This window comes from Rhodoferax sp. GW822-FHT04A08 (assembly GCF_058801025.1).
Window position 1 is genome coordinate 1 of record NZ_JBXAMW010000016.1, and the last position, 55,913, is coordinate 55,913.

54 protein-coding genes and 1 pseudogene (1 of these 55 running past the window's edge) are annotated in these 55,913 nt (G+C 63.2%); 18 read left to right on the forward strand and 37 right to left on the reverse strand.

Annotation, left to right across the window (positions count from 1 at the left end; genetic code table 11):
• The 4 genes and pseudogenes from AC1RMF_RS22020 to AC1RMF_RS22035 all read left to right on the forward strand — a co-directional run.
• Positions 1-139 (forward strand): annotated as a pseudogene (locus tag AC1RMF_RS22020) (electron transfer flavoprotein subunit alpha/FixB family protein); the annotation flags it as partial.
• 11 nt (positions 140-150) lie between these two features.
• Positions 151-2,199, forward strand: a complete 2,049-nt coding sequence (locus tag AC1RMF_RS22025) for a 3-hydroxyacyl-CoA dehydrogenase NAD-binding domain-containing protein (protein ID WP_493144355.1) — start codon at positions 151-153, stop codon at positions 2,197-2,199.
• Positions 2,200-2,223: 24 nt separating this feature from the next.
• Positions 2,224-3,426 (forward strand): 3-oxoadipyl-CoA thiolase, encoded by a 1,203-nt coding sequence (pcaF, locus tag AC1RMF_RS22030; protein ID WP_493144356.1) that lies wholly within the window; start codon positions 2,224-2,226, stop codon positions 3,424-3,426.
• Between the two features lie 18 nt (positions 3,427-3,444).
• Complete coding sequence (locus tag AC1RMF_RS22035; protein WP_493144358.1) at positions 3,445-3,864, forward strand: acyl-CoA thioesterase; 420 nt, start codon at positions 3,445-3,447, stop codon at positions 3,862-3,864.
• A gap of 119 nt (positions 3,865-3,983) precedes the next feature.
• Here the strand turns inward: AC1RMF_RS22035 and AC1RMF_RS22040 are convergent, their stop codons facing one another.
• On the reverse strand, positions 3,984-4,892 hold the full coding sequence (locus AC1RMF_RS22040) for a helix-turn-helix domain-containing protein (RefSeq protein ID WP_493144360.1): 909 nt from the start codon (positions 4,890-4,892) through the stop codon (positions 3,984-3,986).
• 106 nt (positions 4,893-4,998) lie between these two features.
• Here AC1RMF_RS22040 and AC1RMF_RS22045 point away from each other — a divergent pair, with 106 nt between their 5' ends.
• From AC1RMF_RS22045 to AC1RMF_RS22060, 4 genes are read left to right on the forward strand one after another with little or no spacing between them, the layout of a single operon-like run.
• Positions 4,999-5,814 carry an SDR family NAD(P)-dependent oxidoreductase gene (locus tag AC1RMF_RS22045; protein ID WP_493144361.1) on the forward strand — a complete coding sequence of 272 codons (816 nt, stop codon included), beginning with the start codon at positions 4,999-5,001 and terminating at the stop codon, positions 5,812-5,814.
• A 23-nt stretch (positions 5,815-5,837) separates the two neighbouring features.
• On the forward strand, positions 5,838-7,544 hold the full coding sequence (locus AC1RMF_RS22050) for an FAD-dependent oxidoreductase (RefSeq protein WP_493144362.1): 1,707 nt from the start codon (positions 5,838-5,840) through the stop codon (positions 7,542-7,544).
• The gene (locus AC1RMF_RS22055) at positions 7,541-7,915 is read left to right on the forward strand and encodes an NIPSNAP family protein (protein ID WP_342620915.1); all 375 of its coding nucleotides are present in this window, start codon (positions 7,541-7,543) and stop codon (positions 7,913-7,915) included. Before AC1RMF_RS22050 ends, AC1RMF_RS22055 begins: the two co-directional genes overlap by 4 nt.
• Before the next feature lie 2 nt (positions 7,916-7,917).
• Positions 7,918-8,733 carry an SDR family NAD(P)-dependent oxidoreductase gene (locus AC1RMF_RS22060; RefSeq protein WP_493144364.1) on the forward strand — a complete coding sequence of 272 codons (816 nt, stop codon included), beginning with the start codon at positions 7,918-7,920 and terminating at the stop codon, positions 8,731-8,733.
• On the opposite strand, the gene AC1RMF_RS22065 is transcribed toward AC1RMF_RS22060, so the two are convergent.
• Both AC1RMF_RS22065 and speB read right to left on the reverse strand, forming a co-directional pair.
• Positions 8,734-9,855 (reverse strand): extracellular solute-binding protein, encoded by a 1,122-nt coding sequence (locus tag AC1RMF_RS22065; protein ID WP_493144366.1) that lies wholly within the window; start codon positions 9,853-9,855, stop codon positions 8,734-8,736.
• Positions 9,856-9,873: 18 nt separating this feature from the next.
• Complete coding sequence (gene speB / locus AC1RMF_RS22070; protein WP_493144367.1) at positions 9,874-10,836, reverse strand: agmatinase; 963 nt, start codon at positions 10,834-10,836, stop codon at positions 9,874-9,876.
• Positions 10,837-10,925: 89 nt separating this feature from the next.
• Here speB and AC1RMF_RS22075 point away from each other — a divergent pair, with 89 nt between their 5' ends.
• Together AC1RMF_RS22075 and AC1RMF_RS22080 are read left to right on the forward strand one after the other, a co-directional pair.
• Entirely contained in the window at positions 10,926-11,813 is an 888-nt protein-coding gene (locus AC1RMF_RS22075) for a LysR substrate-binding domain-containing protein (RefSeq protein ID WP_493144369.1), read from the forward strand.
• Positions 11,814-11,839: 26 nt separating this feature from the next.
• Positions 11,840-12,505: a DUF1345 domain-containing protein gene (locus tag AC1RMF_RS22080; protein ID WP_493144371.1), complete on the forward strand. Its 666-nt coding sequence runs from the start codon at positions 11,840-11,842 to the stop codon at positions 12,503-12,505.
• 12 nt (positions 12,506-12,517) lie between these two features.
• On the opposite strand, the gene AC1RMF_RS22085 is transcribed toward AC1RMF_RS22080, so the two are convergent.
• From AC1RMF_RS22085 to AC1RMF_RS22115, 7 genes are all read right to left on the reverse strand, one after another.
• Positions 12,518-14,092, reverse strand: coding sequence for an acyl CoA:acetate/3-ketoacid CoA transferase (locus tag AC1RMF_RS22085; RefSeq protein WP_493144373.1), 1,575 nt, complete (start codon positions 14,090-14,092; stop codon positions 12,518-12,520).
• Between the two features lie 190 nt (positions 14,093-14,282).
• The gene (locus tag AC1RMF_RS22090; protein WP_493144375.1) at positions 14,283-15,443 is read right to left on the reverse strand and encodes an acyl-CoA dehydrogenase family protein; all 1,161 of its coding nucleotides are present in this window, start codon (positions 15,441-15,443) and stop codon (positions 14,283-14,285) included.
• Positions 15,444-15,591: 148 nt separating this feature from the next.
• A complete protein-coding gene (locus AC1RMF_RS22095; protein ID WP_493144376.1) occupies positions 15,592-16,404 on the reverse strand; it encodes a sugar phosphate isomerase/epimerase family protein in 813 nt (270 codons plus the stop codon).
• Between the two features lie 22 nt (positions 16,405-16,426).
• Positions 16,427-17,053, reverse strand: coding sequence for an NIPSNAP family protein (locus AC1RMF_RS22100; RefSeq protein WP_493144378.1), 627 nt, complete (start codon positions 17,051-17,053; stop codon positions 16,427-16,429).
• A 334-nt stretch (positions 17,054-17,387) separates the two neighbouring features.
• Entirely contained in the window at positions 17,388-19,121 is a 1,734-nt protein-coding gene (locus AC1RMF_RS22105) for an FAD-dependent oxidoreductase (protein WP_493144381.1), read from the reverse strand.
• A gap of 23 nt (positions 19,122-19,144) precedes the next feature.
• Positions 19,145-19,978 carry an IclR family transcriptional regulator gene (locus AC1RMF_RS22110; protein ID WP_342620904.1) on the reverse strand — a complete coding sequence of 278 codons (834 nt, stop codon included), beginning with the start codon at positions 19,976-19,978 and terminating at the stop codon, positions 19,145-19,147.
• Positions 19,975-21,030, reverse strand: coding sequence for a Gfo/Idh/MocA family protein (locus tag AC1RMF_RS22115; RefSeq protein ID WP_493144384.1), 1,056 nt, complete (start codon positions 21,028-21,030; stop codon positions 19,975-19,977). The genes AC1RMF_RS22110 and AC1RMF_RS22115 overlap by 4 nt, the downstream gene beginning before the upstream one ends.
• A gap of 130 nt (positions 21,031-21,160) precedes the next feature.
• On the opposite strand from AC1RMF_RS22115, the gene AC1RMF_RS22120 reads away from it, so the two are divergent.
• Together AC1RMF_RS22120 and AC1RMF_RS22125 are read left to right on the forward strand one after the other, a co-directional pair.
• Positions 21,161-21,955, forward strand: coding sequence for a shikimate dehydrogenase family protein (locus AC1RMF_RS22120; protein ID WP_493144385.1), 795 nt, complete (start codon positions 21,161-21,163; stop codon positions 21,953-21,955).
• Positions 21,956-21,957: 2 nt separating this feature from the next.
• On the forward strand, positions 21,958-23,676 hold the full coding sequence (locus AC1RMF_RS22125) for an FAD-dependent oxidoreductase (protein WP_493144387.1): 1,719 nt from the start codon (positions 21,958-21,960) through the stop codon (positions 23,674-23,676).
• Positions 23,677-23,686: 10 nt separating this feature from the next.
• Here AC1RMF_RS22125 and AC1RMF_RS22130 read toward each other — a convergent pair whose 3' ends face one another.
• Entirely contained in the window at positions 23,687-24,922 is a 1,236-nt protein-coding gene (locus AC1RMF_RS22130) for an MFS transporter (protein ID WP_493144388.1), read from the reverse strand.
• A 171-nt stretch (positions 24,923-25,093) separates the two neighbouring features.
• On the opposite strand from AC1RMF_RS22130, the gene AC1RMF_RS22135 reads away from it, so the two are divergent.
• The 3 genes from AC1RMF_RS22135 to AC1RMF_RS22145 are packed head-to-tail and all read left to right on the forward strand — an operon-like array spanning position 25,094 to position 28,246.
• Positions 25,094-26,317: an efflux RND transporter periplasmic adaptor subunit gene (locus AC1RMF_RS22135; protein ID WP_493144390.1), complete on the forward strand. Its 1,224-nt coding sequence runs from the start codon at positions 25,094-25,096 to the stop codon at positions 26,315-26,317.
• Between the two features lie 8 nt (positions 26,318-26,325).
• Positions 26,326-27,567 carry an FtsX-like permease family protein gene (locus AC1RMF_RS22140; protein ID WP_342620898.1) on the forward strand — a complete coding sequence of 414 codons (1,242 nt, stop codon included), beginning with the start codon at positions 26,326-26,328 and terminating at the stop codon, positions 27,565-27,567.
• Positions 27,560-28,246 carry an ABC transporter ATP-binding protein gene (locus AC1RMF_RS22145; RefSeq protein ID WP_446738022.1) on the forward strand — a complete coding sequence of 229 codons (687 nt, stop codon included), beginning with the start codon at positions 27,560-27,562 and terminating at the stop codon, positions 28,244-28,246. The genes AC1RMF_RS22140 and AC1RMF_RS22145 overlap by 8 nt, the downstream gene beginning before the upstream one ends.
• Positions 28,247-28,249: 3 nt before the next feature.
• On the opposite strand, the gene AC1RMF_RS22150 is transcribed toward AC1RMF_RS22145, so the two are convergent.
• The 16 genes from AC1RMF_RS22150 to AC1RMF_RS22225 form a co-directional block, all read right to left on the reverse strand.
• Positions 28,250-29,203 (reverse strand): TIGR02285 family protein, encoded by a 954-nt coding sequence (locus AC1RMF_RS22150; RefSeq protein WP_493144393.1) that lies wholly within the window; start codon positions 29,201-29,203, stop codon positions 28,250-28,252.
• A gap of 329 nt (positions 29,204-29,532) precedes the next feature.
• The gene (locus tag AC1RMF_RS22155) at positions 29,533-30,033 is read right to left on the reverse strand and encodes a heme-degrading domain-containing protein (RefSeq protein WP_493144394.1); all 501 of its coding nucleotides are present in this window, start codon (positions 30,031-30,033) and stop codon (positions 29,533-29,535) included.
• Positions 30,034-30,045: 12 nt separating this feature from the next.
• Positions 30,046-31,326 carry a glycerate kinase type-2 family protein gene (locus tag AC1RMF_RS22160; RefSeq protein WP_493144395.1) on the reverse strand — a complete coding sequence of 427 codons (1,281 nt, stop codon included), beginning with the start codon at positions 31,324-31,326 and terminating at the stop codon, positions 30,046-30,048.
• Entirely contained in the window at positions 31,313-31,627 is a 315-nt protein-coding gene (locus tag AC1RMF_RS22165) for a Dabb family protein (RefSeq protein WP_493144397.1), read from the reverse strand. Before AC1RMF_RS22165 ends, AC1RMF_RS22160 begins: the two co-directional genes overlap by 14 nt.
• A complete protein-coding gene (locus tag AC1RMF_RS22170) occupies positions 31,624-32,793 on the reverse strand; it encodes a dihydrodipicolinate synthase family protein (protein ID WP_493144399.1) in 1,170 nt (389 codons plus the stop codon). Before AC1RMF_RS22170 ends, AC1RMF_RS22165 begins: the two co-directional genes overlap by 4 nt.
• A gap of 13 nt (positions 32,794-32,806) precedes the next feature.
• Positions 32,807-34,420, reverse strand: a complete 1,614-nt coding sequence (locus tag AC1RMF_RS22175) for a GMC family oxidoreductase (protein ID WP_493144400.1) — start codon at positions 34,418-34,420, stop codon at positions 32,807-32,809.
• Positions 34,417-35,184, reverse strand: a complete 768-nt coding sequence (locus AC1RMF_RS22180) for a 3-ketoacyl-ACP reductase (RefSeq protein ID WP_493144401.1) — start codon at positions 35,182-35,184, stop codon at positions 34,417-34,419. The genes AC1RMF_RS22175 and AC1RMF_RS22180 overlap by 4 nt, the downstream gene beginning before the upstream one ends.
• Positions 35,181-36,686 carry a GMC oxidoreductase gene (locus AC1RMF_RS22185; protein ID WP_493144403.1) on the reverse strand — a complete coding sequence of 502 codons (1,506 nt, stop codon included), beginning with the start codon at positions 36,684-36,686 and terminating at the stop codon, positions 35,181-35,183. Before AC1RMF_RS22185 ends, AC1RMF_RS22180 begins: the two co-directional genes overlap by 4 nt.
• Before the next feature lie 10 nt (positions 36,687-36,696).
• On the reverse strand, positions 36,697-37,812 hold the full coding sequence (locus AC1RMF_RS22190) for an ABC transporter ATP-binding protein (protein WP_493144404.1): 1,116 nt from the start codon (positions 37,810-37,812) through the stop codon (positions 36,697-36,699).
• Between the two features lie 3 nt (positions 37,813-37,815).
• The gene (locus tag AC1RMF_RS22195; RefSeq protein ID WP_493144405.1) at positions 37,816-38,679 is read right to left on the reverse strand and encodes a carbohydrate ABC transporter permease; all 864 of its coding nucleotides are present in this window, start codon (positions 38,677-38,679) and stop codon (positions 37,816-37,818) included.
• Positions 38,672-39,538: a carbohydrate ABC transporter permease gene (locus tag AC1RMF_RS22200; RefSeq protein WP_342620886.1), complete on the reverse strand. Its 867-nt coding sequence runs from the start codon at positions 39,536-39,538 to the stop codon at positions 38,672-38,674. Before AC1RMF_RS22200 ends, AC1RMF_RS22195 begins: the two co-directional genes overlap by 8 nt.
• A gap of 75 nt (positions 39,539-39,613) precedes the next feature.
• The gene (locus tag AC1RMF_RS22205; protein ID WP_493144407.1) at positions 39,614-40,852 is read right to left on the reverse strand and encodes an ABC transporter substrate-binding protein; all 1,239 of its coding nucleotides are present in this window, start codon (positions 40,850-40,852) and stop codon (positions 39,614-39,616) included.
• 113 nt (positions 40,853-40,965) lie between these two features.
• Entirely contained in the window at positions 40,966-42,471 is a 1,506-nt protein-coding gene (locus AC1RMF_RS22210; RefSeq protein ID WP_493144409.1) for an aldehyde dehydrogenase family protein, read from the reverse strand.
• A gap of 31 nt (positions 42,472-42,502) precedes the next feature.
• On the reverse strand, positions 42,503-43,282 hold the full coding sequence (locus AC1RMF_RS22215) for an enoyl-CoA hydratase/isomerase family protein (RefSeq protein ID WP_493144412.1): 780 nt from the start codon (positions 43,280-43,282) through the stop codon (positions 42,503-42,505).
• Between the two features lie 3 nt (positions 43,283-43,285).
• The gene (locus AC1RMF_RS22220) at positions 43,286-44,872 is read right to left on the reverse strand and encodes an acyl CoA:acetate/3-ketoacid CoA transferase (RefSeq protein ID WP_493144414.1); all 1,587 of its coding nucleotides are present in this window, start codon (positions 44,870-44,872) and stop codon (positions 43,286-43,288) included.
• Positions 44,873-44,880: 8 nt separating this feature from the next.
• Positions 44,881-45,909 carry a Gfo/Idh/MocA family protein gene (locus tag AC1RMF_RS22225; RefSeq protein ID WP_493144415.1) on the reverse strand — a complete coding sequence of 343 codons (1,029 nt, stop codon included), beginning with the start codon at positions 45,907-45,909 and terminating at the stop codon, positions 44,881-44,883.
• 111 nt (positions 45,910-46,020) lie between these two features.
• Here AC1RMF_RS22225 and AC1RMF_RS22230 point away from each other — a divergent pair, with 111 nt between their 5' ends.
• Together AC1RMF_RS22230 and rpoH are read left to right on the forward strand one after the other, a co-directional pair.
• Positions 46,021-47,037, forward strand: coding sequence for a LacI family DNA-binding transcriptional regulator (locus tag AC1RMF_RS22230; protein WP_493144417.1), 1,017 nt, complete (start codon positions 46,021-46,023; stop codon positions 47,035-47,037).
• Between the two features lie 137 nt (positions 47,038-47,174).
• Positions 47,175-48,116, forward strand: coding sequence for an RNA polymerase sigma factor RpoH (gene rpoH / locus AC1RMF_RS22235; protein WP_493144419.1), 942 nt, complete (start codon positions 47,175-47,177; stop codon positions 48,114-48,116).
• 70 nt (positions 48,117-48,186) lie between these two features.
• On the opposite strand, the gene AC1RMF_RS22240 is transcribed toward rpoH, so the two are convergent.
• Genes AC1RMF_RS22240 through AC1RMF_RS22260 form a run of 5 tightly spaced genes read right to left on the reverse strand, consistent with a single transcriptional unit; the run spans position 48,187 to position 52,237 of the window.
• Positions 48,187-48,795, reverse strand: a complete 609-nt coding sequence (locus AC1RMF_RS22240) for an SCO family protein (protein WP_493144420.1) — start codon at positions 48,793-48,795, stop codon at positions 48,187-48,189.
• Positions 48,796-48,806: 11 nt separating this feature from the next.
• Positions 48,807-49,703, reverse strand: a complete 897-nt coding sequence (gene cyoE / locus AC1RMF_RS22245; RefSeq protein WP_493144422.1) for a heme o synthase — start codon at positions 49,701-49,703, stop codon at positions 48,807-48,809.
• Positions 49,700-50,809 carry a COX15/CtaA family protein gene (locus AC1RMF_RS22250; RefSeq protein WP_493144423.1) on the reverse strand — a complete coding sequence of 370 codons (1,110 nt, stop codon included), beginning with the start codon at positions 50,807-50,809 and terminating at the stop codon, positions 49,700-49,702. Before AC1RMF_RS22250 ends, cyoE begins: the two co-directional genes overlap by 4 nt.
• Positions 50,810-50,814: 5 nt before the next feature.
• Positions 50,815-51,507 (reverse strand): redox-active disulfide-containing membrane protein, encoded by a 693-nt coding sequence (locus AC1RMF_RS22255; RefSeq protein ID WP_342620875.1) that lies wholly within the window; start codon positions 51,505-51,507, stop codon positions 50,815-50,817.
• Positions 51,500-52,237 (reverse strand): SURF1 family protein, encoded by a 738-nt coding sequence (locus tag AC1RMF_RS22260; protein WP_493144425.1) that lies wholly within the window; start codon positions 52,235-52,237, stop codon positions 51,500-51,502. Before AC1RMF_RS22260 ends, AC1RMF_RS22255 begins: the two co-directional genes overlap by 8 nt.
• A 15-nt stretch (positions 52,238-52,252) precedes the next feature.
• Between AC1RMF_RS22260 and AC1RMF_RS22265 the strand changes: the two genes are divergently transcribed.
• Positions 52,253-52,477, forward strand: a complete 225-nt coding sequence (locus AC1RMF_RS22265) for a twin transmembrane helix small protein (RefSeq protein WP_342620873.1) — start codon at positions 52,253-52,255, stop codon at positions 52,475-52,477.
• Positions 52,478-52,552: 75 nt separating this feature from the next.
• Here AC1RMF_RS22265 and AC1RMF_RS22270 read toward each other — a convergent pair whose 3' ends face one another.
• The 5 genes in view from AC1RMF_RS22270 to ctaD are tightly spaced (at most 45 nt apart) and all read right to left on the reverse strand, a layout consistent with a single transcriptional unit that may run on beyond the window.
• Positions 52,553-53,434 (reverse strand): cytochrome c oxidase subunit 3, encoded by an 882-nt coding sequence (locus AC1RMF_RS22270; protein WP_342620872.1) that lies wholly within the window; start codon positions 53,432-53,434, stop codon positions 52,553-52,555.
• Between the two features lie 45 nt (positions 53,435-53,479).
• Complete coding sequence (locus tag AC1RMF_RS22275; RefSeq protein WP_342620871.1) at positions 53,480-53,698, reverse strand: DUF2970 domain-containing protein; 219 nt, start codon at positions 53,696-53,698, stop codon at positions 53,480-53,482.
• Entirely contained in the window at positions 53,698-54,297 is a 600-nt protein-coding gene (locus AC1RMF_RS22280; protein ID WP_493144426.1) for a cytochrome c oxidase assembly protein, read from the reverse strand. The genes AC1RMF_RS22275 and AC1RMF_RS22280 overlap by 1 nt, the downstream gene beginning before the upstream one ends.
• A 3-nt stretch (positions 54,298-54,300) precedes the next feature.
• Entirely contained in the window at positions 54,301-54,417 is a 117-nt protein-coding gene (locus AC1RMF_RS22285) for a cytochrome oxidase small assembly protein (RefSeq protein WP_342620869.1), read from the reverse strand.
• A 3-nt stretch (positions 54,418-54,420) separates the two neighbouring features.
• Positions 54,421-55,913: the 3' portion of a cytochrome c oxidase subunit I gene (ctaD, locus tag AC1RMF_RS22290; RefSeq protein WP_342620868.1), read on the reverse strand. The gene runs 130 nt beyond the window's last position; only the last 1,493 of its 1,623 coding nucleotides appear in the window; the start codon falls outside the window, past its right edge; it ends in the stop codon at positions 54,421-54,423.

The following is a 55,913-nucleotide window of genomic DNA, read 5'->3' on the forward strand; positions in this document are numbered from 1 at the left end:
ACACCTGGCCGGCATGAAGGACTCCAAGGTGATCGTGGCCATCAACAAGGATGGCGAGGCTCCGATCTTTTCGGTGGCGGACTATGGCCTGGAGGCGGACCTCTTCACCGCTGTGCCGGAACTGACAGCTGCGCTCTAGGAACCACCCGCATGTACGAACTGCATGGCGGCGTGGCCGTGGTACGCCTGGACAACCCTCCAGTCAACAGCCTGGGCCACACGCTGCGACAGCACATCCACACCGCCGTGCAGGCCGCACTGGCGGATGCGGATGTGCGCGCCCTGGTGCTGGTCGGCACCGACAAGGCCTTTTCCGCCGGTGCCGACGTGACGGAGTTCGGCAAGCCCGCACAAGCCGCCTATCCCATCCTGCCGGATGTGCTGGCGCAGCTGGACGCGTCAACCAAACCCGTCGTAGCGGCCATCGGTGGCATGGCACTGGGCGGCGGACTGGAGCTGGCGCTGTGCTGCCATGCCCGCGCGGCATTGGCCTCTGCCAAACTGGGTTTGCCTGAAGTGAATCTGGGGCTGATACCCGGCGCCGGTGGCACACAGCGCCTGCCGCGTCTGGTCGGTGTGCACCTGGCGCACAACCTGATCCAAAGCGGTGTGCCGCAGACTGCCCGCCAGCTGGAGTCCAGTGGCTTGCTCGACAAGGTGGTGGACGATGGCTTGCTGGATGCGGCCTGCGCCCTGGCCCTGGAGCTCGGTCGCCATCCGCAGGGATTGATACGGGCACGTGACCGCGCACCGGACGTACAAGCCACGCACCGCTTCATTGCAGAGCAGCGCGACAAGCTCACGCTGCGCCAGCGTAAACAGCCTGCCTCCAATGCCGTGCTGGATGCGCTGGCCGCCAGCGCCGGTGACTTTGATGAAGGCCTGCGCACCGAGCGCGCATTGTTTCTGGAGCTGTTGGGCAGCACAGCCGCCAAGGCCTTGCGCTACCAGTTCCTGGCCGAACGGGAAGCCGGCAAGCCTGCGGCCGCCGGCCAGGCCACTGCCCGCGCCGTGCACAGCGTGGCGATCGTGGGTGCCGGCACCATGGGTTCGGGCATTGCCATCAGCGCGCTGGACGCCGGCCTGAATGTGGTGCTGCTGGAGCAGGATGCGGCCGCGCTGCAGCGCGGTCAGGCCCGCATCAGCCTGCACTACGCCACGCGCGTATCCGCGGGCAAGATGAAGGCCGCCCTGGCTGCCGCCAATGAAGCGCGCCTGAACCCGACGACCGATTGGAGCCAGATCGCGCAAGCCGACCTGGTCATAGAAGCGGTGTTTGAAGACCTTGCCGTCAAGCAGGAGGTATTCAGGACAATCGACACCCACGCGCGCCCCGGCGCAGTGCTGGCCACCAACACTTCGTACCTGGATGTGGACGCCATTGCCAACGCCACCAGCCGACCGCAGGACGTGCTGGGCCTGCACTTCTTCAGCCCCGCCAATGTGATGAAGCTGCTCGAAGTGGTGCGCGGCAGTCGCACCGCACCCGACGTGCTGGCCACCGGCATGGCGCTGGGCAAGACCCTGAAGAAGATACCGGTCCAGACCGGCAATGCCTTTGGCTTTATCGGCAACCGCATCTACAACGCCTACCGCAAGCAGTGCGAGTTCATGCTGGAAGACGGCGCCATGCCCGAGGAGGTGGACGCCGCCCTGGAAGACTTTGGTTTTGCCATGGGCCCGTTCAAGGTGGCCGACCTCTCGGGCCTGGACATTGCCTGGCGCATGCGCAAGTCACAAGCGGCCACGCGGGACCCACGCGCGCGTTACGTGGACATTCTCGACACCCTGTGCGAACAGGGACGCCTGGGCCGCAAGAGCGGCGCGGGCTACTACACCTATACCGACGGCAAGCCGTCACCCATGGTGGACGCTGCGGTGCGCCGGATCATTGAAGAGGCGTCCGCGCGCCGTGGCATACAGCGCCGCACGTTTGCAGCCGAGGAGATCGTGCGCCGCGCCCTGTTGGCCATGGTGAACGAGGCCGCGCTGCTGCTCTCTGAAGGTGTGGCCCGCCGCGCCAGCGATGTGGACGTGGTCATGGTCCAGGGCTACGGCTTTGCGCGCTGGCAAGGTGGCCCGGTATTCTGGGCACGCCAGCAGGACCAGGCCAATCTGACGCGCGATCTGCAGCAGTTGGCGCTGCAGTCCGGCCATGGATTTCATGTGGCCGATCTCTCTGTTCTCTTTTCAACCTGACGCTGCACAGCGTACACACACGACATGAACCACGCCTTTATCTGCGATGCCATCCGTACACCCATAGGCCGCTATGGCGGCGCACTCAGCAGCGTGCGCACCGACGATCTGGCCGCTTTGCCCATCCAGGCGCTGATGCAACGCAACGCGCAGGTGGATTGGAACCAGCTCAGCGATGTGTACCTGGGTTGCGCCAACCAGGCCGGTGAAGACAACCGCAACGTGGCCCGCATGGCGACCTTGCTGGCGGGCTTGCCAGCAGAGGTGCCAGGTGCCACCCTGAACCGCCTGTGCGGCTCCGGCTTGGACGCAGTAGGCACTGCTGCACGGGCCATACGCGCGGGCGAGGCCGGCATGCTGATCGCCGGTGGCGTGGAGAGCATGAGCCGCGCGCCTTTTGTGATGCCAAAGGCCGAGAGCGCATTCAGCCGCAACAACGCGGTGCATGACACCACCATCGGCTGGCGCTTCGTCAACCCGGCCATGAAAACACGCTACGGTGTGGACTCCATGCCCGAGACAGCCGAAAACGTCGCCAGGGAATTCGGCATCAGCCGTGCAGACCAGGACCTGATGGCCCTGGCCAGCCAGACGCGTGCACTGGCCGCGCAGCAGGCAGGCCATCTCGCGCGCGAGATCGTGCCCGTCACCTTGCCCTCCAAAAAGGGCGAGCCCATCGTCGTGCGTCAGGACGAGCATCCGCGTGCCACCACGCTGGAAGCCCTTGGCAAGCTCAAGCCCATCGTCAGCCCCGACGGCAGCGTGACTGCAGGCAACGCCAGCGGCGTCAACGACGGAGCCTGCGCCCTGCTGCTGGCCGACGAAGCCACGGCACTACGCAACGGTCTGACACCGCGGGCACGCATTGTGGGCATGGCCACCGCCGGTGTGGCGCCGCGCGTCATGGGCATAGGCCCAGCGCCCGCCACGGAAAAGCTACTGGCGCAAAACGGTCTGTCACTGGCGCAGATGGACGTGATCGAACTCAACGAAGCCTTCGCCGCACAAGGGTTGGCGGTGCTGCGCATGCTGGGTCTGCCTGACGATGATGCGCGCGTGAATGCCTGGGGAGGCGCCATCGCGCTGGGCCATCCCCTGGGCGCAACGGGCGCGCGCCTGGCCACTACCGCAGTGAACCGCCTGCATGCCGGCGGCGGCCGCTACGCCCTGTGCACCATGTGCATTGGCGTGGGCCAGGGCATCGCGCTGATTCTGGAACGTGTCTGAGCAAAGGGAGGAGCGGCCATGGGCAAGACGGTGGTGTACGAAGTGAAGGTGATGTTCGGCGACTGCGATCCCGCAGGCATTGTGTTCTTCCCCAACTTCTCCAAATGGATGGACGCTTCTTCGCTGAACTTCTTCATGCAGTGCGGCGTTCCGCCCTGGCGTGAACTCGAGAGGATCAACGGCATCATCGGCACGCCCCTGCTGGAGATCAACACCCACTTCAAAAGCCCCGCCACCTACGGCGAGACGCTGCAAGTGCATACCTCCGTGATCGAGTGGAGCCCCAAGGTGCTGACGCAGAAGCACGTCATCATGCGGGGCGACACCCTGATCTGCGAAGGCACCGAGAAGCGCGCGTTCTGCGTGCGCCTGACCGGTGAGTCCTACCGCATCAAGGTGGTGCCGATTCCGCAGGACATCCGCGAACGCTGCAGCTGAAATTTGCCAATTGCGCGTCGTCGCGCGTGGGGCCCGGGTAACGGCCTCATGCGTCTGGGGCCGCAAAATCGGCCGTCACCCGGGCCCCACCCACGACAACGCTTCCTGGGACTGAGACGTTACAGCGACTGCTGGCTCAGCATGGCGTCGAGCGCCTGCGCGCGAAACTCGCGCGGGCTGCGGCCTGTGTGCTTGCGGAAGAAGCGACCGAAGTACGTTTCGTCGGCGAATCCCAGGCTGAAGGACAGCTGCTTGATGGAGCTAATGGTGTAGACCAGATCACGCTGGGCCTCATGCACCACGCGCGCGTTGATCACGTCCATGCTGGACATGCCCAGTTCCTCGCGGCACAGACGCGTGAGCTGGCCGGCGGTGATGCCCATCATTTCGGCATAGGCAGAGACAGACAGGTGCTTCTTGAAGTTCTGCTCCACCAGCGCGCGGAATTTTTCGATCTGCGCGACCTTGCGCGTGTTGGCCTTGGGAATGGCCTGGCGCTGTGCATCCGACAATCTGGCGATCTGCACGCACAGGGCTGTGAGCAGCGACATGCCCGCAGCCATCTGGCCCTGGGCATGGATCTGCGTTTCGCGCTCGATGGCCAGGAAGATCGGCATCATGGCCTGGGCGTGCACGTTGTCGGCATTCACCGGGATCAAGGCAGGTTTGCGCACCAGCGTCAGCAGGTCAGGCATCAGCAAGGCAGCCACCGATTCCAGCGGCCCTTGCGCGGCCGTCACCACCGGACCGTTGGTGGTGGTGTCGAACACGAAGCCATGCACGGTTTGTGCAGGAATGACGATCAGGCAGGGTGCGGTGGCAGTCAGCCGGGCGCCGTCCAGGATGACTTCACAGCCGCCTTCGGTGAGATACAGGATCTGGATGAACGCATCGTGCTTGTGCGGACTGATGTTCCAGTTGTATGGACGAGAGCGTTTGGGTATCCACTCGAAGTCGAACAGGTTGTTCCAGCTGGCCTGCACCTGGTCACCGTAGAGCGCGTAATTGGGAATAACTTTGGTGGCCACAGTGCGTCCGTGAGTGATGCACGAATTGTCTGAATCTTGGCGGGAATTGTCAAACCGCGCAGCACGGCGAAACAGAACAATCCGGCATCCCCCAAGAAAGAACGAAATGAACAAGAGACAAGGCGACTGGTTGGGTCTGCAAGAACAGGTATGCGTGGTCACCGGTGCGGCCAGCGGCATTGGCGCTGCGGTGGCACGCGAGCTGGCCGCGTGCGGTGCCAAGGTGGCACTGCTGGACCGCGACGGTGACGGATGCAACAGGCTGGCAGCAGAACTCGGCGCCGCAGGCGCAACAACACTTGCGGTGCCGTGCGACATCAGCAGCGAAGCGCAGGTGCAGTCCGCTGCGGCGCAGGTGCTGAAAACGCTGGGGCCTTGCCATGCATTGATCAACAACGCCGGCATGCTGCGCTCCGGCGCATTGAACGACGTCAGTCTAGAGGACTGGAATGCGGTGCTCGCCGTCAACCTCACCGGCTACCTGCTGTGCGCGCGCACCTTTGCCGCACAGATGCGCGAAGCCGGCGGCGGCAGCATCGTGCATGTGGCATCCATCTCGGCGCTCACGCCGCAGACCAGCAGCGGCGCCTACAGCGCCAGCAAGGCCGGTGTGCTGCTGATGTCACGCCAGATGGCGGTGGAATGGGGGTCGCAGGGCATTCGCAGCAATGCGGTCTGCCCCGGCATGATCCGCACTGCGCTCTCCGCCAAGTTCTACGAGGTGCCGGGCTTTGAAGCCAAGCGCGCCGCCGTCACTGCCAGCCGCCGCGTCGGCGAGCCGCAGGACATTGCCGATGTGGCGGTGTTCCTGGCCAGCCCGCGCTCGGCCTATGTGAATGGTGCCCAACTGTCCGTGGACGGCGGCATGTCGTCCATGCTGATGGACATGGTGCCGCGCCCCGGCTTCAACACCACTGCCTGACAACAACAACGAGGAGCAACACTATGTCGAACAATCTGGAATGCGATCTGGTCATCGTGGGTTCGGGCGCCGCAGGCCTTGCCACCGCCATCACCGCCAAGAAGCGCGGGCTGGATGTGGTGGTACTGGAAAAGGAACCCGTCTTTGGCGGCACCACCGCACTGTCCGGCGGTGTGCTGTGGATTCCCATGGGACCGCATGGCCGCAAGCAGAACCCGGCCGATACGCGCGAGGCAGTGCGCCGCTACATGATGGAAGAGACCGGCAGCTACTTTGATGAAGCCGCCGTCAACGCCTTTCTGGACTTTGGTCCGAAGATGGTGGAGTTCTTCGAGCGCGAGACTGCCATGCAGTTCGTGCCCACGCTCTACCCGGACTACCACCCCACGGTGCCGGGCGGCGTGGACATTGGCCGCTCCATCCTGGCCAAACCGTTTGACATCCGCGGCCTGGGCAAGGACATGGCACGCCTGAAGCCACCGCTCAAGACCATCACCTTCATCGGCATGATGTTCAACTCGTCCAATGCCGACCTCAAACATTTCTTCCAGGCCACCAAGTCGCTCACGTCCTTCCTGTATGTGGCCAAGCGTCTTGCCACCCATTTGAAAGAGCTGGCGGTCTATGGTCGCGGCATCCAGGTGACCAGCGGCAACGCGCTGGCCGCGCGGCTGGCCAAGTCGGCGCTGGACTTAGGGGTTCCCATTCGTACCAGCACGGCAGCGCGCCGCATGGACCTGCAGGATGGCAAGGTGCGTGGCGTCATCGTCCAGGGCGAAGGCGGCGAATACACCATCACCGCACGCCATGGCGTGGTGCTGGCCTGCGGCGGCTTTCCGCATGACGTCAAGCGCATTGCCAAGGCCTATCCGCATGTGGCGCGCGGCCACCAGCATCTGTCACCCACACCGCTCAGCAACACCGGCGATGGCCTGGCCATGGCCGAAGCGGTGGGTGCCACCGTGGACATCGTGTTCAAGGACAGTGCGGCCTGGATGCCGGTGTCCCGCGTGGACTATGGCAAGGGCGAGATCGGTGTGTTCCCGCATCTGCTGGACCGCTACAAGCCCGGCATCATCGGCGTGCTGCAGAACGGCAAGCGCTTCTGCAACGAGTCCGAGTCGTACCACGACGTGGGAGCTGCCATGGTGCGGGCCTGCGCCGGCCAGAAAGAGACCGCCATGTGGCTGGTGTGTGACAAGACCACGCTGGGCAAGTACGGCATCGGCTTTGTGAAACCGTCGCCCATGCCCATCGGCAAGTTCCTGCGCAATGGCTACCTCATCAAGGGCAACACCCTGGCGGAGCTCGCCCACAACTCGGGCATCGATGCCGCAGGTCTGGAAGCGACCGTGCGTGCATTCAACACCGGCGCGGTCAAGGGCGTGGACACGCAGTTCGGCCGCGGCACCACCAGTTTCAACCGCTACCTGGCCGACCCCGCCAACCAGCCCAACCCCTGTGTGGCGCCGGTGCAGAACGGCCCCTTCTTTGCAGTCAAGGTCATCATGGGCGACCTGGGCACCTTCGACGGCATCAAGACCAGTGTGGTGGGCGAGGTGCTGCAGCGCGACGGATCGCCCATACCCGGCCTGTACGCAGTGGGCAATGACCGCGCCAGCGTGATGGGTGGCAACTATCCCGGCGCCGGCATCACGCACGGACCCAACATGACGTTCGGCTACGTCACGGCCAACCACATTGCCGACCAGGCCGGAGCCGCCGCATGAGCGCCCCTGCACTGCCGCAGACACTGCAACCCCATCTGCAGCGCCCGCTGGTGGACCACCGCATCTACACGATTGCGCTGCGCAAGATGCCGGAGTTCCTGGAAGTCTTCAACCGCCTGGCCATGCCGGTGCTGATGCAGACCCTGTGCCACCCGGTGGGCTTCTACACCAGCCTGGTGGGGCCGCAGAACCAGTTCATCCACCTCTGGGCCTACGAGGATCTGGCCGACTACGAACGCCGCTGCCATGCCCGCGATACGCATCCGGATTTCCCGGCCTACATGGCCGCGTCCGGGCATCTGATCACGGCGCAGGAGACGCGACTGATCAAGGGCGTGGCCATGCCCGGCCTGGTGCTTCCCAAGGTGTGAGCATGGCCGCACCACGACAACACGCATTGGTCACCGGCGCAACCGGGGGCATTGGGCGCGGCATCTGCCTGGCCCTGATTGCGCAGGCACAACGCGAGGGCCATGCGCTGCACATTTCAGCCGCCGCATCGCAACCGGGCGAGAAGCTCGACGCGCTGGTGGCCGAACTGCGTGCCCTGGGCATCAGCGCCCAGGGCGTGGCCGGCGACATCACCGATCCGGCCCAGTGCGCCAAGCTGGTGTTCGAGGCGCACGGCCACGGCGGCGACATCAGCACCCTGGTCTGCAATGCGGGCAAATCCGGCCCCGGCAGACTGGCCGACCTGCCCATGGCCGAGTGGGACCTGACCTTCAACCTCAACACCCGCTCCGCATTTCTGCTGGCGCAGGCAGCACGCGAACAACTGGTGCGCACGCGCGGCAGTATCACCGCGGTGGCGTCCATGTCCGGCCTGTCACCACACCCCGGCTACGGCGCCTATTCGGCGGCCAAGGCAGCCCTCATCATGCTGTGCCGCCAACTGGCACAAGAGTGGGCAGCCGACGGCATCCGCGTCAACACCGTATGCCCCGGCATGATCCGCACCCCGCTGACCGAGCCGGTGTACCAGGACGCTGAAACGCTGGCCCGCCGCGAGGCGCTGGTGCCGCTGGGGCGCATAGGCCGTGCCGACGACGTGGGCCAGGCCGTGGCCTGGCTCAGCAGCGCGGCTGCCAGCTACATCACCGGCCAGAACCTGGTGGTGGACGGCGGCGTGAGCGAACACATGCTGGCCATGATCCCCGGGCGACCCGGCAAGCCGCCGGTGCAGCACTGATCACAGCCCGGTCTTGAACCGGGTGTAGAGCCGCGTCATCAAGCGGCGCGTGTCGGGTTTGCGGACTTCGTAGAACTGCGCCTTGTTGGCCAGATAGTCGTCTGGCGGGAAGGCGATGGCATTGGCCAACACTTCGGGTCTGATGTATTTGCGGGCCGCCAGATTCGGGCTGGTGAACATCACCTTGTTGGTGATCTCGGCCTGCACTTGGGGCCGAAGGATGTAGTTGATCCAGGCGTGGGCATATTCGGGGTGCGGCGCATCGGCGGGAATCATCATGGATTCGAAACCGAACTGGCTGCCGTTGGGTGGCAGCGGCGCTTCGATGTGCACCGCCTTGCCGCCTTCCCTGGCCTTGTTGTTGGCGTTGTTGAAGTCGCCGCTGTAGCCAAGGGCCACACACAGGCTGCCGCTGGCCAGGTCGTTGATATAGCCATTGAAGCTGAACAGGGCGATGTCCTGGCGCACCTTCTGCAGCATGGCAAAGGCCTCGTTGTAATCGGACTGGGTGTTGCTGAACGCCGGCTTGCCCACATAGATCAGCGCCGAGGGGAACAGGTCACTGGCACTGTCCAGAATCGAGATGCCGCACTTCTTGAGCCGGTCTGCGTAATGCGGGTTGAACACCAACTCGAACGGATTGGCCGGAATGGCTTCAGCCCCCAGTACTGCCTTCACCTTCTCGGCGTTGTAGCCGACGCTGACTGCGCTGCCCAGCCAGGGCACCATGTACTGGTTACCTGGGTCGAGCCTGGCCATCATCTGCATCACCGCGGGCTGCAGATTGCTCCACAGCGGCAGCTTGCTGCGGTCCAGCTTTTGCACCAGACCTCCGTCCATCAGGATGCGGCCGAAGTCACTGGAGGGCACGATGATGTCGTAGCCGGTGCGACCGGCAATCATCTTGGCCAGCAGGATTTCGTTGGAGTCGAAGTTGTCGTAGCGCACGCGGATACCGGTCTCGGCTTCAAACGCTTTGACGGTGTTCTCACCGATGTACTCCGACCAGTTGTAGATGTTGAGGACTTTCTCATCCGCTGCGCGGGCACCAGGGCTGGCCAAGGCCAGCAGGGCCATCGCCACCGGTGCCAGGCCGCGCTTCATGAAGGAATGCAGTTTCATACGGTTTCTCGCTTGGGTTCAGTGGTTGGAGGCATGCTGCTCGGCCAGCAGGCACAGCATCTCGGCGGCAATCTGCGCGGCAGCCAGCGCGGTGATATCGCTGTGGTCGTAGGCGGGCGCCACTTCCACCACATCCATGCCCACCCAGCGCAAACCCACCAGCTTGCGCAGAATGGCCAGCGCCTGTGCCGAACTCAGGCCACCCGCCACGGGGGTGCCCGTGCCCGGCGCATAGGCCGGGTCCAGGCAATCGATGTCAAAGGTCAGGTAGGTGGGGTGATCCCCCACGATGCTGCGCACCTTCTGCACCGTGGCGGCTACGCCGTGCTCGTGCACCCAGTCGGCGCCCAGCACCTGCACACCCATGAAGTCCTCGTTCCAGGTGCGTATGCCGATCTGCACCGAGCGCTGCGGGTCTATCAGCCCGTCCTTGATGGCCTTGTAGAACATGGAGCCGTGGTTCAGGGACAGCGGTTCGTCATCCGCCCAGGTGTCGCAGTGCGCATCGAAGTGGATGATGGACAAGGGCGCACCATGTTTCTCGGCATGGGCCTTGAGCAGCGGGTAGGTGATGTAGTGGTCGCCACCCAGCGTGAGCATCTGCGCGCCGGAGGCCAGTATCTTCTGTGCATGTGCATGGATGCTGGAGAAGACGGTGAGCGGGTTGTGCGGGTCCAGCCAGCAGTCGCCGTAGTCGATGACCGACAGGCGATCACACGGCCCATAGCCCCAGGGGTGCAGCATCTCGTTCATCTGCACCGAGGCAGCCCGTATGGCGGCCGGCCCCAGGCGGGCGCCGCTGCGGTAGGTGGTGGCCAGGTCCAGCGGCACGCCGGAGACCACCACCTGGGCATCGCTCAGGTCCTTGGTGTACTGGCGGCGCATGAAGGAGAGCACGCCGGCAAAGGTGTTTTCCTTTTCATAGCCTCTTTGGTTGCTGCGGGTGATGGCGCTGTCGCCATGGGTAGTGGTTTCGGTCATAGGGGTTCCTGTCATGCAGGCAATGGTCCGGGATTTACCCCGCCCAAGCAATTAGCTATGCTTGGTTAGAAATTAATTTAATTAATACCATGAGCCAGCCACTGCCCCCGTTCAAAAGCCTGGTGGCATTCGATGCCGCCGCCCGCCTGGGCAGCTTCTCCCGCGCGGCCGAAGAGCTGTCGCTGACCCAGTCAGCTGTCAGCCAGCAGTTGCTCAAGCTGGAGGAGTCTCTGGGCCAAAGCCTGTTCTTTCGCAATGGCAAGGGCGTGGGGCTCACTGCCGCTGGCGAACTGCTGCACGAGACCGTGCGCGAGACCCTGTCTCGCCTCTCCGCCGGGCTGGACCGGATCGAACCCTACAAGAGCCAGGACTCGCTGCTGATTGCCTGCCCGGCCGACTTTGCCCAGGGCTGGCTACTGTCGCGCCTGGACGCCATGCGGCGCGACCATCCGGGTGTGGAAATCTGGTTCATCACCGCCAACACGGTGCGCGAGATCGACCGCATCGACGTGGACCTGGTGATCTCTCGCCGCCCCATCCACACCGCCGATGTGGAATGTGCCGCCTTGGTGGAAGACTATGCCGTGGGCCTGTGCGGCCCGCTGACCGCGCAGCGCATAGGCGCCACGCCCTACCCCAAGGTATTAGAAAAAGCACCGCTGCTGATGCTGGAGAGCGAACCCCAATGGGACGGACGGCTGTCGACCCCAGCCTTGAAAAAACTGCGCATCACGCGCGGCGCCACCATGGACGACAGCCGCCTGCTGCTGGAGGCCACCATGCGTGAGCAGGGCATCAGCCTGATGTCGCACACCATTGCCGGGCAGGCCCTGCGCGAGCAGCGCGTGGTGATGCTCACGCAGATCCCCACCGTGTCGCGGCAGCGTTTCTGGCTGATGCGCTCTCGGCTTACACCGCGCACGCCGTTTGCCAACTTGGCGTTTCAATGGTTGCTCAAGGCCGCACGCGAACCCTGAGCACGCGGCAGGTATAGTGCCCCGACATGATCAACATCCCCCCCTTTCGCATCCTGCTGGCCCGGCCCCGTCTGTTGATCAGCATCGGCATGGGTCTGGCCACCTACCTGTGGTTGCCGCAGTCCATTGCGCACCAGATGGTGACGCGCGCCCTGATCGGCTGGAACGTCACCGCGGTGCTGTATCTGTTGTTGGCCCTGGTGATGATGGCGCGCTCCTCGCACGACCGCATGCGTGAGCGGGCGCTCAAACAGGACGAAGGCAGCACGGTGATTCTGGTGCTGGTGATCACGGCGGCCATGGCCTGCGTCGGTGCCATCGTGGCCGAGCTGGGCATCGTCAAGGAACTGCAGGGAGAAATACGCTACGCCCACATCGCGCTGGCGGCGCTAACGATTGCGACCTCCTGGGTGTTCACCCAGACCATGTTTGCCCTGCATTACGCGCACGATTACTACGCCACGGCCACCCGAGGCGCCCATGGCGGCCTGGACTTTCCCGGCAACGAGCCGCCCGACTACGCCGACTTTCTGTACTTCGCCGTGGTGATCGGCACCTCGGCCCAGACCGCCGACGTGGCACTGAGCAGCCGCCGCATGCGCAGGACCGGCATCGTGCATTGCATGCTGGCCTTCTTCTTCAACACCACGCTGCTGGCGCTGACCATCAACATCGCATCCGGCCTGTTCTGAGGCCGCAGCCCCTTAGGCGGCGCGGAAGTGCGCGTTATCCATCACACGCAGCGGCTGTGCCACCTGGGGCGTGAATTCCATCTGGTCCAGGATGTCGCGCTGCAGGTCAATGCCCGGTGCGATTTCAAACAGCTCGATACCTTGCGCCGTGAGCCGGAAGCTGCCGCGCTCGGTGAGGTAGAGCACCTCCTGTCCGCGCACCAGACCCTGCGGTCCGCTGAAGGTGATCTGGTCCACGCGCTGCACCAGTTTCTTCACGGCCCCCTGCTGCAGCACCCGCATCTGCCCGTCACCGGTCTGCAGCTGCACCCCCTTGGCCGCCAACGTGCCGCAGAACACCACCTTGTGGGCGTTCTGCGCAATGTCGATAAAGCCGCCAGGCCCCACGGTGATGCCCCCCAGGCGTGAGACGTTGACGCTGCCCTCCTGGTCAAATTCGCCAAAGCCCAGAAAGGCCACGTCCAGCCCGCCACCGCCGTAGAAGTCGAACTGCGTGGCCGCGTCCAGCATGGCCGTGGCATTGCGCGCGTAGCCGAACAGCACGCCGTCCATCAGCGTGCCGCCGTAGGTGCCGTGCTCGATGGTCTGGTAGATGCGGTGGTGCTCGTTGCGCGCGGCAATCATCTTGGCCACCGCGTCGGGCACACCCACGCCGTAGTTGATGATGGGGCGCGCCTTGCCGGTGTTGAAGATCTCCTGATAGGCGCGGCGTGCCACCGCCTGCCGCTCGCCAAAGGCTTCCTGCGCGGCAGCCACTTCGGCCGCATGGTCGGCGGCTTCACTGGCCGCACGCTCCTGCCCCGTGAGCTCGCCACTGAAGGCCGGATCAAACGGAATGGCATAGCTGACCTGCTGGTTGGCATCCACCACGATGGCGTCCACCCAGGCACCGGGAATGCGCACCTCGCGCGCCTTGAGCGCGCCCTTGGGCAGACGCTCGCGCACCTGCACGATGACCTTGCCGCCGCTGTTGCGCGCAGCCAATGCCAGCGACTGCGCGTCCAGATTGGCCGCCTCGTGCTCGAAGCTGATGTTGCCCTCTTCATCCGCGGCACTGGCACGCACGATGGCCACATGGATGGGGAACGGTTTGTAGCGCAGGTACTCGTGACCATCCATCTGGATGACCTCGGCCAGATCGTCACGCGCCGCTTCGTTCATGCGGCCACCACCATGGCGCGGGTCGCACACGGTGCCCAGGCCCACGTGGGTGATGAGGCCGGGGCGGCCCGCGCCGATCTCGCGCATGAGCTGGCTGGAGACGCCGCCGGGCAGGATGTAGGCCTCGATCTTGTTGTCGCGTGCAAGCTGCTGCATGGCCGGTGACCAGACCCAGTGGCCGCCTATGACCTTGCGCACCAGGCCTTCGTGGGCAAAGCAGTTCATGCCCTTGGTTTTCTTGTCGCCTATGCCCAGGGCGTGGACAAAGCTGAGGTTGCGTGGGGATTGGGTGGTGAGGAAGCGGTGTTGCACAGCCTCGAACATATGGGTGGCTTCCATCAGGCCACCACCGCCGCCCATCAGGCCTATGGTGTCGCCGTCGTTGATGAGGTTTGCCGCTTCGGCGGCTGTCATGAATTTGGTCATGTCTTGTCTCTTGTTGGGTTATGGGCTGGCGTCGAAAAGCCAAAGGTGTTTGCATGAGGGGTAGTCCTCCGCTGCGCGCCGCAGCCGGAGCAAGGGGATGGGCGGGCTCCTCATGCTGGAGTACCAGAAATCGTCGCCCGCCCATCCCCTTGCTCCGGCCCACGCCAACGCCACCCCGCATGAGCGCAAACTACCGATTCACATCAAACAAAGCAGCACCCTTCTTCAGGATGCTCTTGGCAATGACCCCGCGGTGAATCTCACTGGTGCCATCAAAGATGCGGTAGATGCGCGCATCGCGGTAATAGCGTTCAATCGGCAGCTCCTTGCAGAACCCCATGCCACCGAAGATCTGCACCGCCCGGTCTACCACGCGCCCCAGCGTCTCGGCCGCATGCACCTTCACCATGGCCACCTGCTCACGCGCATCCAGCCCCTGGTCCATCATCCAGGCCGCGTGGTACACCATCCAGCGCGCCGCGTTGATCTCGATCACGCTGTCGGCGATCTGCTGCTGCACCATCTGGAAGTCACCGATACGGGTGTTGAACTGCTTGCGGTCGTTTGCATAGCCCACCATCAGCTCGCACACATGGCTGGCCTTGCCCACCGCGCGGGCGCCCACCTGGGCCAGCCGCACCACATTGAGTGCACCCATGGCCAGCTTGAAGCCCTGGCCCACTTCGCCCAGCAGAGCGGCATCTTCCAGTGCCACGTTGTCGAAGAACAGTTCCAGATGCGGCGTGCCACGCAGGCCCATCATCTTCTGGTCCTTGCCCACGGTGAAGCCGGCCAGGCCCTTGTCCACCATGAACATGCTGATCTCCTTCTCGCCGGTCTTGGCCGACACGAGGAAGAAGTCGCTCCACTCGCCGTCGCTGATGAAATGCTTGCTGCCGTTGAGCACCCAGCCCGCATCGGTCTTCTTTGCGTTTGTCTTGATGCCGGCCGCGTCCGATCCGGCGCCGGGCTCGGTGATGGCGATGGCGCAGGTGCGCAATCCTTCCACCGTGGGCTTGAGCCAACGCTCCACCTGTGGACCTTTGCAATGCAACAGCGGTTCATACACATTGCCGAAGGCGCGGCGAATCAGGTAATCGCTGGTGTGGCCGAACTGCTCTTCGCACAGGACGCGGTCCAGCACCGAGAGGCCGCCACCGCCCAAGTCTGCCGGCATGTTGAGCGCGTACAGGCCCAATGCCTTGGACTTGGCGTGCAGGGCCTGCGCCTTGGTGGCATCCAGCGCGCCGTGCGCTTCGAGTTCGTCTTCCAGCGGTTTGCATTCTTCAGCGATGAATCGACGCACGGTGTCGATCATCATCTTCTGTTCTTCGTTCAGGGAAAAGTCCATGGTCTTGCTTTCGGTATTTCAAAGGGAGTCGGGTGGTTCGGCTAAGGAAACACCGGAACTCAGGCGCTGCTGAACCAGCGCGCTCCAAAAAAGAACGGCAGACGCGAGATGCGGTCAACGGCAATCAGCATGGCAAGGCCCTGGTTCTCTAACCGCGTGGTTCCACGAACGGGCGGCTGGCGGCCATGCAGATGGCAGCCCACTCGCTCGGGTTGGCCTGGGCTTCGCGCGCAAAGTTCACCACCTCCACGCTGATGGGCAGGTCTGTCGGCAAGGCGTCAAACAGGCCTTGCACGTCAATGGTCCCGTCGCCGGGCAACAGGCGCTCGCAGCGCGCCGTATGGATCATTTCTTCGGTGGTGAAGTGGGTGCCGGCCACCGCGTCGCAAATCTGCGCGTAATGCAGCAGCGCGCGCGGAATGGCGCGTATGTCATCCAGCGTGGTGTGTGAGCGGCCCACATGCAGGGCGTCCACCAGAATGCCGGCGTTGGATGGCATGCCGGCATTGCGAATGATGCGCAGGGCGCTGTTGGCATCGGGCACTGCGGTCCAGGGCATGAACTCCAGGTCTGCGGTCATGCCGTAGGGCTGCATCACTTCGCACAGGCGCGCGTAGTTGGCCGTGAGGCGTGCTTCGTCTTTGTCATCGCCCGCCACCAGAATGGCTTTGGCTTTCAACGCCGCACCGGCGTCGTACAGGGCGTCCCAGGTGTGCGGGTCGAACTGTTCACCGATGCGGATGATCTCCAGATCAAACACACCCACGCCTGTGTCCTGCTGCGCGGCCAGCGTCGCGCGCAGCACGTCGGGCTGGCCCAGCAGATGCTGTTGCGGCGCGCCCGGCGCATTGGGCCACAGGCGCAGACCCACAAAGGCGTAGCCGTTGGCCGCGGCGACCCGGATCGCTTCAGGCGGTGTGCAGCGGTGGGAAGTCAGATAGGCAAGAGAGTAGGTGCGCATGTTCAGAAGCTCTGGAGGTGCGTCATTTCAAAGGGGAAACCGGTGTGGGCAGCGCAATGGTGGACACCATGTTGGTGGTCAGGTGCGCCGGGCCGCCCTTGGGTGGCCAGATGCCTTGCGCAACCGCATCGGCGCGTGCCTTGCTGCGCGCATCCAGCGTGGGGTAGGCCCAGATGTTGGTGAAGCGCAGCGGGCCATCCAGTGCCACCATGGCCACCACGCAGGGCGAGAGTTTTTCGCGCGGCGGCACGTATTGCGCCCACAGGTCAATCGTGGGCTGCACGCCGCCGGTCTTGATGCCGTAGGTGCGTATCTCGTACACCGGCCCCACGATGCCGGACTCGGCACTGGGTCGCACTGGCTTCATCCAGGGGAAGCCTTTGTAGCTGTGCTGTTCCAGCGTCTGAAAAATGTCGCCGCAGCCGAACGGGCTGGCGCTCTTCTGCGTGCGCTCGCGCTCGGCTTGCAGCGTGGCTAGATCGGCAAAGCCGCGCAGCACGATCATCTGGTTGAGCACGCCGATGTCGGTAAACCAGCAACCCAGCAGTTCGCCCTGGGCGTCCGCAGAGGTGGCATAGGCCTGCACGTTGGCGGCAGCCTGTCCGGCTGTGCCGAAGGGCAGGGTCATGGTGGCGAGTTCGTAGAACATGGTGATTGGTTCTCTTGGTTAGTGGTTTCTGGAATAGTTTTGTGGCGCTTGGATTTGCTTATTGCTTGGTAGGTGGGGACCGGGAGAGGTGGGTAGGCCATTTCGTCCGTGTCCCCCGCCCTTCGGGCTCCTCCTTTACCTACCGAAATGGCCTACCCACCTCTCCCGGTAGCATTGCGCGCTCGCCAACGCCCTTGTGTGCTGACCACTCTGTCGGAGCTGAGTGATGGGAGGCTTTGCGCAGCGAAATAAAGGAGGAGGCCGCTTGAGCGGCCGGGGGACATTCGCGGAGTAAAGCCTCCCGTCGCTCGGCGACACTACAAAAGCGGGCACGCTATGCATTACAAACTCCCGCAGCGTGGTGCGCCGCGATAAAACCGAAGGTCATGGCGGGGCCGAGGGTGATGCCGCCGCTGGGATAGTTGCCGCCCATCATGCTGTTCATGTCATTGCCACCGGCATACAGGCCAGCGATGGGCTTGCCTTGTGCGTCAAGCACCTGCGCGTGGGTGTTGGTTCGCAGACCTGCGAAGGTACCCAGGCTGCCCGCGACCACCTCGACGGCATAAAAAGGGCCGCGTGCAAGCGGTGCCATGCAGGGGTTGGACAGGCCCTGGCGTTGCGCTTCCACCGCATCGCCCTGGATGCGGTTGTAAGGCGTCTGGCCTTTAGCAAAGTCCTGGTCCACACCGGTCAGCGCCATCTGGTTGTAGCGCTGCACCGTGCGCTCCAGCCCCAGCACGCTGATGCCACAGTTGTTTGCCAGCTCGGCCAGCGTGGTGCCGCGCTGGAGGTAGCCGTTGTCCAGCATGGGGCTCAAGGGCATGGGCGCGGGCTTGACTGCACCCAGCCCATAACGCCGGATAAAGGCGTGGTCGCACACCAGCCAGGCCCGCACCGTCTGCCCTTTGGGCGTGACGCGCAGCAGTCCTTGCATGAAGTCGTGGTACGAATCGGCTTCGTTGGTGAAGCGCTCGCCCTTGTCTGTCACTGCTATCAGCCCCGGCTTGGCACGCTCGATCAGATGCGGGAAATGCGCCACGCTGCCGTCGGCGCGCGGCACCAGCGATACCGGTGCCAGTGCGGCGGCCTGCACCAAATCTTTGGCCACCACACCACCCGTCGATTCGCCCAGGCGCAGGCCATCGCCGGTGTTGCCACGCGAGGCGGCGGACCAGTGCTCCACACCCGTTTCAGCGTGGGGCAGCAGTTCCTTCTTGCGTTGCACGTCATGCGGAAAGCCGCCACAGGCCAGCACCACGCCGCAGCGCGCGCGCACCGTGACATCGTCCTGTGGGCCAGCCAACACGGCACCCACCACTCGGGCGTCCTCGGTCAGCAGGCGCTTGGCGGGGCTGCTGGTGCGGATGTCCACGCCCTTCTCGAAAGCTGAAGCGGCCAGCGCGGCCACCAGCGCATTGCCGTTGACACGGCGCATGCCACGGCCATGCAGCAGCAGGTCGCGCCCGTAGCCCAGCACCCGACGCGCCACGTACCAGAACGAAGCAGGTTTGCGCAGCGCATTCAGAAAATGACGCAGCTCCGCACCTGATGCAATACCCATGCCCCACAGCGTGGTCTCCGGCAGAGGCGGCTTGAGCGCAGCGATGCGCGGCCCCAGCCGCCTGGCGTCAAAGGGCGCCGCGCAAATCGAGCGTCCGCCCGTGGATGCATCGGGCGTGTTGCCATGGAAGTCGGGGATGCCATTGCCATCAATGAATTGCAGCGCCGTGTTGTTGCGAAAGAACTCCACCATCTTCGGCCCGGCCTGCAAGAACGCCAGCGCACGGGCTTCGTCAAACTGCGCGCCCAGTTCATGGCGCAGGTAGGACAGGGGCACGCTGATGTCTTCCACAATGCCCGCCTCGGTGGCCAGCGGGTTGCGCGGTATCCACATCCAGCCCCCCGACCACGCGGTGGTGCCGCCGTATTGCGGGTCCTTCTCGGCCACGATGACCTTCAGCCCCAGATGCGCGGCAGTGACCGCGGCGGACAACCCACCGGCGCCGGAACCGATGACCAACAGGTCGCAGTCCAGCACCGGCGTTGCGTAGGAAGTTGCAGACATGGTTTATAGAAACACGCTTTGACTCAGGGTGCGTAGATGGGCGTGCGTCCGGCACTGGCCGGCACGCCGGAGTGCATGCCCGTCTTGGCAAAGAAGGGCGATGCACTGCTGGCGGCTGCCAGTTGATGGGCCACGTTCACCAGTTCAGCCGCCAGGCCTTGCATGCGCTCCAGCGACAGGCGCACGGTGGGCCCCGCGATGGTCAGCACACCGATGGCCGGCTGGTTGGCAAAGCGCACCGGCGCAGAGATGGCGCTCAGGCCCAGGGAATAGGTATCTATCGTGATGCTGTAGCCGCGCGCACGCGTGGCCTGCACCTGGGTCATGACTTCCTGCAGGGTGGTAGGCGCGTTGGGACCAAACTCTTCGGGCTTGCCCAGCCCCTGGCGGGATACGCAGGCCAGCGCATCGTCATCGCTCATGGTTGAAAGCCAGGCCCAACCGGAGGATGAGCACGACAGGCGCGCATCACTGCCCATGTCGGGGTCGTAGCGCAGCCCTTGGCGTGCGCCCTGGGCTCGCGCCACCCAGGTCAGGCGCTCGCCGTCCACCACCGACAAACGCGTCAACTCACCCGAGACTTCGGCCAGGTGATTGAGCAACGGCTGGGCAATATCCACGATGCCGCTGTTGCTGAGGTAGGACAGGCCCATGGCCACCAGCTTGGTGGTGAGGATGTAGTCGCCGTGGTCGCGCGTCTGGCGCACGTAGCCGTACTTCACCAGATCGGCCAACAGGCGGTGCGTGCCGCTGCGGGGAATGTTGAGCTGGTCGGCAATGGCGGCAAGCTCCAGGCCTTCGCCATGCTTGGACAGCAATTCCAGAATGCCCAGGGTTCTTTCCAGCACGCCGCTCATGCTGCTGCCCCTGGCAGTTGTACGGTGTTGCCGGTACTCGCCGCCTCGCTCACCGCCAGCGTGGCCTGCAGGGTGCGCAGGCCGTCCAGCGCACTGCACAGCGGCGCCTCGGCACCGGCAATGACGGCTGCAAAGTGCTGCAGCTGCATGGTGTAGGGGTCGTCCTTGTGGACGAAGGTTTTCTCCTGCGTCATCTCGGCATACCAGCTGCGCTCGCCGCGGTAGCTCCAGAGCTGTAGGTCGGGCAACGAAAGCGAGCCATGCGTTCCGGCAATGAAGTGCGACTGCACGTTCTGGCGCGGGTACTGGTCCTGCTCGGCGGCACAGAAGTCCCAGCACCAGGGCGCGGTGGCAGTGTCAGACAGCACCACCGTGCCCAGCGCACCATTGGCAAAACGCAGCACGGCAGCGGCCGTGTCTTCCACCTCAAAGCCGCGCACCGCGTTGCTGCCCAGTGCCTGCACTGTGGTGATCTCGCCGCACAGAAAGCGCAGCATGTCGATCTCGTGGATCAGGTTGATCAGGATGGGGCCGCCGCCCTTGCTGCGGCGCCAGGCTGCGTCAAAGTAGGCATCGGGCTTGAAAAAGGTGGCCATCACATTGGCACTGACCATGCGGCCCAGGGTGCCGTCCTGCACGATCTTGCGGGCGCGCCGGTTGATGGGGTTGTGGCGGCGGTGGTGCCCCACCAGCACGGGCACGCCCGTGCGCGCCTGCACATCCACCAGCTGCTGTGCCTCGGCCACGGTATCGGCCACGGGCTTCTCTACCAGCGCGGCCACGCCATGCTCCAGGCAGTCCACGGCTTGGGTGATGTGCAGGGAATTGGGCGTGGCCACGATGGCCCCCTGGGGTTTGATGCTGTCCAGCAGGTCCAGGTGGTTGGCAAACCAGGGCACGTTCAGGCTCTGCGCCATTGCCTTGGCCGCGTCGCTGGGGTCGGCAATGCCTGCCAGATTCAGGTTGCTGCTGCGGCTGATGCGGTCGATATGGGTGCGGCCAATGCCGCCGGCGCCGAACAAGGCAATCTGGGTCTTGGAAGAAAGGGACATGGTTATGGCGATCCGTGGTGTTTGCGCCAGTGTAAATAAAACCAGAACATAAATCAATAGTTGAATAGCATTCCACTTTTATGTACCATTCACCCACCTTTTCAAAAAAACCTATTTGCGAGACCTCTCCATGTCCGACCCGCTCAACGGTGCTACCCGTGTCCATTTCATCGTGGGTGACCCAATCGCCCAGGTAAAGTCCCCCGCCGGCGTAACCCAGGCCTTTCACGACCACGGCAATAACGCCTACGTCATGCCGGCCCATGTGGCTCCTGCCGATCTGCCCGCCTGGGTGGCCGGCGTGTCACTGGCCAAAAATGTGGACGGCATCATCGTCACCGTGCCGCACAAATTTGCCTGCCACGACCTGTGCGGCAGCACGTCGGAGCGCGCCGCATTCCTGCACACCGTCAACACCATGCGCCGCAACCCCGACGGCAGCTGGCATGGCGACATGTTCGACGGCCTGGGCTTTGTCTCTGCAATGCATGACAACGGCTGCGCCCCCCAGGGCAAAAAAACCCTGCTGGTGGGCGCTGGCGGCGCCGGTTCGGCCATAGCCCATGCGCTGGTCACGGCCGGTGTGCGGGAGCTGGCCATTTACGACGAAGACAGCACCCGGCGCGAGACCCTGATCCAGCGCCTGGCTGGCTTGCAGCGTTGTCCGGTGACCAGCGGCAGCGCCGACCCCAGCGGCTTCGATGTGGTGATCAACGCCACGCCGGTCGGCATGAAGGACGGCGACCCGTATCCACTACTGGCCGACAAACTCAGCGCAGACATGTTTGTGGGCTGCGTCATCACCCAGCCCGCCATCACGCCGCTGATTGCCGCGGCGCGTGCCAAGGGCTGCAAGACCATGACCGGGGCGCACATGTTTGGCCGCGTGCGTGACCTGATGGTTGACTTCCTGCTGGGCAAATAACCATGGAAGTGCTCACAACCCTGCCTGCCACCGCAAGCTACGACGTGGTGGTCATAGGTGCCGGCGGTGCTGGCATGTCCACCGCGCTGTTTGCCGCCATGGACGGTGCTCGGGTGCTGCTGGTGGAACACACACAGTATGTGGGCGGCACCACCGCCTGGTCTGCCGGGACCACCTGGGTTCCGGGCACGCACCATGCAGCCAAGGTCAACCCGTCGGACACGCTGCAAGCCGCCCGCACCTACCTGGACGCGGCCATCGGCAACCATGCCGCACCCGCCATGCGCCAGGCCTTTCTGGACCATGGAGCCGCTGCCGTCAAGCGCCTGGAGGCACAGAGCGATGTGCAGTACCGCCCCTACCCCAAACACCCCGACTACATCTCCGACCTGCCCGGCTCCACCCTGAACGGGCGCGCACTGGAGCCGCTGCCATTTGATGGTCGGCTGCTGGGTGATCTGTTCGGGCTGATCCGCCCGCCCATTCCCGAATTCACCGTGCTGGGCGGCATGATGGTGGACCGCACCGACATCAACCACCTGCTGGGCATGACGGGCTCCTGGGCCTCGTTCCAGCACTCCGTGCGCATCATCCTGCGCCACGCCGCAGACCGGCTGCGCTACCCGCGCGGCACACGGCTGGTGATGGGTAACGCCCTGATTGCACGGCTGCTGTATTCGCTCTCCAAACGACCCAACGTGACGCTGTCGCTCAACACGTCGCTGGAGCAGCTGGGCGATGCGAACGGCCCGGTGCAGAGCGTGGTGCTCAGCCAGGGTGGCAAGCGCTGCACGGTGCAGGTCAAGGGTGGCGTGGTGTTGGCGTCCGGCGGCTTCAACCGCAATGCCGCCGAACGCCAGAAGCGGCTACCCGGCGGCAATGAGGCCTGGTGCCCCGGCGCACCCGGCCACACCGGCGTGGCGCTGGAGATGGCACGCCAGCGTGGTGCCCACTTTGCCACCGGCGGCAAGAGCGATGCATTCTGGGCACCGGTGTCGCTGCGCAAGCGCGCCGACGGCAGCACCGCCGTGTTCCCCCACTTTGTGATGGACCGCGCCAAGCCCGGCTTTGTCACCGTCAACCAGGCAGGCAAGCGCTTCGTCAACGAAAGCACCTCCTACCACCTGTTCGGACTGGCCATGCAGGAGGCCCACAAGACCAGCCCGTCCGTGCCGGCCTACCTGGTGTGCGATGCCGAGGCCCTGCGCAAATACGGTGTCGGCATGGTGCGCCCGGGCGGCAAGGGACTGGCGCCCTTTCTGGCCGATGGCTATCTGACCGAAGGCGCCACACTCGAAGAGCTGGCGGGCAAGCTGGGCGTGGATGCACAAGGACTGGTCGCCAGCGTGCAGCAGATCAACCGCTATGCCGAAACCGGTGTCGACCCGGACTTCGGCCGCGGCGTAACGGCTTACCAGCAAAACATTGGCGATGCGACGGCGGGCCACAAGAACCCCAACCTGGGCCCGATCGCTACCGCCCCGTTTTACGCGGTCAAACTCTACCCGGGCGACATAGGCGCTTCCACGGGCCTTGCAACCGACACCCAGGCGCAGGTACTGGGCGAGGACGGCCAGCCCATTGGCGGGCTCTACGCGGTGGGCAACGACATGCACTCCATCATGGGCGGCGTCTACACCGCTCCGGGCATCACCATCGGGCCGGGTTTGGTGTTTGGCTGCATCGCAGCGCAGCACGCCGTCGCGCGCGCCAGGAGCTGATACACCAGGATCAGGAGCGCGCTCTGGCCCCGGCTGAGCGCGACCAGAACAGCCAGATCAGCAATTGCAAACCAACGGCCAATGCGCCGTTGGCAAACAGGGCCTGACGCACGCCAAGCAGGCTGACGGACAGCCCGGTGAGCAATCCGCCCAAGGCCATGCCGCCGCGCATGACCAGCATGAACAGGCTGACACTCTGGCCACGCACTTCCGCCTGTGCGGCGGACTGCAGCAAGGTGTTGGCGGATGTGTTGCTGAGCGTCATGGCAAAGCCCGCGCAGGCGAACAGCAGCGCCAACTCCCAGGGTGACGTGCATTGCGAAGCCAGCATGACCACCAGGCCGTAAGCAATGGCAAAGCCGGTGCTGATGGCGCGCCGGTCGCGCTGGGCGTCCAGCCCCAACAGTGCGATGGCACCCAGCAAACCGCCCACACCAAAGGCCCCGACCGCCATGCTGAAGTGGCTCACATCCCCATGCATGGCCTGCTGCACCAGCACCGGACAGAACACCACAATCGGCGCGCACAGCACCGCCGAAACCAGTACGGTTGCCAGCGCTGAGCGCAGCAGCGGCTGGGCCAGGACGGCGCGCACATTGCCCAGCATGCGCAGCCAGGCAAAACCGGAAGAGGCGTTGGTCCCGTTGTTGGCAGGCGGCAGCACCCACAACGCCACCAGGATGAAAGGCAGGTACGACACGGCGCTGACACTGAAGGCACCCGCTGCCCCCATGCTGCCCATCAGCACCCCCGCAATTGCCGGTCCCGCGATGCGTGACAGGTTGAACTGGGTGGAGTTGAGCGCAATGCCGGTCGCGATCTGGCGCTTCTCCACGATGCTGGGAACAATCGACTGGAAAGACGGCATGGACAAGCCGTCGGTCACGCCGACCACCAGCGACAGGCCAATCACCATCCAGGGCTGCACCGCATGGAAATACAGCAGCAACACAATGGCCACCGGGCACAGCATCTGCACCGACTGAAAGCGCAGAATCGTCATGCGCCTATCCGCCGTATCGGCCAGCGCGCCGCCCACCAGGGTCAGTACGAAGACGGGGGCCGCCAGCGCAAACGCATCCAGCCCCAGCAGCATGGGCGAAGCGCCCAGGCTGAGCAGCAGCCAGGGCTGGGCCACCTGTTGCGCCCAGGTGCCGATGTTGGAAAGCAGCGAAGCGCACCAGAAGGTACCGAAGCGCCGGGTGCGCAGCAGGCGCAGCGACTCACTGAAAGCGGTGGCAGACATCGCCCATTATTGACTTGCAGCCAGCCAGGTCCTGGTGGCGCACCCTGGGTAAAGACAAGTTGTGCGGCGGCTTTTCTTGTCCCAAGTCAAGGAGCGATGGCGGCCAAGGCGTCACCATTGCTGCACGACAGGTAGTTGCGCGCCGCGCTGCCGGCTTCGCTTCCCACATCCATGACCAAGATCTCCTTTCCCTCGAAACTGCGCTGGCGGCATATTGCTGCGGCCCTTGCCTTGCTGGCAGTCGTCTACTTTGCCGTCACTTGGTGGCTGGGCCCCAAGGTGAATGTGGAAACCGTGGTGCGACACGACTTTGTCCAGTCGGTGGTTGCCAGCGGCCATGTGGAAAGCCCGCACCGCGTGGACATTGGCTCCCAGATCACCGCAACGGTGACGCGTGTCCCCGTCAACGAAGGGGACAGCGTCACGGCAGGAACGTTGCTTATAGCCCTTGCCAACACCGAACTGCAGGCCACCGAACGCCAGGCCGATCTGGCTGTCATCCAGGCACAGGGCAAGCTGCGCCAATTGCAGGAGGTACAGGCACCCGTGGCGGAGCAGGCCTTGCGCCAGGCACAGTCCAGCCTGGATAACGCCAACGCCAGCTACAAACGCAACCAGGACTTGTTCAAGCAAGGTTTCATAGGCCAGGCGGCGCTGGACGACTCCCGCAAGGCAGCGGAGCTGGCCGATGCACAGTTTCACTCCGCGCAAAAGCAGTTGGAGACCACCGGCAAGTCCGGCAGCGATTACGCACTGGCCCTGAGTGCGGTGGAAGAGGCGCGCGCTGCTGCCGATGCCGCGCACGCGCGCGCCAAGTACGCGTTGGTGCGGTCGCCTCTGGACGGCACCTTGATCGGACGCAGCGTGGAAGTGGGTGACGTGGTGCAACCCGGCAAGGTGCTGATGACACTGTCCCCCAATGGAAAGACCCAGGTCGTGGTGGCCATCGACGAAAAGAACCTGCATCTGATCCGCCTGGGCCAGAAGGCCGTGGTGTCGGCCGATGCGTATCCGCAGCAGAAGTTTGAAGCGCAGCTGGTGTATATCAACCCTGGCGTGAATGCCCAGACCGGTGCGGTGGACGTCAAGCTCGATGTGCCACAGCCGCCCGAGGTGCTACGCCAGGACATGACAGTCTCGGTCGATATCGAAGTGGCACGCCGCCCCCGTGCATTGATGCTGCCCGCCTCCACGGTGCGGGACGCGGAAAGCGCTGCACCCTGGGTATTGCGTGTGCAGGACGGACGCGCAGCCAAGGTGCTGGTGCAGATCGGTCTGCGCAGCGGCAGCATGCTGGAGGCGCTGCAGGGCGTGCAGGAGGGTGATCTGCTGGTATCGGGATCGCCCAGCGTGAAACCCGGGGACCGGGTGCGCGTTGCCGCCACAGCGCATTAGGAGCCGGTGTGTTCACAAGCTGGTTACCGTTTGAATGGATTGTGTCCATCCGCTTTCTGCGCGAGGGGCGGTTGCAGACTGTATTCATCATCGCCGGGGTGGCCATTGGTGTGGGCGTGATCGTCTTCATGTCGGCACTGCTGGCCGGTCTGCAAAGCAACTTCATCCGCCGTGTGCTGTCCACCCAATCCCACATCCAGCTGCTGCAACCCCAGCAGGTGACGCGCCCGCAACGCAACGGCAGCGATGCACCCAAAGGCCAGCTGGAAGGCGCCATCATCCAGCCACCGTTGCAACAGGCCAAGTCGATAGACCAGTGGCAGGCCGTGGTCAGTCAGGTGCGCGCCCTGCCTGGCATCAAGGTGGTGTCACCGGTGGCCAGCGGCTCGGTGCTGGCCGTGCGCGGCAGCGCCACCAAGGCGGTGACGGTCTCCGGCATTGAGCCTGACACCTACTTCCGCATCGTCGACTTCAGCGACAAGCTGGTACGCGGCAGTCTGCGATTGACAGGCTCGGACATCCTCATAGGCACCGAACTCAGCAACGACCTGGGCGTGGACGTGGGTGACAAACTGCATGTGACTGCAGCCAACGGCAGCACCTCCGCACTCACCATCACCGGCATCTTTGATCTGGGCAACAAGGGTGCCAACCAGCGCAGCACCTTCACTACCTTGCGCATGGCGCAAAGCCTGCTGGACATGTCGGGCGGCGTGACCAGTGTCGAAGTGACCGTCAACGACATCTACGCCGCCGAAGTCATGGCGCAGCGCATCGCAGCGGCCACCGGCGTGGAGGCCGACAGCTGGATCAAGAACAGTGCCCAATTCTTTGCCGCAGTGAGCGCGCAGACCACAGCCAACACGGCCATCCGCTTCTTCGTCGGGCTGTCGGTGGCTTTCGGCATCGCCAGCGTGCTGGTGGTATCGGTGGTGCAGAAGTCGCGCGAGATCGGCATTCTGCGCGCCATGGGCATCTCGCGCAGTCAGATCCTGCGGGTGTTCCTGTTGCAGGGCGGCCTGTTGGGCTTTGGCGGCTCGCTGGTGGGCTGCGCCATCGGCGCCACGGCACTCAGCCTGTGGCAGAAGCTGGCGCGCAATGCCGACGGCACGCCGCTGTTTCCGCTGGAGTTTGATCCCCAGCTCTTCGCGCTGGCCCTGGTGCTGGCCACGTTGACCGGCCTGTTGGCCGCCTATGCGCCAGCCCTGCGGGCAGCGCGCCTTGATCCGGTGGTGGCTATCCGTGGCTGAAGAAACCGTTGTCCATCTGCAGGGGGTACGCAAGGCCTTCAACCAGGGCACGCCTTTTGAGACCGAAGTGTTGCATGGCATTGACCTGAAGCTGCAGCGCGGTGAGTTCTGCGCCGTGGTGGGGCCGTCGGGTTCCGGCAAAAGCACCTTGCTCAACATCGTGGGCCTGCTGGACCGGCCAAGCTCCGGCAGCCTGCAGATCAGCGGTGAAGAAACCACGGTGCTCAACGACAGCTCGCTCACGCGGCTGCGTGGCCACACCATTGGCTTCGTGTTCCAGTACCACCATCTGATCACCGCCTTTACTGCGCTGGAGAACGTGATGATTCCCATGCTGGGCGCGGCCGGCTTCCCCAATCCGCAGATGCGCGAGCGGGCGCTGCAGCTGATCGACAGCGTGGGCCTGACGCAGTGGAAGGACAACATGGCCGGCAACATGAGCGGCGGCCAGCAGCAACGCGTGGCCATCGCGCGCGCCCTGGCCATGAACCCGGCTGTGCTATTGGCCGATGAGCCCACCGGCAACCTGGACACCAAGAGCGCCGACGCGGTCTTCTCGCTGCTGAGAAAGGTCAATCAGGAGCAAGGCACCACCATCCTCTTCGTCACCCACAACCCGGACCTGGCCCGGCGCTGTGACAAGACCATCCAGGTGGTGGATGGCATGGTCATCGAATAATGGCTAATCGTCGAATTGGCTCGGATCAGAGAGTTTGGACCGCTGACGGAAAAATTCCTCTTGAGTCTTTCTGTAACGTATGGCCGCACTTGGCGTTTGCCATTTCCATTGAATGGCCTGGAATTCCGGTAGGGCGGCAAACTTGATCATCAACGCATCTATCCTCTTGATGGTTCGCCTCCCCCACTCTGTCTTGGGGCAGGAAAAGCCGAACTTCACCATGGCATTTCCGGCCACCGGTGCAGTGATGAAACCGGCGCTACGCAATTCCGGATTTCGATTTAACTGGTACGCAAAGATCGTGTCATATTCCAGAAAGTAGTCTCCACGTCCCAACGCAACCATCTTGAGCAAGTTGGAACCAGCGTCTGCTCTAAGGACTTCGTGGATGCCTGAGTTTGGACTGCGTCGACTTAACAATGCATCGAACACAGGACCATAGCTGCGTTTTTGCTCGATTAAGCCCTTCATGTCAGCTCTATCGAACAGCGTCGCAGGCAGGATCTCTCCGTTGGAGTTTTTTGCAAGCTTGGCAATGATTTGGGGACGGGCAATCAGTTGTGGCGGAGCCACCAGAAACGCAGGGGAGTGGTATGAAAATTTCGCCCGCTCCGGAGTGTTCACACTGCCTGCCAGGCAGCTTTCAACGCCATTACTTAGATTGGACAGCGCACGTGGTGTGCTGACAACCGTGAATTCGTGTTTGGCATCGGGCCACTCATCCATCAACATTTGAATAATGGCATCCATTGTCCCCGTGGTTGGTCTGCCGTTATCCAGCATCCATATGGGTGCGATATCCTGCACCATCCAGTTGATAGTTGGTAACTCAGTGGCATTGCCCATTCGCGGGCAGCAAAGTCCCCACGCAATCGCTCCGATCGCCAGCGCCATACGGCGACGCGACACATATTCCGAAGTGCCATGAGATTCTTTGGATTCTGGTGTGCGGGGCATGCCTGACCTACCTCCTCTGATTGAACGTGCGCCCTTTGCGGGGAAGAAAATCCAACATCTTCAACGTCGCAAATGGTGACAATCGATACACCGCCCCCAATCCCCGCATTGCAGAACTTCATGCAATTTGCCAACCACCTCCAACTTTCTGTGACTGACGCGAGGAGCCTGTGACGCTATGAATGTCTGCGCACAATTATTTTGATTTTCTCACTTCCTGTCTCAAAGTATCTGGAAGGTTTTACAAGTGCGTGTTCGTGAAGAACTATTCATGCATGCAGGCCTCGTCGGCACTGCGTTGCCCTTCATCCCGTGTGCAAGGATGTTCTTCAGGGCAGCACAAGGCCCTCAATGGAGACGCCCAACATGTCGGCCAGCACCTGCACCACCACGCGGTGGTCGTCACGCTGCGGCAGGCCGGAGATGGTTACCGTCCCCAGATAGCCCACGCCCCGCACCCGCACCGGAAAGCTGCCGCCGTGGTGGGCGTAGTCGCGCAGGGGCAGGCCCGACTGTGTTTGCAGGGTCTCCCCGTCCTGCAGCGCCAGCCCCACGGCATACGAACTGCGCTGCTGCAGTTCGGTGGTGTTACGTTTGCGGCGGGCCCAGTCCGTGTTGTTGGGTGAGGTGCCCGGCATGGCGTAGAAGAAGACGGTGTCGCGGGCCAAGCGTATCTCTATGGTCACCGCCAGACTCTGCGACTCGCAATACGCCTTGAGGGCGTTGCCCAGGTTCCACGCAACCGTGTTGTCAAAGGTTTCAAATTGCAGCAGCGCTTCCTGACGGGCAATGATCGCCAGATCACGCGGCGCGTCGGTGGGTATGTCCATGGGGTGTGCGTCTCAGAGGATCAGAACGGCTCTGAAGTCATTGATGTTGGTGAAGGTCGGCCCGGTATGAACCAGCGTGCCAGCGGCATCGAGAAAGCTGGCACTGTCGTTGCCGTCCAGGCACTGCAGGGCCGAGAGGCCGCGCTGCGCGCCCAGCGCCAGCGTCTGGTCGTTGATCCAGGCGCCTGCGGCTTCGGCCTTGCCGTCCAGCCCATCGGTGCCAGCTGAGAGGGCGAGGATACGCTGCACGCCCTTCTGGTCTTTCAGGGCCAGGGCCATGGCCAAAGCGAATTCGGTGTTGCGACCGCCACGACCCTTGCCGCGCACGGTCACGGTGGCTTCGCCGCCGGAGATCAGTACACAAGGCGCCTTGAAGGGAACATCGTGCTGCGCCACGCTCAGGGCAATCGCCGCATGGGCCTTGGCCAGATCCCGGGCCTCGCCTTCCATGGCGTCGGAGAGGATGTGACACGCCAGCCCCAGACTGGCCGCCTTGCGGCTTGCTGCCTGCATGCCGTCCCAGGCACTGGCAACCACCGCGTGGGTGTTGGCAGCAAGCCGCGCGTCACCCGGCTTGACCGACTCCCAACGCCCTGCCTGCAGCGACTCCAGCACCGCCGGGAGATGGGTGATGCCATAGCGCTGCAGCACGGCCAGGGCATCGGCGCAGGTGCTGGCGTCCGGCAGGGTCGGCCCGGATGCGATGAGCGTGGGCTCGTCTCCCGGAATGTCGGAAATCAGCAGGGTGACCACGCGCGCCGGATAAGCCGCGGCGGCCAGGCGCCCGCCCTTGATGGCCGACAGATGCCGGCGCACGGTATTGATTTCGGAGATGGACGCCCCGCGCAGCAGCAACGCCTTGGTGATGCTTTGCTTGTCTTCCAGCGTGAGCCCATCCGCAGGGTTGGCGCACAGCGCTGAGCCACCGCCGGACACCAGGGCAATGACCAGGTCGTCGCTATGCAAACCGCTGACGGCCTGCAGCAGCGCATCACCGCCGTGCACGCTGCTCGCATCCGGTACCGGGTGGCTGCCTGTCAACACGCGGATGTTGCGCAGCGGGCGCGTAGCACCTTCGGGCACCACCACCACACCGCTCACGGGCCCTTGCCAGTGCGCCTCCACGGCCTGTGCCATGGCAGCGGCGGCCTTGCCCACGCCCACCACCACCGTGCGCCCCAAAGGCGGCGGCGGCAGATGCGGCGGAATCACCTGCAGCGGATCGGCCGCATCCAGCGCGGCGCGGTAGAGCTGCATGAGCACATCGTGCGGCGCCAGCTCAGCCCAGGTCATAGTCGATCACCAGCACATCCTCCAGATACGGCTTGAGGCGCTCCACAAAGGCCTGGTGCTTTGGGTGCGGGAGGTAGTGCGCACGTGCTGCGGCATCGACAAAGGTCAGCACGAAGGCGTGGGTGAAACCGCGGTTCAGCCCCTCGGGGCTGTTGTTCTCGCCGGCCTCAAAGGCGCTGACGCCCTCGATCACTTTCGGCAAGGCGGCAAAGGCCTGGGACAGTTCCGCGATCACCGCCGCAGTGGCGCTGGCGTTGAACTTGAACAGGACGATATGGCGAACGGGTAGGGATGTTGTCATAGGCCGCACTGTACTGCCAGCAGCTGTTGCATGCGTGCCAGCGCCAGGTCGGGTTGCGCCAGCACGCCGCACTGGTCGGCCAGCTCGAACACGCGGGCGTAATGCGCAATGCCGCGCGATGCCTGTGCGCCTGCAGCCATGGAGAAATGGCGCTGATGTCCGTTGAGCCAGGCCAGGAACACCACGCCGGCCTTGTAGTGGCGCGTGGGCGCGCGAAAGATTTCGCGCGACAGGGCGACGGTGGGGTCCAGCAGTTCACGGTAGCGTTGCGTGTTGCCCGCTGCCAGCTCGCCCAAGGCCACGGCTGCCACCGGCGCGATGGGGTCGAAGATGCCCAGCAGCCCGTGCGAATGGCCCTGCGCGTCGCCCGCGATCAGTTCGGCGTAGTTGAAGTCGTCACCGGTGTACATCTTCACCCCCGCGGGCAGACGGCGGCGCAGCTCGATCTCCCACTTGGCTTCCAGCAGGGACACCTTGATGCCCTCGACCTTGGAGGCGTTGGCACGTATCAGTGCGGTCACCGTGTCCAGCGCGGTGGGGATGTCACTGCTGCCCCAGTAGCCCTTGAGTGCCGGGTCAAACATCTCACCCAGCCAGTGCAGGATTACCGGCTTGTCGCTGTCCTGCAGCAGGCGGCCATACAGGCGGTGGTAATCATCGGCAGACCTGGCGGCACGTGCCAGGGCGCGGCTGGCCATGAGGATGGCGGTGCCGCCTTCGGCCTGCACCACCTCGAACTGCTCGCGGTAAGCGCGCTCGACCTGCTCCAGTGTCACATCGGGTCCGGCAGCGAGCTGGTCGGTGCCGACGCCGCAGGCCAGATCGGCACCGGGCACAGTGCGGGCATGGCGTATGGAGCGCTGGATCAGCTCGCGCGCCACGGCCCAGTCCACCCCCATGCCGCGCTGCGCGGTGTCCATGGCCTCGGCCACCTTGAAACCGAGCCGGTACAGGTGGTCCCGGAAAGCCAGTGTGGTGTCCCAGTCCACCACGGGGGAATCGTCAAACGGATTCTGCGTCGCACACGGGTTGATCACCACGTGGGATGCGGCATACACCGTGCGATTGAACGCTGGCAGTGCGCGCGCCGGCACGATGGGCTGCGCCTTGGGTGTGTAGGGCTTGAGGCTGCCGTCGGCCTGGGGAAGTTGGAGCGTGTGTGTCATGGAATGCGTGGCGTCAGAGTTTTCCGAGGATGTGGTCTGCCCCTTTTTCGGCGACCATGATGGAAGGGGCATTGGTGTTGCACGAGGGCACGCGCGGCATTACCGAAGCGTCCACCACGCGTATGCCTTGCAGGCCGATGAGCTTGAGGTCGGGCGTGACCACACTGTTGCGGTCGGTGGCCGGGCCCATCTTGCAGGTGCCCACCGGATGGTGATCGGTCTTGGCGTGTTCGCAGGCGTAGCGGAACAGGTCTTCGTCGCTGCGCAGGTTCGCACCCGGCAGCACCTCGGCCTTGACGTAGCGCTGCAATGCCGGCTGGCTGAGGATCTCGCGCGCCAGGCGCAGACCCTTGATGCCCATGGTGCGGTCATACGGGTCGGACCAATAGTTGGGGTCCAGCAGCGGCGCGGAAGAAGGATCGGCGTTGGCCAGGCGCACGGTGCCGCGCGAGCGGGGCCGCAGGTAGGCGGAGTTGAGCGTCACGCCCGAGTTCTTCATCTTGGCCACGCCGGCTTCGATGCCCGAGCCCAGGCCCAGGTGGAACTGGATGTCGGGCGAGCGGGCGCGCTCCTTAGGGTCGGCATACCAGAAGCCACCCGTCTCAAACAGGCTGGAGGCCACCGGCCCTTTCTTGAACAACAGGTACTGCAGGCCGGCCCATGCGGCGTGGTGCGGCTGGTTGTATTTGTCATAAGTGTGGTCACCCGTGCATTCGGCAATCACGAACAGGTCCAGATGGTCCTGCAGATTGGAGCCCACGCCGGGCAGATCGTGCAGCACCGGCACGCCCACCGTGCGCAAATGATCGGCCAGGCCTATGCCCGATTGCATCAGCAGCTTGGGCGAACCCATGGCGCCGGAGGAAACAATCACCTCGCGGTTGGCGCGCACTACGGTGCCAGTCCTGCTGCCGCCCTGCACCACTTCCACACCCACCACGCGGTCGGCCTCCATCACCACCCGCGTGGCCATGGTGTGCAGCATGACCGACAGGTTGGCGCGATCGCGCACCGGCTTGAGGTAGGCGATGGAGGTGGACGAGCGACGCGCGTTGAGCTGCGTGAGCTGGTAGTAGCCCAGGCCACCCTGCGTTTCGCCATTGAAGTCGGGGTTGAAGGGAATGCCCAGCTCCTGCCCCGCCTGAAAGTAGGCCTCGCAGATGGGCAGCGGGCTGATCGGGTTGGACACGCCCAGCGGCCCCTGGTAGCCGTGGTAGCGGTTGGCAAAGCGCTGGTTATTTTCGGCCTTCTTGAAGTAAGGCAGCACGTCTTCATAGCCCCAGCCGGTGGCGCCCTCCTCGCTCACCCATTCGTCGTAGTCGGCGGGCACGCCACGGGTGTAGAGCTGGGCGTTGATGGACGAGCCACCCCCTATGACCTTGGCCTGTGTGAAACGCAGCACGCGGTTGTTCAGGTGCTTTTGCGGTACCGTGTGCCAGCCCCAGGAGCCTATGCCCTTGGTCATCTTGGCAAACCCTGCGGGCCAGTGGAAGAACGGGTGGCCGTCGCTGCCGCCGGCTTCCAGCAGCAGTACCTTGACGTGGGGGTCTTCACTCAGGCGCCGGGCCAGAACGCAACCGGCCGAACCGCCGCCGGTGATGATGTAGTCGAAGGAATCGGTAGTCATAGTCGTGGAAGGGAAAGGCCGCCGTCCACATGGACGACGCTGCCGGTACAAAAGCCCAATTTACCCTGCGCCAGGGTGGCCACAGCCTGGGCCACATCGGCGGGGAATCCCCAGCGCCCCATGGGCACCAGACCGGCGGCGATGCGTTCGTCGTACTTCTGTGCCACCGGGCCGGTCATGGGGGTCTTGATCACGCCGGGGCGCACTTCGAACACTCCGATCCCGTGGGGTGCCAGGCGCAGGGCAAACAGGCGCGTGAGCATGCCCAGCCCGGATTTGGACAGGCAGTATTCGGCGCGCTCGATGGAGGCCATCTCCACGCTCACCGACGACACGGTGACGATGGAGCGCGCATGGTCCGTCGTGGTGGCCAGCATGTGGCGCGCCACGGCCTGGGTAAGGAAGAAGGTGCCGCGCAGGTTGACGTCCAGCACCGTGTCAAAGGACTGGGGCGTGACCTCCAGCAGGTCACCCCGCGCGGGGGATGGAATGCCCGCGTTGTTGACCAGGCAGCTGATGGGACCGCCCCACTGCGCAATGCGCTCCACCAGTGCGGCGTGGCCCTGCACATCACCCAGATCAGACGCAAAGAAAGAGGCCTGCACACCGTGGCTGCGCACCGCCTGCAGCACTTCCTGCGAGCCCTCGGCATCGATGTCGGTGATGGCAACGTGGAAGCCGCGCTGTGCGAACTCCAGCGCAATGCCGGCACCTATGCCCCGGCGCGCGCCGGTCACCACCACCAGGGGTTTTGCGTCCGTCATGCCAGGACCTTTTCACGGATGTGGTTGCCGACGCGCAAAGCCTGTGCGGCCACGGTCAGCGCCGGGTTGACCGCCGCGGAGGACGGGAAGAAGCTGGAGTCCACCACAAACAGGTTGTCGTGGTCCCAGGCCTTGCAGAAAGGGTCCAGCGCCGAGGTCTGCGGGTCATTGCCAAAGCGAATGGTTCCGCACTGGTGCGACACCACGTCGGTCCCGAAAGGCGCGGACAGCACTACCGGGTAGCCGGTGGCGCGCAGTATGGATTTGCACTTGTCCACCCAGCGCCTGTGGGTTTGCAGGTTGCTGCGGTGCCAGTGCAGGTTGATGGCGCCATCCGGGCGCAGGGTCACGCGGCTTTCGGGATGCGGCAGGTCCTCGCTTTGCGCATACCAGTCCACGCTGCGCTGCGCCAGCGCGTGGCGAATGAAGCGGGGCACATGGCCCAAGGCGCCGCGCAGCATGGGCTCCTTGATCTTGCCCAGCAGCTGCAGACTGCCCAGCGGGGTGTCGCCCTCGCCTTCGCCGAAGTAGTAGTCGTGCACCGCCAGCGTCTTGGGAAAATGGGTGGTGTTGATCTTCCAGGGGTGCACCGCCATCAGTGCGCTGGTGTTGTGCGTCATGTAGTGGCGCCCGACCACGTCGGAGCTGTTGGCCAGGCCGCGCGGGTTGTGCGCATTGGCCGAGCGCAGCAGCAGCGCTGCCGAGTTGATGGCACCGGCGCTCAGCACAAAGGTGTTGGCAACGATGCGCTGGCGCACGCCGCCCACCACCACCACGGCCGCGACGATGCGCCGACCCGTGGCATCGGTCTCCAGCGTTTCCACCAACGCATCGGTCATCAGTTCCACATTGGCGCTGCGGCAGGCGGGCTGGATCAGACGGGTTTCGGCATCGCCCTTGGCGTTGATCTGGCAGGGAAAGGCATCGCAGTTGGCGCAGCGCTGGCAACGGCCACCGGGGCCGAAATCCACAGCGCTTGGCATGGGAAACGGTTGCAGACCCTGCGCGCGCAAGCGCTGTGCGATGGCATCAATCACCGGCTCATGCGGAATGGGCGGGTGCGCATAGCCACTGGAGCGGGGCGGCTCCGATGGGTCGGCCCCTGCCTGGCCGCGCACGCCAAACAGCTGCTCGGCTTTGCCGTACCAGGGCTCCAGGTCCTGGTAGCCAATCGGCCATGCGGGTGAGACGCCTTCGGGGTGCCGGACTTCCTCGAAATCGCGCGCACGGAAGCGGAACATGGCGGTGCCATAGAACTTGGTGCTGCCGCCCACGAAATAGAACATGCCGGGCCGGAACGGCCGCTCGTCCGCCCACCAGGTTTCGCTGGTGTGGTAGCGGTGCTCGCAGAACACCGCTACCGGGTCCCAGTTCTGCGGCTCGCGCGGCAGGGTCGGGCCGCGCTCCAGAATCAGCACCTTGGCATTGCTGCCGGCCAGCCGCAGCGCCACTGCGCCGCCGCCCACACCGGACCCCACAATGACCACGTCATAAGCCTTCATGGCACGTCTTTCAGGCAATCAGTGTTTCGGACTTGGCGTCAAAGCACACCAGCTTGGTCAGGTCCACGGTGAACTGGGTCTCCTTGCCTATGCCCAGGGCAACGTCCGGGTCCAGGGTGGCTGTGAACTCATGTCCGCCGAAGTTCAACAGCGCCAGTGTCTCCGCGCCGGTCGGTTCTGTCACTTCGATCTTTGCGGTAAAGGCACGCTGCAGTTCCTTGTGGACCAGGTGCGGCGTGGGCAGGTTGATGGTCTCGGGGCGTATGCCGGCAATCACGTCCTGGCCCAGGTAGGGGCGCAGATAGGAGAACTGCTCGGACAGGGGCAGACTGATCTTCTGCGCGTCGCCCGTCTGGAACTCCAGCGCGACGACGCCGGCCTGCTCTGCCACGCGCGCCTTGGCCAGGTTCATGCGCGGCGAGCCCATAAAGCCTGCGACAAAGGTATTGGCCGGGCGGTTGTAAACCTCGTGGGGTGTGCCCAATTGCTGCACCACGCCGCCCTTCATCACGGCGATGCGGGTGGCCAGCGTCATGGCCTCGATCTGGTCATGCGTGACGTAGACGATGGTGGACTTCAGTCGCTGGTGCAGCTTCTTGATTTCGGTGCGCATGTCCAGCCGCAGTTGCGCATCCAGGTTGGACAGCGGCTCGTCAAACAAGTAGAGCTTGGGCTCGCGCGCCAGTGCACGCCCGATGGCCACACGCTGGCGCTGACCGCCCGAGAGCTGGCGCGGCTTGCGCTCCAGCAGATGCTCGATCTGCAGCAGCCGGGCCACGCTCTGGACCCGCTCGGCACGCACCGACTTGTCGACCTTGCGCATCTCCAGCGGGAACTGGATGTTCTGCGCCACGGTCATGTTGGGGTACAGCGCATAGGACTGGAACACCATGGAGATGTCGCGCTCAGCCGGGGCCACGTGGGTGATGTCCTTGCCGGCCAGCTTGAGCAGTCCGCCGGTGGGCTCTTCCAGCCCGGCAATGATGTTCATCAGCGTGCTCTTGCCGCAGCCGCTGGGGCCGACCAGCACCAAGAACTCACCGTCCTGCAGCGAGACCGACACGTCGTGAAGAATGTGGACCGGTCCGAAGCTCTTTTGGATGCTGACCAGATCGAGTGAAGCCATGTGTTACCCCTTGACGGAACCGGCCATCAGGCCGCGAACAAAATATTTACCAGAGACCAAATACACCACCAGGGTAGGTATGGCCGCGATGAAGGCGCCAGCGAAATGCACGTTGTATTCCTTGACACCAGTGGAGCTGCTCACTAGGTTGTTGAGCGCCACGGTCAGCGGGAAGGACGTGAAGTCGCTGAAAGACGCGCCGAACAGGAACTCGTTCCAGATGTTGGTGAACTGCCAGATCACGGTGACCACGATGATGGGCGCGCTGTTGGGCAGCAGGATGCGGTGCAGCACGCCAAAGAAGCCGGCCCCGTCCATGCGGGCCGAGCGGATCAGCTCATTGGGAAAGGCCGCGTAGTAGTTGCGGAAGAACAGCGTGGTAAAGCCGATGCCGTAGACCACGTTGACGAAGATCAGCCCCTTCACGGTACCAGCAAGGCCCAGCATGCCCAGCGTCTTGGCCATGGGAATGAGCACGATCTGGAACGGAATGAACACCGAGAACAGCATGGCCGCAAACAGCGCGTCGGCAAACTTGAAGCGGAACTGCGTCAGGATGTAGCCATTGAGCGCACCGATCAGCGTGGAGATGACCACGGCCGGGATCACCAGCAGGAAGGAGTTGATGAAGTAGGGCTTGAGGCCCGTGGCCTGCACCCCGATCTGCGACTTGCTCCAGGCCATGAGCCAGGGCTCCACCGTCCACTGCACGGGCAGCGCCATCAGGTCGCCACTGCGGATTTCGTCGAGTGGCTTGAGCGAGTTCACCACCATCACATACACCGGCATGATGAACGCGAACGCGGTGATGGCCAGGATCAGGTACAGCGCGGCGCGTGCGACCTGCTGCAAAGGTGTCTTATCCATGGTGGACCTTTCGCAGTTCGCTGTAGAGGTAAGGCAGCACCACCACAGCAATGCCCAGCAGCATGAGCACCGAGCTGGCAGCGCCTACCGCCATCTCGTTGCGGGTGAAGGTGTATTGGTACATGAAGACCGAGGGCAACCAGGTGGAACGACCGGGCCCGCCGTTGGTCAGCGCGATGACCAGGTCGTAGGACTTGATGGCCATGTGCGCCAGGATCACGAAGGCCGAGATGAACACCGGCCCGAGTTGCGGAATGATGATGCGGTGGTAGATCTGCCAGGCCTTGGCGCCGTCCAGGCGCGCGGCATTGACCTGCTCGCTGTCCACGCCGCGCAGGCCGGCCAAAAACATGGCCATGACAAAGCCCGTGGTCTGCCAGACAGCGGCAATCACCACGCAATAGATGGCCATATCGGAGTCCTTGATCCAGCCGAAAGAGAAGTTGGCGAATCCCAAGGTGTGCAGCGTGTGCTCCAGCCCCACACCGGGGTCCAGCAGCCACTTCCAGGCGGTGCCGGTCACGATGAAGGACAGCGCCATGGGGTAGAGAAAGATGGACCGAAAGGCACTCTCGGCGCGTATCTTCTGATCGATCAGGATGGCCAGGCTCAGGCCCAGTGCCATGGCAATCAGGATGTACAGGCTGGCGAAGATCCACAGGTTGCCCAGCGCCACGCTCCAGTTTTCCAGCCCGAAGAGCCGGGTGTAGGCAGCCGTTCCGTTCCACTCCAGCACGGGCAATATGGTCGAGGGCGTGAACGACAGGTACACCGTGAACATGATGTAACCGTAGACACACACCAGCACCAGAAACGCGCTGGGCGTGATCAGCAGCTTGGGTAGCCAACCAGCTTTCATTTGAATATCTCCATGTGTTTGCAGACCAGCGCCGGGCAGGGCCGCAGCCCCACCCGTGCGCGGCAACCGTGCGGCTTAGTTCTTGGCAGCCGATGCCATTTCGGCAGCAGCCTTCTTGGAGTCGATCTGGCCGTTGAACTGGCGTGTGATCACGTCATAGAACGCGTTCTTGATGGACGCGGGAACAGCGTGGCCGTGTGCCATGGAGCCCACCAGGTGGTCGGACTTGTTGGCTTCTGCCAGATCCTTGATGGCCTTCTTGCCGCAGGCATCAAAGGCGGTGTCGGGCACATCGGTGCGTGCCGGGGCCGAGCCCTTGACCACGTTGAAGGCGGACTGGAAGCCCGGCTCCAGGATGGCGGTGGCCAGCTTGTTCTGCGCAGAGACCTTGTCAGCACCCACCTTGAAGAGGGCAAACTGGTCGGCATTGAAGGAGACTATGCCTTGGGTGCCCGGTGTACGGAAGCAGGCAAAGTCTTTCATGGCCACTTTCTTGGCGCCCACAAACTCGCCCTTGGCCCAGTCGCCCATCATCTGGAAACCAGCCTTGCCGCTGATCACCATGCCACTGGCGACATTCCAGTCACGCCCCGAGAAATCCTTGTCCACGTATTTGCGCAGCTGCGTCATGCGGTCGAAGGACTTGACCATGGTGTCGGAATTCAGGGCCTTGGAGTCCAGATCAATGAAGGCCTTCTTGTAGAAGTCCAAACCACCGGTGGCCAGCACCACGCCGTCAAACACAGTGGCTTCCTGCCAGGGCTGGCCGCCATGGGCCAGACCAATGAAACCGGCCTTCTGCACCTTGTCCAGCGCTGCAATGAACTCGTCCCAGGTCTTGGGCTCGGCGGTCACACCGGCCTTGGCCAGCACTTCCTTGTTGGCCCAGACCCAATTGGTGGAGTGCACATTGACGGGAGCGGCCACCCACTTGCCGTTGTACTTGGAGAAGCGTTGCAGCGCCTGCGGAACCGTCTTGTCCCAGCCTTCCTTGGCTGCGATCGCATTCAAGTCGGACAGCACGCCCTGCTTGGCCCAGTCCTGGATGTCAAAGCCCAGCATCTGCACGGCAGTGGGCGGGTTGCCGGCGGTCACGCGGGCGCGCACTGCAGTCATGGCCTGCTCGCCACCGCCACCGGCCACCGGCATGTCGTTCCACTTCACGCCTTGTTTTTCGAGGTTGCTCTTGAGCACACCCAACGCTGCGGCTTCACCGCCCGAAGTCCACCAGTGCAGGACTTCCACAGACTCCTCGGCCATCACCGGTGCCGCAAATGCTGCGGCAATCAACATACCCAATACTTGCTTTTTCATGCGATATCTCCTGTCAGTTTTTGAATGTGCGACGCCACTGAAGCGCACGCTGAGTTGCCACATCGTGGCGTTACCCACCCGGGCCCCTGCGGGTCCGGGTGAATCCGGTTGCATCAGCGCGGCACGTACCAGTCGGTACGCACACCCAGATGCATTTGAAGAGTCTTGGTCTCGGTGTAGTCCTCGGTCGCAAAGCGGCCCAGCTCACGGCCAATACCGCTCTCGCGGTAACCGCCGAACGGCAGCTCGGCATGGCCTTCCAGAAAGGTGTTGACCCAGATGGTTCCGGCCTTGATGCGCCGGGCCGCAGTCATGCAGGTGCTGAAGTCCTGGCTCCACACGGCTGCCGACAAACCGTAGAGCGTGCTGTTGGCCAGCGCCACTGCTTCGTCCAGGTCCTTGAAGGTGAGCACCGCCAGCACCGGGCCGAATACCTCTTCCCTTGCGATGGCCATGCCTGAGGTCACACCAGTGACGACAGTGGGCTCGATGAACATGCCACGACCCTGTATGCGCGCGCCGCCCAGCTCCACATTGGCGCCCGCGGACTGGGCCGCTGCGATGTGGTGCAGGATGGTCTCCATCTGCTTTTCGGTGGTGATGGCTCCGACCTGCACGCCGCTGATGAGCGGATCACCCACCTTGACGTGGCGGGAGCGCTCGATGACGGCGGCGCTGAAGTCCTTGGCGATGGATTCCTGCACCAGGATGCGGCTGCCGCTGTTGCAGCATTGACCGGCGTTGAAGTAGATGCCGTACACGGCGGCATCCACTGCGGCGTCCCAATCGCAGTCGGCAAAGATGATCTGCGGATTCTTGCCACCCAGCTCCATGGACACCTTCTTGAGTGTGGCCGCCGACTTGGCCACGGCCGCCTTGCCCACGGCGGTAGAGCCGGTGAACGACAGCATGTCCACATCCGGGTGCGTGACCATCACGTCACCCACCACGCTGCCACGGCCCACCAGGATGTTCACCGCGCCTGCGGGCACGCCTGCGTCGAGCAGGATCTGGCCCAGCATCACCGTGGTCCCGGAAGTCACTTCAGCCGGTTTCACCACCGCGGTGCAACCGGCGGCCAGGGCAAACGGCAGCTTCTGGCTGACGATGAGGAAAGGGAAGTTCCAGGGCGTGATCACACTCACCACCCCGATGGGGTCGCGCAGCACCACACCCAGGGTGTTCTCGCCCAGGGTGTTGTAGCTGTCGCCGTGCAGATTGCGCGCCAGCGTGGCAGCGTATTGCCACAGGTCGGCAGACCCTTCGATCTCGGCCAGGGCCTGGGCCAGGGGTTTGCCGTTTTCCAGCGTTTCCATTTCGGCCAGAGCGTGCTTGCGCTCCAGGATCAGGTCGGCTACCCGGCGCAGGATGCGGGCGCGCTCGGCGCCCTTCATGCGCGGCCAGGCGCCGTGGTCAAACGCCTTGCGCGCGGCAGCAATGGCGCGCTCTGCGTCGGCCACACCGGCCTGGGCATACACGGCGATCAACTGGTCGTGCGCGGGGGACTTGCGCTCCAGGGTGCTGCCGTCGGCGGCATCGGCCCATTGGCCGTCGATCAGCAGCTTGCCCTGGAACACGGGGCGATCGGTCAGGGTATTTGCGGTAAGGGGGGTGGACATGGTGCTATTTCCTGTTGCGGTGATTGGCGGGTCAGCGGCCGGCGTAGGCGGCCTTGCGTTTTTCGGTGAAGCTGCGGATGCCTTCCTTGGCATCCTCGGTGCTGGCGGCCAGCGCGCCGGCCATGGCTTCGAGCACGGCGTCCCGGTCTTCGCCGGTGGCGGCGTTGACCAGTTGTTTGGTCAGTTGCAGCGAAATGGGGGCCTTGGTGGCCATGTCGGCGGCCAGCGCCTGCGCGCGCGCCATGAGCGCGTCGACCTCCACCACTTCGTGCACCAGCCCAGCCTGCAGGGCCTTACTGGCCGACAGGCGCTGGCCGCTGAGGGCCAGGTACTTGGTCTGGCTGCCGCCTATGAGGCGCACCATGCGCTGCGAGCCGGACCAGCCCGGGCAGGTGGCGATGGATGCCTCGGGCAGCGCATATTGGGCGCCGGTCGTGGCAATGCGGATGTCGGCACTGATGGCCAACTCCAGTCCGCCGCCAAAGGCGTGGCCGTTGATGGCGGCAATGACCGGCTGGCGCAGCCGAGCCCACTGGTCGAACACCTGGTGCCCGCGCTTGACCCACTGGCGCCACATGTCCAGCGGTTCCAGCGCGGCCCATTGCGTGATGTCGGCGCCCACGCAGAAGGCACGGCTTCCGGCGCCGGTGAGGATGACCGCGCGGATGTCGCGGTCCGCATCAATGGCCCGCGCATGCACTTCCAGTTCATCCAGCATGTCCGGGGTCAGGGTGTTGAGCTTGGGTTCGCGGTTCAGGGTGACGATGGCCACGGCGCCGACGCGCTCCAGCAAAGTCCAGGTGTGTGTCATGCGTTACTTCCCGGGCTGGAGTTGCAGGCCCATGGGCGCGTCGGTGAAGATGGCCGCATCCATCACTTTCAGCGCAGGGCTTACGCGCAATGCGACCTCGGACTGGTCCAGCACGTCGCGCTGCAGGTCCACGCCCGGAGCGATTTCGGTCACCGTCAGCCCGTCTTCTTCCAGGCGGATGACGCAGCGCTCGGTGACATAGGTGACATGCTGATGGCGCTGGCGCCCCACCACACCGCTGAAGGTGATGTGCTCGCCCTTGCGCACGAACTTGCGCGTCTTGCCCTCTTTGAGAATGGTCAGCTTGCCGCTGCCTACTTCCAGTTGGGCGCCCGCGGTAAAGAAGCCCGAGAACACGATGTTGCGGGCGTGTGCCGTGATGTCCACAAAACCACCGCAACCTGCCGTGAGGTAGGGTTTGGCGCCCAGCTTGGAGACATTGACGCTGCCGTTTTCATCCACCTGCAAAAAGGACAGCAAGGTGGTGTAAAAGCCTGCGCCCTGGAAATAGGTGAACTGGTTGCTGGAGGCCATGATGGCATCCGCATTGGAAGCGCAGCCAAAGGCGAACCCCAGCAGCGGCATGCCGCCCACGGCGCCCTGCTCGATGGCCCAGGTCACGGCGCCGTGCAGGCCCTCCTCCAGCAGGATGCGCGGCACGTTGGCCGAGATGCCAAAACCCAGGTTCACGGCGGTGCCGTCCCGGAGTTCCAGCGCGGCGCGGCGTGCGATGACTTTCTCGGCGCTGAAGGGCTGGGTCTCGAAGGTACTCAGGGGCTGCAGGATTTCGCCGCTGATGGCGGGGTCGTACACCGTCTGCGTGGTCTGCCACTGCTCGGGATCCACCACGACGTAATCCACCAGGTTGCAGGGAACATGCACGTCGTGTGGCCGCAGGCTGCCCTCCTTGACCACACGCTTGACCTGGGCGATCACGATGCCGCCGTTGTTGCGGGCAGCCAGCGCCTGGTCCAGGCCACCCAGTAGCGCGCCTTCGTGCTCGTAGGTGAGGTTGCCCTTTTCATCGGCCGTGGTGGCACGGATGATGGCAACGCGCGGGACGATAGCCGGGAAGTACAACCAGTCCTGGCCATCAAAGTGCTCCTTGCGCACCACCGGATGCGCTGCTGCCTTCTCGTTCATGGCACAGCCTTGCTGGGCCGGGTCCACAAAGGTGCCCACGCCGACTTGCGTGAGCACGCCGGGGCGCCGGGCGGCGGCGTCGCGGTGCATGTCAAACAGGATGCCGCTGGGGATGTTGTAGGCCGCGATCTGGTTCTCGACAATCATCTTCCAGATGGCGGGCATGGGCAGCGAAGAAGGTCCGCTGGGATAGGAGCCGGCCAGGATGCGGCTGAGCAGACCGGGTTTGGCAATGTGGTCTATGCCCTTGATGCCGTACATGTCGCCCGCAGCAATCGGGTTGAGCGTGGTGATATTGCGCGGCGCGCCCTCTTCGTCAAAACGCTCGCCAATGCCTTGGAGGACCCGATCCGGGCAGCCCAGGCCACTGCTGGAGCTGATGCTGACCACATCGTTGTCGTGTATCAGGGCGGCGGCCTGACGCGCGGAGATGACTTTGTTTCTCATGGGTGTGTTCATTCGATCGTGAGAGGGGGGACGCTCTGGCGGCTGCCGGTCTTGCAGGCGTCGAGTACGGCGAGCGCGCCCGCCAGGGACTGGACGCCATCCAGGGCCGTGGCCGCAGGCTCGCCGCGGCCCAACATGGCTTCGCAGAATGACGCCACACCACGTGCATACAGGCTTTGGTGGTCGATGGCGATGACCTGTTCGCCCTCGGCATTGCGCAGGATGACTTCGCCCACGGGTTGCTGGGTCATGACATTGCGTCCTATGAGCGACCCTGCTTCGCCGTGGTATTCCACACCAGTGCCAGCGTGCTTGACGGTGAACGCGTCATGCACCTGCGCCAGCACGCCGTTGGCAAAGCGCAGCACGGCCATGGCGCCATCCTCCAGCCCCTCCTTGGCCATGGCGGCGGACTGGGACATGCCCACGACCTCCACCAGCTCGCTGTCCAGCGTGAAGCGCAGGGTATCGATGTCATGCACCGTGATGTCCAGAATGACACCGCCGCCAGCCTGGGGCTTGTCCAGACGCCAGCCCTGCAGATGCGGCGGCAGATAGACCGCGTGGAACACGCGCGCGAACAGAGGCCGGCCAATGGCGCCTAGGCGGATCAGCTCACGCATCTTGCGGTGGGTGGCGGCGTTGCGCAGGTGGTGGTTGGTGGCCATCACCACGCCCGCCTGCTGGCAGGCCCGCACCATGATCAGGGCATCTTCCGTGGTCAGCGCCAGAGGCTTTTCACACAACACGTGTTTGCCTGCCGCCGCTGCGGCCAGAACCTGGTCGCGGTGCAGCTCGTTGGTAGTGCTGATGTAGACCGCATGTACGTCCGGGTCGGCCAGCAGTGCGTCCAAGGAACTGTAAGCGCGCGGTATGCCCAGGTCATGCGCAAACTGATCGGCGCGCTCCTGCTGACTGCTCATCACCGCCTGTACGCGATGGCCGGCTTGGGCACGGATGGCATCGACCATGTACTGGCGGGCGATGGTGCTTGCGCCTATGAGGCCCCAGCCGGTAGTAGCTACTTGTTGGTTCATTTTGCTTTTTGCCGTATGCTTATTGGAACGTTGCAATAGATGAATTATTGGAACGTTCCAAAGCATTTGACAAGTGTTAATTCAAGAACCTAGGGAAAACACCAATCCGCCATGGCTACCAGACCACCGAGCACGCGCACCATCACCATCGTCGATGTGGCTGCCGAAGCCAATGTTTCCAAATCCACCGTCTCCCTGGTGCTCAAGGGCAGCCCGCTGATCAAAGGAGAAACAGCAGATCGCGTCAAGGAGGCGGCACAGAAGCTGGGCTACGTCTACAACCGGCGCGCCGGGGAACTGCGCGGCAAATCCTCCAACGCCATTGGCGTGGTCATCAATGATCTGATGAACCCCTTCTTTGCCGAGATCCTGGTGGGCATAGAACGCAAGCTGGTGGAAGCCGGTTATGTGGTTCTCATGGCGCATACGCGGGAAGACGTTGCGCTGCAGGACAAGGTGCTGCAATCCATGCGTGAGCAGCATGCCGCCGGGATCATGCTGTGTCCGGCACTCAACACGCCGCGCTCCATTCTGAAAACCGTCCAGAGCTGGGGCATCCCGCTGACCGTGTTTGTGCGCAATCTGGGGCCTGGAAGCTACGACTTTGCCGGCGGGGACAGCGAGCGCGGCGTCTACCTGGCCACCACCCACCTGATCGAGGCCGGGCACAAACGCATCGGCTTTCTGGGTGGCCAGAACGGCGTGGTGTTTACGCAGCGACTGTCCGGCTACAAGCAGGCGCTACAGGCCCATGGCATGGAATTCAAAGAGGAGTTGGTCATCCATGCCAACCCCAACCGGGAGGGCGGCCACCAGGCCATGAACGCCTTGCTTGCCATCACCCCACCCGTTACCGCAGCGGTGGGCTACAACGACATCGTGGCCTTTGGCGCTTTGTCGGCACTGGGCGAAAAAGGACTGCGGGCTGGCTCCGATATCGCCCTGTTCGGCTTCGACAACGTGCTCGACTCCGCCCACTCCAATCCACCCCTGAGCACGGTGGACATACGTCCCAGCGAGCTGGGCGAACAGGCGGCTTCCATCCTGCTGCAGCGCATTCAGAACCCGAATGCCAAGCGCATGATCTACACCTCGGCTCCGGAGCTGGTGATTCGCCAGACCGGCTGAACAAAGGGGTGTGGTCCAGCGGCCCAAAGCGGACCATTTGGGCGATAGCCCCAGCCGCTTTACACCATTGACACGAACAATTAGCACTCTCTATACAGGAGTGCTAATATCATGCAATGAACACAAGGAGTTCTGCTATGACTGCTTCCCTGACCGTCCCAACCAACGCACTTTCGGTGGCCAACCCCTGGTCGCTGGTGCCACCGCTGGGCAATCTGGACGCCTATATCTCTGCGGCCAACCGCCTGCCTATGCTCACCCTGGAAGAAGAGCAGGAATACGCACGCAAGTTCAAGCAGGATAACGATCTCGAAGCCGCCGGAAAGCTCGTGCTCTCGCACCTGCGTCTGGTGGTCTCCGTGTCCCGTCAGTACCTGGGCTACGGACTGCCCCACGGCGACCTGATCCAGGAAGGCAATGTGGGCTTGATGAAGGCGGTCAAGCGTTTTGACCCCGATCAAGGCGTGCGCCTGGTGAGCTATGCCATGCACTGGATCAAGGCCGAAATCCACGAATACATCCTGAAAAACTGGCGCATGGTCAAGGTGGCCACCACCAAGGCCCAGCGCAAGCTGTTCTTCAATCTGCGCTCCATGAAGCAACGTTTCAAGAGCGACGACGCGGCAGCCGACCTGGGCACCCACCGCGACACACTGAACCCCGAGCAGATCGACGCCATGGCGCGCGAACTCAACGTCAAGCCGGAAGAAGTGATCGAGATGGAAACGCGGCTTTCCGGCGGTGACGTGTTGCTGGACCCCAGCCCGTCTGACGACGGTGAAGACGCCTTTGGCCCTATCGCTTACCTGACCGACACCAACCACGAGCCGGTGGCCATGATCGAAGCGCGTCAGCGCGACATTCTGGCAACCGACGGCATTGCCACGGCACTCAACAGCCTGGATGCACGCAGCCGCCGCATCGTGGAAGAGCGCTGGCTCAAGGTCAATGACGACAACTCCGGCGGTATGACACTGCACGACCTGGCCGCCGAATACGGTGTCAGTGCCGAGCGCATTCGCCAGATCGAGGTGGCAGCCATGAAGAAGATGAAGACGGCGCTGGCCGCCTACGCCTGATCACCTAGCAACATAAAACAAAGCCCCCGCAGCCCTGAACTGCGGGGGCTTTTTTTCATGCCCTGCGCGTTTACGCGCCTTTGAGCAGGGTCTGGATGTCCTTGATCACCGCATCCTTGGGGCTGCCGTAGCGAGAGAATAAACGCAGTTGCCCTTTGGGGTCGTAAATGTAGCTGCCCGCCGAGTGGTCCATGCTGTAGCTGGTGGGCGTCTTGCCTTCCACCTTCTTGTAGTACACCTTGAAGTCCTTGGCTACTTGCTCCAGCTTCTGGGGCGGCGCGTAGAGAGCTAGGAAGGTCGGATCAAAGTTTTCCATGTAGGCTTTGAGCAGTTCCGGGGTGTCGCGTTCGGGATCAACCGACACAAACAGCACCTGCAGCTTGTCGCTATCGGCGCCCAGCGCCTTTTTGACCTCGGCCATGTCGGCCATGGTGGTGGGGCACACGTCGGGACATTGGGTATAGCCAAAGAACATCACCACCACCTTGCCGCTGAAGTCCGTCAGGTGGCGCAACTTGCCGTTGTGGTCGTTCAACTCGAAAGCTTTGGCGTAATCGGCGCCGGTGACATCCACCGCGGAGAAGGAAGGTTTGGACTCGAAGCAGCCCCCCAGCAGCACGCTGGTAGCAAGAAGGGTTGCAGCGGCCAGGCGCTGCAGGGTTTGGCGTTTATGGGTCATAGAGCCGTCAATCAAAGCAGATAGTGGTCCAATAGTAGCGCCGCGAACAGGGCGCTCAGGTGGATCAGGGAAAAACGGAAGGTCTTGCGCGCCAGCTCATCCGAATAATTGCGCAGCAACTTCCAGCCATACCAGCAAAAGCCCACGCTCAACGCCACGGCCACGGCCAAGTACAGCCAGGAGCTCATGCCGTAGACAAATGGGAGCAGACAGGCCGCAAACAACACAAAGGTGTAAAGCAGGATGTGCAAGCGGGTGAATTCGCTGCCGTGTGTGACCGGCAGCATGGGCAATCCGGACTTGCGATAGTCTTCCACGCGGTACAGCGCCAGGGCCCAGAAATGCGGTGGCGTCCACAAAAAGATGATGAGAAACAGGATGATGGCTTCGGGCCCTACGTCACCCGTCATGGCAGCCCAACCCAGCACCGGCGGCATGGCACCAGAAGCGCCGCCGATCACGATGTTCTGCGGCGTCAGCGGCTTGAGAATGACGGTGTAGACGACCGCGTACCCGACAAAGGTGGCAAAGGTCAGCCACATGGTCAGCGGGTTCACCCATAAGTACAACAACGTTGAACCCGCGATGCACAGGATGGCGGAGAACACCAATGTTTGCGTGTCACTCAACTGCCCGCGCGCCGTGGGCCGCCACGAGGTGCGTTTCATCTTGGCATCGATTCCTTTTTCCACGATGCAGTTGAAGGCGGCAGCAGCTCCCGCCACCAGATAGATTCCCAGACAGGCCAGTGCCGCCACGCCGACCTGTGCTGCACTGGGAACACCAGGAACAGCCAGCACCATGCCGATGAGCGCGCAAAACACAATGAGCTGAATCACGCGGGGTTTGGTCAGCGCATGGAACTGGCGCAGCACCGTCATATTGATCATGTAGAAGTTCGCAATCATTCAGTCACCTTTGCCTTGCACAGCGCAAGCATCCACACCAGCGCAGCCACCATGCCGGCGGCTCCACCGGTATGCGAAATGGCGGCCGCCATGGGCCAGCCCAGCACCACATTGCTCAATCCCGTGGCCAGTTGCAACAAGACCAAAGCCCCCAGCCAGCGGGCTGGTCTTTGCAACAGATCGTCTTTGCGCAGCCACCACGCCAGTGTGGTCAGAGCCAGTGCGGTGACCATGGCCAACAGGCGATGGGCCACGTGTATCGCAGTCATGGCCTGAAAGCTCAGGACGGTACCATCGGCGCTTTCGCCCAGCGGGCGCCAGATTTCAAAGCCACGCGCAAAGTCCATGGTCGGCCACCACTGTCCCTGGCAGCGTGGAAACTCGCTGCAGGCCAGCACGGCATAGTTGGTGCTGACCCAGGCGCCTGATGCCGCTTGAAGCACCAGTAGCGCGAGTGCTGCCGCGATCCATCGCGGCGCCACGGACGGTGCGGTGCGCGGACCGGAAGTCGACATGGCCGCGCCTTGCAGCGTCAGCAGTGCCAACAGGAAATAGGCTCCCAGCAAATGCAGGCTGACGATGGCGGGAAAGAGCTTCATGGTCACAGTAAGCGCGCCAAAGGCACCTTGCACACAGACCCAGACAAAGGTGAATGTAGGCAACCAATCTGCCCATGCAATGCGACGCTTCGCCCGTCGGATGGACATCCAGGACATGACCATCAGCACTGTGATGAGTGCACCTACCGCCGTGGCCAGATAGCGGTGCACCATCTCGACCCAGGCCTTGGACACGGTGACCGGCCCGCTGGGCATTTCGGTCTGTGCAGCATGGATGGGCGCATGTGCGGCCAAAGGACTCGCTTCACCGTAACAGCCCGGCCAATCGGGACAACCCAGCCCGCTGTCGGTGAGTCGGGTAAATGCGCCAAACAGGATCAGATCCAGCGTGAGAAACAGCGTCACCAGGGTCAAGGCGCGCAGCCGTGCTCCGGGAGCGGCTTGCTGGTGACGCAAACCAATCCAGGCGACTGGCGCCAGTGCCAGTAGCAGGCCCAGGATCAGGATGGGCAATACCGGCGCAAGGTTGTAGAGCGGAACCGCCATGGGATTCAGGGACGACCAGCCTTGTCCCAACCTTCGGAACCGCGCATCAAACGTTCCAGGTCCTTCTTGATCTTAGGCGCAGTTTTCAGGTCCACTTCAGGGGCGAAGCGCATCATCCAGTTGCCCATGGGATCCACCACGTAAAGATGGTCTTCCAGCTGGGCGCCAGCTTGCGGAGCCAACCATTGCGCCAAGGCGGCCTTGGGGACGCGTATCACCGTGGCGCTGCGCAAGGCGGGCTGCAGTGTGTCTGCAACCGGTGCTTCATCGTCCACCAGCCAGACCCAGTCCACGCGGTCCTTGTCCTTGCCCAGACCTTCGCGCAATTGCCGTTGGAAATACAGGCGGTTGGTGCAGGCGGCATCGCACGCGCCGCCTGCCACGCTGACCAACAACCATTGGTCCTTGAGCGTGCGCAGATTGACCGGCTTGCCGTCCAGTGAGGTTCCCATCACGTCAGGCAGTGGCCTTTGCGGGTCGATCAGTTCGCCGTAATTGCGACGGCCGTCGGGACGCACCACGTAATAGGTGAAATAGGAAGCGACCACCGGTGCGGCACAGATCAGAAACACCAAGGCCATCTTCCAGCGCCCCACCCGGGTACGCGCAGCTGGATCAGCGGCAATCTCGGACGGTGTGGGCATGGAGTACACGGTCAGGCCCAGAGGCTGGTCTTCTTGCGGACTATCACTATGCATGAGGCTTCGAATCCTTGGAGCGGAAGTAAAGAGGTTTGAGAAACTGGAACCAGAGATACAGCAAGGCCATCAAGGCGGCCATACCAAACCACTGCAGGGCATAGCCGTAATGCTTTTCTACCCCTAGATTGACTGCGGGCCAGGCGCGTTGCAATCCTTCGCTGCCGGGCCCCGTCTGAACCAATGTCACGGAAAGAAGCGGCAAACGGGTTTGTGCCCGGTACTGCTCCATGTTCAGATTCTGCCGTATCGGGGTCGTGGCGGGGCTGCCAAGCTCGAATAGCTTGCTGGGGGGTGGGGCAACCCGCCCTTCCACCGTCACCCAGCCGGCTGGTGTTTGCACCGCTGGCAGGGCGTCGCGCTGCTCAAAGTTGCGTGGGGCCCAGCCCCGCTGCACCACAATGGCCTGCTTGTCACCGTCCAGCATCAAGGGAGTGAGGACGAAAAAGCCCACCTTGCCATCCATTTGCCGGTTGTCCAGATAGACGGTCTGATCGGCCATCCAGTGCCCGCGCAGCTGCGCGTGCTCATGAATCAATACGCTTGGATCCGGGCTTGCAAGCAGTGTGGGCGTATCCAGGTAGTGCTTGGCACCTTGCGCATCCATGCTGGCCTGCAATGCCTCCTTTTCGGCCGCCCTGTGCAATTGCCAGCGCCCCAGGGAGCCGGTCACGCCGATGCCGACAACGGTGGCCAGTGTGATCCAGAAAAACCGCAGCCTGCTATTCACGGGATAATCGCCAGCATGTCATACCTTGTTGCACTGGTCTTTCTGGCCATTATTGCCAGCCTTGCGGCAGCGCTATTCTTCATGCTCCGAGGTGGAAGCCAGAATCCTGCGGACAAATCCAAACGCATGGCACGTGCCTTGGCGCTGCGGGTGGGCTTCTCGGTGCTGTTGTTCCTGTGCATTCTGCTGGCCTGGATGATGGGCTGGATCCATCCTACAGGCATACAGAGCGGGCAATAGAACTGTTGAGCAAGTGAAGGGACACCAATCAAAAAGGCACCGCGCGCGGTGCCTTTTTTTGGGGAGCTGCTGGACTTAGAGCCAATACACCAGAACATACAGTCCCAGCCAGACCACGTCCACGAAGTGCCAGTACCAGGCCGCCCCCTCAAAACCGAAATGGTTGTCGGCGCTGAAGTGACCCTTTTGCAAACGCAGGGTGATGAACAGCAGCATCAACATGCCCACCAGAACGTGGAAACCGTGAAAGCCAGTCAGCATGAAGAAGGTGGAGCCGTACACGCCGGAGCTGAGCTTGAGGTTCAGCTCAGTATAGGCATGGTGGTATTCATAACCCTGAACGCACAGGAACGTGATACCCAGCAATACCGTCATCCACATAAAGCCGATGGTCTTGCTGCGCTTGCCAGCCAGCAAGGCATGGTGTGCAATGGTCAAGGTAACGCCCGAGCTCAGCAGCAAGGCCGTGTTGATGGTGGGCAGGGGCCAAGGGCCCATGGTGGTGAAGGGTTCCACAGTTCCTGCAGGAGAGGCTGTCACGCCGGCAGCCAAGCTGGGCCAGACCGCCTTGAAGCCGGGCCAGAGCATGGAGTTGTCCAGGCTTCCCAGCGCAGGCACCGAGTGCGAACGGGCCCACCACAGTGCAGTGAAGAAGGCGCCGAAGAACATCACTTCCGAGAAGATGAACCAGCTCATACTCCAGCGGAACGACAGATCGATCTTGCGACCGTACTGACCGCCTTGGCTTTCCTTGATGGCATCACCAAACCACTGGTACAGAACGCCCAGCCACCAGATCAGGCCAGCGAACAGCGAGTACTTGCCCCATTGAACACCGTTGACCCATTGGCCTGCACCCAGAATGACAAAAAACAGGCCGAGTGCCGCCATGGCCGGATGACGCGATGGCCCGGGTACGAAGTAATACGGTGTTGATCCGTGTGTCGTTGAACTCATTTCGGCTCCATTCCTTCTTCTTAAAAACGTTTCAGCGATAGCGCCCTATTTGGCGACCACCCAATTGACCAAACCAATCAGCGACACCACAAACAGCAGCACCGCCACGAACCCAACCAACACCACATGCACTGGATTGACCTTGGCCAGATCATCCTGATAGCCCTTGCGGCTGCGTATGCCCAACAAGGACCATGCGACCAGCTTGATGCTGCGCGCAAATGAAGTTCGCTGCGCCGGAGCAGATGGCGGTTCGCTGGCCATCAGGTTCCCAATCCCGCAACAGGTGCTGGCTTGACACTGGCCACAGGAGCCGGTGGTGTGCCACTGCCCACTTCAAAAAACGTGTACGACAAGGTGATAGTCTTGACGTCCTTGGACAGCTTGGAGTCCACCACAAACACCACCGGCCAAGTTTTCTTTTCACCCGGTTCCAGCGTGTACTGGTTGAAGCAAAAACACTCCACCTTCTGGAAATGCGCTTGCGCCTGCATAGGCGCGTAACTGGGAATGGCCTGCGCCGACATGCGACGGTTCTGCACATTCTGGAATTCGTACATTACCGTGGTCAGTTCACCCGGATGCACTTGCACCGAACGCTGCGCCGGTTTGAACTCCCAGGGGCCGCGCGAATTCGCATCAAACTCGACCGTGATGGTGCGACTCAAGTCGACCTGGGTGTTGGCCGCCACCTGGGCTTTCACTCCGGGGATGGACTGCTCACCCAGCGCCAACACGTTGATTCCGGTCAGCTCACAAATGGATTTGTACAGCGGCACCAATCCATAGCCGAATGCGAACATACCTGCCGTGACCACGGCAAGCTTGCCCATCATCTGGCGGTTGAGTCGCTGCAGATTCATCGCTCAATGGCCCAGCAGAATCATCTTGGCCATGAATCCCACAAAGAAGACCGCAGCCACAGACGCCAGGATCAGGCCCATGCGCAGATTAGCCTTCTTTTGCTCAGGAGTTTGTGCCATGGCTCAACCAATCACGCGGGTTGCAGTGGCGTCCAGTTTGGGCGGGTTTTCAAAGGTGTGGAAAGGAGCCGGTGAGGGAACTTCCCACTCCAGGCCTTCGGCGCCTTCCCAGGGTTTCTGGGGCGCTTTTTCACCCTTGCCACGCATGGTGGGCACAACGATGAAGAAGATGAAGAACACTTGTGCCAGACCAAATGCAAAGGCGCCAATGGAAGCCACAGCATTGAAGTCGGCGAACTGCATGGGGTAGTCAGCATAGCGACGTGGCATGCCGGCCAGACCCAGGAAGTGCATGGGGAAGAAGGTGACGTTGAAAGCAATCAGCGACCACCAGAAGTGGATCTTGCCGCGTGTCTCGTTGTACATCACACCGGTCCACTTGGGGCTCCAGTAGTAGTAGCCGGCGAACATGGCATACAGGGAGCCGGCCACCAGCACATAGTGGAAGTGGGCCACCACGTAATAGGTATCCTGCAACTGGATGTCGATAGGTGCCATGGCGCAGATCAGGCCGGTGAACCCACCCATGGTGAACACGAAGATGAACCCCACGGCAAACAGCATGGGCGTTTCAAAGGTCATGGAACCGCGCCACATGGTGGCAATCCAGTTGAAAATCTTCACCGCGGTAGGTACCGCAATCAACATGGTGGCGTACATGAAGAACAGCTGGCCCGTCACCGGCATGCCGGTGGTGAACATGTGGTGCGCCCAGACGATGAACGAAAGAATGGCAATCGAAGAGGTGGCATACACCATGGAGGCATAGCCGAACAGACGCTTGCGGGCAAAGGCCGGAACGATCTGGCTGATGATGCCGAAAGCCGGCAAGATCATGATGTACACCTCAGGGTGACCGAAGAACCAAAAGATGTGCTGATACATCACCGGGTCGCCGCCACCAGCCGGATTGAAGAAGCTGGTGCCGAAGTGGCGGTCCGTCAGCGTCATGGTGATGGCACCGGCCAGCACAGGCATGACGGCAATCAGCAGGTAAGCGGTGATCAACCAGGTCCAGGCGAACATGGGCATCTTCATCAGCGTCATGCCGGGAGCGCGCATGTTGAGGATGGTCACGATGATGTTGATCGAGCCCATGATGGAAGACGCGCCCAGGATGTGCATCGCAAAAATGCCGGCGTCCATGCTGGGGCCCATTTGCAGGGTCAGCGGCGCATACAGCGTCCAGCCCGCAGCGGGTGCGCCGCCGGGCATGAAGAAGGAGCCTGCCAGCATCAGAGCCGCAGGAATCATCAGCCAGAAGCTGAAGTTGTTCATGCGGGCAAAGGCCATGTCACTGGCGCCGATCTGCAGCGGGATCATCCAGTTCGCAAAACCCACGAAGCCCGGCATGATGGCACCGAACACCATGATCAGACCGTGCATGGTGGTCAGCGAGTTGAACAGCTCGGGGTTGACGAACTGCAGCCCTGGCTGGAACAGCTCGGCACGGATCAGCAACGCCAGCACCCCGCCGATCATCAGCATGGTCAGGC

Coding starts and splice junctions, on each gene's coding strand:
- AC1RMF_RS22115 (WP_493144384.1), bottom strand. CDS start 21,030: ATGTCCCTTTCTTCCAAGACCCAGATTGCCTTGTTCGGCGCCGGCGGC.
- speB (WP_493144367.1), bottom strand. CDS start 10,836: ATGACCGAAACCACTACCCATGGCGACAGCGCCATCACCCGCAGCAAC.
- AC1RMF_RS22270 (WP_342620872.1), bottom strand. CDS start 53,434: ATGAGTTCAACGACACACGGATCAACACCGTATTACTTCGTACCCGGG.
- AC1RMF_RS22135 (WP_493144390.1), top strand. CDS start 25,094: ATGACCAAGATCTCCTTTCCCTCGAAACTGCGCTGGCGGCATATTGCT.
- AC1RMF_RS22075 (WP_493144369.1), top strand. CDS start 10,926: ATGAGCCAGCCACTGCCCCCGTTCAAAAGCCTGGTGGCATTCGATGCC.
- AC1RMF_RS22025 (WP_493144355.1), top strand. CDS start 151: ATGTACGAACTGCATGGCGGCGTGGCCGTGGTACGCCTGGACAACCCT.
- AC1RMF_RS22175 (WP_493144400.1), bottom strand. CDS start 34,420: ATGACTACCGATTCCTTCGACTACATCATCACCGGCGGCGGTTCGGCC.
- AC1RMF_RS22105 (WP_493144381.1), bottom strand. CDS start 19,121: ATGTCTGCAACTTCCTACGCAACGCCGGTGCTGGACTGCGACCTGTTG.
- AC1RMF_RS22265 (WP_342620873.1), top strand. CDS start 52,253: ATGTCATACCTTGTTGCACTGGTCTTTCTGGCCATTATTGCCAGCCTT.
- AC1RMF_RS22065 (WP_493144366.1), bottom strand. CDS start 9,855: ATGAAACTGCATTCCTTCATGAAGCGCGGCCTGGCACCGGTGGCGATG.
- AC1RMF_RS22160 (WP_493144395.1), bottom strand. CDS start 31,326: ATGACCTGGGCTGAGCTGGCGCCGCACGATGTGCTCATGCAGCTCTAC.
- AC1RMF_RS22250 (WP_493144423.1), bottom strand. CDS start 50,809: ATGGCGGTTCCGCTCTACAACCTTGCGCCGGTATTGCCCATCCTGATC.
- AC1RMF_RS22130 (WP_493144388.1), bottom strand. CDS start 24,922: ATGTCTGCCACCGCTTTCAGTGAGTCGCTGCGCCTGCTGCGCACCCGG.
- AC1RMF_RS22035 (WP_493144358.1), top strand. CDS start 3,445: ATGGGCAAGACGGTGGTGTACGAAGTGAAGGTGATGTTCGGCGACTGC.
- AC1RMF_RS22280 (WP_493144426.1), bottom strand. CDS start 54,297: ATGAATCTGCAGCGACTCAACCGCCAGATGATGGGCAAGCTTGCCGTG.
- AC1RMF_RS22155 (WP_493144394.1), bottom strand. CDS start 30,033: ATGGACATACCCACCGACGCGCCGCGTGATCTGGCGATCATTGCCCGT.
- AC1RMF_RS22125 (WP_493144387.1), top strand. CDS start 21,958: ATGGAAGTGCTCACAACCCTGCCTGCCACCGCAAGCTACGACGTGGTG.
- AC1RMF_RS22230 (WP_493144417.1), top strand. CDS start 46,021: ATGGCTACCAGACCACCGAGCACGCGCACCATCACCATCGTCGATGTG.
- AC1RMF_RS22195 (WP_493144405.1), bottom strand. CDS start 38,679: ATGGATAAGACACCTTTGCAGCAGGTCGCACGCGCCGCGCTGTACCTG.
- AC1RMF_RS22210 (WP_493144409.1), bottom strand. CDS start 42,471: ATGTCCACCCCCCTTACCGCAAATACCCTGACCGATCGCCCCGTGTTC.
- AC1RMF_RS22085 (WP_493144373.1), bottom strand. CDS start 14,092: ATGACCAAATTCATGACAGCCGCCGAAGCGGCAAACCTCATCAACGAC.
- AC1RMF_RS22170 (WP_493144399.1), bottom strand. CDS start 32,793: ATGACACACACGCTCCAACTTCCCCAGGCCGACGGCAGCCTCAAGCCC.
- AC1RMF_RS22225 (WP_493144415.1), bottom strand. CDS start 45,909: ATGAACCAACAAGTAGCTACTACCGGCTGGGGCCTCATAGGCGCAAGC.
- AC1RMF_RS22100 (WP_493144378.1), bottom strand. CDS start 17,053: ATGTTCTACGAACTCGCCACCATGACCCTGCCCTTCGGCACAGCCGGA.
- AC1RMF_RS22165 (WP_493144397.1), bottom strand. CDS start 31,627: ATGACAACATCCCTACCCGTTCGCCATATCGTCCTGTTCAAGTTCAAC.
- AC1RMF_RS22200 (WP_342620886.1), bottom strand. CDS start 39,538: ATGAAAGCTGGTTGGCTACCCAAGCTGCTGATCACGCCCAGCGCGTTT.
- AC1RMF_RS22080 (WP_493144371.1), top strand. CDS start 11,840: ATGATCAACATCCCCCCCTTTCGCATCCTGCTGGCCCGGCCCCGTCTG.
- AC1RMF_RS22060 (WP_493144364.1), top strand. CDS start 7,918: ATGGCCGCACCACGACAACACGCATTGGTCACCGGCGCAACCGGGGGC.
- AC1RMF_RS22205 (WP_493144407.1), bottom strand. CDS start 40,852: ATGAAAAAGCAAGTATTGGGTATGTTGATTGCCGCAGCATTTGCGGCA.
- rpoH (WP_493144419.1), top strand. CDS start 47,175: ATGACTGCTTCCCTGACCGTCCCAACCAACGCACTTTCGGTGGCCAAC.
- AC1RMF_RS22055 (WP_342620915.1), top strand. CDS start 7,541: ATGAGCGCCCCTGCACTGCCGCAGACACTGCAACCCCATCTGCAGCGC.
- AC1RMF_RS22285 (WP_342620869.1), bottom strand. CDS start 54,417: ATGGCACAAACTCCTGAGCAAAAGAAGGCTAATCTGCGCATGGGCCTG.
- AC1RMF_RS22220 (WP_493144414.1), bottom strand. CDS start 44,872: ATGAGAAACAAAGTCATCTCCGCGCGTCAGGCCGCCGCCCTGATACAC.
- cyoE (WP_493144422.1), bottom strand. CDS start 49,703: ATGATTGCGAACTTCTACATGATCAATATGACGGTGCTGCGCCAGTTC.
- pcaF (WP_493144356.1), top strand. CDS start 2,224: ATGAACCACGCCTTTATCTGCGATGCCATCCGTACACCCATAGGCCGC.
- AC1RMF_RS22045 (WP_493144361.1), top strand. CDS start 4,999: ATGAACAAGAGACAAGGCGACTGGTTGGGTCTGCAAGAACAGGTATGC.
- AC1RMF_RS22185 (WP_493144403.1), bottom strand. CDS start 36,686: ATGAAGGCTTATGACGTGGTCATTGTGGGGTCCGGTGTGGGCGGCGGC.
- AC1RMF_RS22275 (WP_342620871.1), bottom strand. CDS start 53,698: ATGGCCAGCGAACCGCCATCTGCTCCGGCGCAGCGAACTTCATTTGCG.
- AC1RMF_RS22110 (WP_342620904.1), bottom strand. CDS start 19,978: ATGAGCGGCGTGCTGGAAAGAACCCTGGGCATTCTGGAATTGCTGTCC.
- AC1RMF_RS22180 (WP_493144401.1), bottom strand. CDS start 35,184: ATGACGGACGCAAAACCCCTGGTGGTGGTGACCGGCGCGCGCCGGGGC.
- AC1RMF_RS22090 (WP_493144375.1), bottom strand. CDS start 15,443: ATGGACTTTTCCCTGAACGAAGAACAGAAGATGATGATCGACACCGTG.
- AC1RMF_RS22120 (WP_493144385.1), top strand. CDS start 21,161: ATGTCCGACCCGCTCAACGGTGCTACCCGTGTCCATTTCATCGTGGGT.
- AC1RMF_RS22190 (WP_493144404.1), bottom strand. CDS start 37,812: ATGGCTTCACTCGATCTGGTCAGCATCCAAAAGAGCTTCGGACCGGTC.
- AC1RMF_RS22050 (WP_493144362.1), top strand. CDS start 5,838: ATGTCGAACAATCTGGAATGCGATCTGGTCATCGTGGGTTCGGGCGCC.
- AC1RMF_RS22255 (WP_342620875.1), bottom strand. CDS start 51,507: ATGCATAGTGATAGTCCGCAAGAAGACCAGCCTCTGGGCCTGACCGTG.
- AC1RMF_RS22240 (WP_493144420.1), bottom strand. CDS start 48,795: ATGACCCATAAACGCCAAACCCTGCAGCGCCTGGCCGCTGCAACCCTT.
- AC1RMF_RS22095 (WP_493144376.1), bottom strand. CDS start 16,404: ATGCGCACCTACTCTCTTGCCTATCTGACTTCCCACCGCTGCACACCG.
- AC1RMF_RS22215 (WP_493144412.1), bottom strand. CDS start 43,282: ATGACACACACCTGGACTTTGCTGGAGCGCGTCGGCGCCGTGGCCATC.
- AC1RMF_RS22150 (WP_493144393.1), bottom strand. CDS start 29,203: ATGCCCCGCACACCAGAATCCAAAGAATCTCATGGCACTTCGGAATAT.